A 56,858-nucleotide genomic window follows, 5' to 3' on the forward strand; every position below is an offset into this window, starting at 1 on the left:
CCGGGCGCTGGTGCAAGAACGAAGCACCGGGCGTGCCCCCACCCCAACCCTCCCCCGGAGGGGGAGGGAGTCACGACAGCGTGTAGCCCAGCACCGTCCCGGCGAACAGCGTGAACCCGAACCAGTGGTTCACCCGGAACGCCCTGAAGCACCCCTCGCGCGAGCGGTCGCGGATCAGCGTGTAGTGCCACGCCGCCTGCGCGAGTGCCGCGGCGGCCGTCAGCGCTATCCACGGCGCCGGGATGCGCCCGGCCATCACCACGCCCCAGACCGCGATCGCGGCCACGTAGCAGGCCATCACCACCGCCACGTCCGCGCGCCCCAGCGTGATCGCCGAGGTCTTGATGCCGATGCGCAGGTCATCGTCGCGGTCGACCATCGCGTACTCGGTGTCGTAGGCCAGCACCCAGAACAGGTTGCCGAGCAGCAGCACCCACGCCAGCAGCGGCACGTGCGCCTGCACCGCCGCGAACGCCATCGGGATGCCGAAGCTGAAGGCGATGCCCAGCACCGCCTGCGGCATGGCCACGTAGCGCTTCGCATACGGGTAGATCACCGAGATCGCCAGCGCCGCGAACGACCACGCGATCGCGGTGGCATTGGTCGTCAGCACCAGCGCGAACGCCAGCAGCGCCAGCACGGCGCCCAGCACCAGCGCCTCGCGCACCGAGACGGCACCGGTCGTCACGGGCCGCTGCGCCGTGCGCTTGACGTGCTTGTCGAACTCCCGGTCCGCCACGTCGTTGACGCAGCAGCCGGCGCTGCGCATCAGGATCGTGCCGAGCGTGAACACCGCGATCAGGTGCCAGCCCGGGAAGCCGCCCGCCGCGATCCACAGCGCGTACAGCGAGGGCCACAGCAGCAGCAGCCAGCCCGCCGGCCGGTTCCAGCGGATCAGGTCGAGGTACAGCGAAAGCTTGCCCGGTCCCATCACGACGTGCCGAGGCCCAGGCGGCGCAGGTCGAGGCGGCCGTCGCGCATCGGCGGACACCAGAAGTAGGAGCCGTTCACCGGCTTCGAGATCCCGAACAGCGCATCGAGGATGCCGTCCTCGTAGCCCGCCATGCGGCGCATCTGCGCCTCGAAGGCGTAGAAGGACTTGCCGAAGGCCACGAACATGAGGCCGGCCTGCATGTCGGCCATCCAGGGCATGGAGCGGCGCAGCACGAAGGCCTCGGGATCGAAGCTCTCCTGCGCCGTGCGCTTGACGTGCGCCGACTCGGGCGCGTCGTCCAGTTCCTCGTTGTCGGAGAGGCGCCGGCCGATGATGTGGTCGCGCGCCTGGTCCTCCACCGCCTCGAAGGCGTCGATGTCGTGGACCCACTGCTGCACGGCGACGTAGCTGGCGCCGTCCAGCCCCTCGCCGAGCCCGTGGGCGAAAGCCGCCTCTTCGGCCGCCTCGCCTTCCGGGTTCTCGGTGCCGTCCTCGAAACCCGTGAGGTCCTTGCCGTGGCTGTCGTTCCAGGCATGGCGGAAGGCATCGACGACGTGGCGCGGCGCGAAGGCCGGCGCCAGGGCCTTCTGCACCTTGCGCGTGACGTGCAGCAGGTCGCCGAGGTCCGAGCCGCGCAGCCACGCCCACAGCGTGCCCGGCGTGGAGGGCACCTTCACGCCATGCGCGGACAGGTCGGGGAATTCATGCAGGCCCGGGATCTCGGCGCCCAGGGCCTGCACCAGCGAAGGCCCGAGGCCCAGCACGACGTCGCTGCCGTCGACGAGCGGCGTCACGCGCGTGAGCGCCTCCTTGATCGCCGCCGCATCGACCTCGCGGCCGGTGAGCTGGAACCACAGGTAGCGCGCCACGGGAGGCGGCGCATCGAGGATGCCGGGCTGGTAGAGGCAGGCGGGCGTGGTTGGTGTTTCTCTCATGGATTCAGGACAGGCGTTTGACGCCCGGAAGTTCGCAGGCATAGATCGCATTGCGCAGCGCGGCGATCGCCTCGTAGCGCGTGAAGCTGCGGCGCCACGCCAGCACCACGCGCCGGCTCGGCGGGTCGCCGTCGAAGGGGATGTACTTGACGAAGGCCTGGTCCTCGCTGCGCCGCTTGGGCCGCGACGAGAAGGCCTCCTTGGGCACCGACAGGCGCGGCACCAATGTCACGCCCATGCCCGCGGCCACCATGTGCTTGATCGTCTCCAGCGAGGAGCCCTCGAAGCTCTTGCGGATGCCCTCGGCGTCGCTGGAAAAGCGCGCGAACTCGGGGCAGACCTCCAGCACGTGGTCGCGAAAGCAGTGGCCGGTGCCGAGCAGCAGCATCGTCTCCTGCTTCAGCTCCTCCGCCTTCACCGTCTTGTGCACGGAAAGCGGATGGTTGCTGGGCACCGCGGCGAGGAAGGGCTCGTCGTACAGCGGCGCGATGGCCAGCCCGGTGTCGGGGAAGGGTTCGGCCATGATCGCGCAGTCGATCTCGCCCGTGCGCAGCATCTCCAGCAGCCGCACGGTGAAGTTCTCCTGCAGCATCAGCGGCATCTGCGGCGTGCGCGCGATCGCCTGCCGCACCAGGTCGGGCAGCAGGTAGGGGCCGATCGTGTAGATCACGCCCAGTCGCAGCGGGCCCGCGAGCGGGTCCTTGCCGCGCTTGGCGATCTCCTTGATCGCGGCGGCCTGCTCCAGCACGCTCTGCGCCTGGCGCACGATCTCCTCGCCCAGCGGCGTGACGGCGACCTCGTTGGCGCTGCGCTCGAACAGCTTCACCTCGAGTTCGTCCTCCAGCTTCTTGATGGCGACGGACAGCGTGGGCTGCGAAACGAAGCAGGCTTCGGCCGCGCGGCCGAAATGCTTTTCGCGCGCGACGGCGACGATGTATTTGAACTCGGTGAGCGTCATTGTTCTGGTGCGTTCAGCCCGGCCCAGCCGCAAGCTATCGCCTTCCCTCAGGCCTTCAGGTATTCCGATTTTCCACCCAACCAGCGGCTCACGTGCCGGGCTGCGAGTTCGGGGTGACGGTCGAGCATGCGCGGCGCCACCGCGCGCGCCCATTCCAGCAGGTCCGTGTCGAAGGCCAGGTCGGCGAAACGCAGCAGCGGCGCGCCGGACTGGCGCGCGCCCAGGAACTCGCCGGGGCCGCGGATCTCGAGGTCGCGGCGGGCGATCTCGAAGCCGTCGCTGGTTTCGGCCATGGCCTTCAGGCGCGAGCGCGCGGTGTCGCCGAGGCGTCCGTTCTCGCCGGTCGAATACAAAAGGATGCATGCCGAGGCCGCCGCGCCGCGGCCCACGCGTCCGCGCAGCTGGTGCAGCTGCGACAGGCCGAAGCGCTCGGCGTGCTCGATCACCATCAGCGAGGCGTTGGGCACGTCGACGCCGACCTCGATCACCGTGGTCGAGACCAGCACGCCCATCTGGCCGCCGGTGAAGAGCGACATCACCGCCTTCTTCTCCGGCATGGGCATGCGCGAGTGCAGCAGGCCGACCAGCACGCCTGGCAGCGCTTCGCTCAGTTGCTGGTGGGTCGCCGTGGCGTTGGTGAGGTCCAGGGTCTCGCTTTCCTCGATCAGCGGGCAGACCCAGTACACCTGCCGGCCCTGCGCCACCTGCGCGCGGATGCGCTCGACGATCTCCTCGCGGCGGCTGTCGGCGATCAGCTTGGTGACGACCGGCGTGCGGCCCGGCGGCAGTTCGTCGATGGTGGAGACATCCAGGTCCGCGTAGTAGCTCATGGCGAGGGTGCGGGGGATGGGGGTGGCGGACATCATCAGCAGATGCGGCTCCTCGCCCGGAGCTTCGTCTTTCCCGCGCAGGCGGGAATCCATCTTCCCCCGCAGCGCCAGCCGCTGCTCGACCCCGAACCGGTGCTGTTCATCGATGATCGCCAGCGCCAGCGCCTTGAACTGCACCTGCTCCTGGATCACCGCATGCGTGCCGACCACCAGCGCCGCCTCGCCGCTCGCGATCAGCTCCAGCATCTCGGTGCGCTCCTTCTTCCGCTGGCTGCCCGTGAGCCAGGCCACGCGCAGGCCCAGCGGCAGCAGCAGCGGCTCCAGCCAGCCGATCAACTTGCGGAAGTGCTGTTCCGCCAGGATCTCGGTCGGCGCCATGAGGGCGCATTGCCAGCCGGCGTCGATGGCGATCGCCGCGGCCAGCGCGGCCACCACGGTCTTGCCCGAACCCACGTCGCCCTGCAGCAGGCGGTGCATGGGACGGTCGCGGTCCAGGCCCTGCGCGATCTCCTCGCAGACGCGGCGCTGCGCGTGCGTCAGCTGGAAGGGCAGTGCCGCGAGCAGTTGTTCATGCAGGCCGCCCGGCCTGGCGCGCAGCGCGGGCGCGCGCAGGCGGTCGTGCTCGCGCCGGCTGTGCACCTGCGACAGCTGCTGCGCGAGCAGTTCCTCCGCCTTCAGCCGCTGCCAGGCGGGATGGCTGCGGTCTTCCAGGGTGGCGAGCGACACTTCGGGGGTGGGGTGGTGCAGGAACTGCAGCGCCTGCTTCAGCGTCCATTCGCGCGCCCGGCCCGGCGCGGGCGGCGCATCGGGCGGGATGGTCTCGGAGAGGTCCGCGCGCTCCAGTCCGCTGGCCACCGCCTTGCGCAGATAGGGCTGCGGCAGGCTGGCGACCGTGGAGTACACCGGCGTCAACGCCTCCGGCAAGGCACCGCCCGCCTGCTTCCAGGCCGGATGCACCATCTGCCATCCGAGGAAGCCGCCCTTGATCTCGCCGCGGATGCGCAGCCGCGCGCCGACGGCGAGCGACTTCTGCTGCGAGGGATAGAAGGTGAAGAAGCGCAGCACGCAGGTGTCGGTGCCGTCGTCCACCTTCACCACCAGCTGGCGGCGCGGGCGGTATTGCACCTGGCAGTCCGTCACCGTCGCCTCGAACTGGATCGTGTCGCCCTCGCGCGCATCGCGCAGCCTGGAGATGCGCGTCTCGTCCTCGTAACGCAGGGGGATGTGCAGCGCCAGGTCGATGTCGCGCGCCAGGCCCAGCTTGATCAGGGCTTTCTGCGGTTCCGACAGCGCCTTGGTATCCGGCATGGGACAATTCTGCCCTGCTCTTCCCACCAACCTTGGAACGGGTCCGTCCGGCCCTCAAGCGCATGCGCCACTTCACCCTGGGCGATTTCGATTTCGCCCTGCCCGACGAACTGATCGCCCAGCACCCCGCCGCCGAACGCAGCGGCTCGCGCCTGCTGGATGGCACCGGCCCCACGCCCGTGGACCGCGTCTTCCGCGACCTGCCCGGCCTTCTCCGTGAAGGCGACCTCCTGGTCTTCAACGACACCCAGGTCGTGAAGGCGCGCCTGTTCGGCGAGAAGCCCACCGGCGGCAAGCTGGAACTGCTGGTCGAACGCGTGCTGGGCGAACGCGAAGTCGTCGCCCACATGAAGGTGAGCAAGAAGCCGCCGCCCGGAACCGAATTGCGCATGGACGGCGGCTTCACCGCCACCCTGCTCGGTCGCTGGCCGCAGGACGACGGCCCCCTCTTCCGCTTCGCCTTCAGCGACGATCCCTACCGCCTGATGGAGCAGCATGGCCACGTCCCGCTGCCGCCCTACATCACGCACGCCGACAGCGAGGAAGACGCCCGCCGCTACCAGACGGTGTTCGCGAAGAACCCCGGCGCCGTCGCCGCGCCCACCGCCGCCCTGCACTTCGACGAGGCGGTGCTGGCGGCCCTGGACGCGCGCGGCGTGCAGCGCGCCAGCGTCACGCTGCATGTGGGCGCCGGCACCTTCCAGCCGGTCAAGACCGAGGACATCGCCCAGCACCGGATGCACAGCGAGTGGTACGAAGTGCCGCAGGCGACGCAGCAGGCGATCGCGCAACTGCGCGCGCGCGGCGGCCGGCTGGTGGCCGTGGGTACGACCACGGTCCGCACGCTGGAGTCCTGGGCCCGGTCCGGCCAGGCGAGCGGGGACACCGACATCTTCATCACTCCCGGTTTCGCCTTTCGCGAAGTCGACCTGCTGCTCACCAACTTCCACCTGCCCAAGTCCACGCTGCTGATGCTGGTGAGCGCCTTCGCCGGCTACGAGCACGCCATGGACCTCTATCGCCACGCGGTGGAAAGCCGCTACCGCTTCTTCAGTTACGGCGACGCGATGCTGCTCGCGCGCACCTGAACACCCCACGATGCTGAAGTTCGAACTCCTGAAAACCGAGGGCCTCGCCCGCCGCGGCACCCTCACCCTCAACCACGGCGTCGTGCAGACGCCGGTCTTCATGCCCGTGGGCACCTACGGCACCGTCAAGGGCGTCATGCCGCGGTCGCTGGAGGAGATGGGCGCGCAGATCATCCTGGGCAACACCTTCCACCTGTGGATGCGCCCGGGGCTGGACGTGCTGCAGCAGTTCGGCGGCCTGCATGCCTTCGAGCAGTGGGACAAGCCGATCCTCACCGACTCCGGCGGCTTCCAAGTCTGGAGCCTGGGGGAGATGCGCAAGATCAGCGAGCAGGGGGTGAAGTTCGCCTCGCCGGTCAACGGCGACAAGCTGTTCCTCACGCCCGAGATCTCGATGCAGATCCAGACCACGCTGAACTCCGACATCGTGATGCAGTTCGACGAGTGCACGCCCTACGACACGCAGGGCCACATCACGACGGAAGCGGAGGCGCGCTTCTCCATGGAACTGTCGCGCCGCTGGGCGCTGCGCTGCAAGGACGAATTCGCGCGGCTGGAGAACCCGAATGCGCTGTTCGGCATCGTGCAGGGCGGCATGTACGAGCACCTGCGCGAGGAATCGCTCGCGGCGCTGGTCGACATGGACTTCCCCGGCTACGCGGTCGGCGGCGTGAGCGTCGGCGAGCCCAAGGAGGACATGCTGCGCATCATGGCGCACACGCCGCATCGCCTGCCCGCCCACAAGCCGCGCTACCTGATGGGCGTGGGCACGCCGGAGGACCTGGTCGAAGGCGTGGCGCAGGGCGTGGACATGTTCGACTGCGTGATGCCCACGCGCAACGCGCGCAACGGCCACCTGTTCACGCGCTTCGGCGACCTGAAGATCCGCAACGCCAAGCACCGCAGCGATGCGCGTCCGCTGGACGAGACCTGCACCTGCTACACGTGCCGCGGCTACACGCGCGCCGACGGAACGGTGAGCGGCGGCTTCTCGCGCGCCTACCTGCACCACCTGGATCGCTGCGGCGAGATGCTGGGGCCGATGCTGGCCACCATCCACAACCTGCACTTCTACCTGAACCTGATGCGGGAGATCCGCGAGGCGCTCGATACGAACACCTTCGCGGCTTACGCGCTGGCGTTCCGGCGGGATCGGCAGCGCGGGGTGTGAAGGAAGTTTCGTAGGCTGGCGGTGACGCGCGGAGCGCGGCAACCCCAGCGCTGCCGCGCCGAATCGCTGGGGTTGCGCTTCGCTCCACCGCCAGCCTACGGGCCGCCGACCTGCGCGGGCGCGCTTCCCGATCGGGGCCGGCGCTCAAAGCCCCAGCGCCAGTTGCGCGGCCTCGGACATCCGCGATCGGTCCCACGGCGGGTCGAACACGAGGTCCACCTTCACCTCGCCCACCTCGGCCAGCGCCAGCACCTTGTCGGCCACTTCCTCGGCCAGCAGCTCGCCCATTCCGCAGGCCGGCGCGGTGAGCGTCATGTCGATCTCCACGCGGGTGCGGCCGTCCTCCTGCGGGGCGAGTTCGCAGCGATAGACCAGTCCCAGCTCCACGATGTCCACCGGGATCTCCGGGTCGTAGCAGCTGGCCAGCGTGCGCCAGATGCGCTGTTCCAGGTCCGCATCGCCGTCGTCCTCCTCGGGCGCAGCCACCGGCACCGGCTTGCCGATCGCGTCGGCGTCGCTGCCCTTCAGGCGCACGAGCTGGCCTTCGACCAGCAGCGTGAAGTTGGAGCCGAGCGCCTGCGTCACCTGCCCCAGCATCCCGGGCTCCAGCTCCAGCGGCGTGCCGTCCGGAACGCGTCCCACGGTGACGGCGCGGCGCACGATCACCTGTTCCCGGCGCGGCCTCATGCGCCGGCCTCCGGCTGCCCCGCACCCACCGGCTCCTGCAAGGCGTGCATCAGCGCGTGCCAACCGAGCAGCGCGCACTTGATGCGCGACGGGTACTGGCGCACGCCGGCGAGGCTGGCCAGCTTGCCCAGCGTGACTTCTTCCGGTTCCGCCTGGCCCGTGAGCACGGCGCGGAAGTGCTGTTGCAGCGCCCGCGCGGCCTCCACCTGCGCGCCGAGCAGCGCCTGCGTCATCATCGAGGTCGAGGCGATGCAGATGGCGCAGCCCTGGCCGGTGAAGCCGATGGCGTCCACGCGCCCGTCGGCCAGGCGCAACTGCAAGCGCACCTCGTCGCCGCATTGCGGATTGCGCCCTTGCGCTTCGTGCGTGGGCGCGGCGATGGCGCCGAAGTGGCGCGGCGCGCGCTTGTGTTCCAGCACCAGGTCCTGGTACAGGTCGTCGGTGACGAAGCTCATTGGATAACCTCCCCCAGGATCCGTCCGCCGCGCGGACTCCTCCTCCCCCCTCCGCAAGCGGAGGGGGCGAGCGCCTTCGGGCGGCCGGGCGGCGCTCATCGCAGCACCTGAAGCGCATTCGCCACGGCGTCGGCCAGGCGCTCGACCTCGTCGTGGGTGTTGTAGATCGCGAAGGAGGCCCGCGTGGTCGGCCCGACGCCCAGGCAGGCCAGCAGCGGTTGCGCGCAGTGATGGCCGGTGCGCACGGCAATCCCGCGCGCGTCCAGCAGCGTGCCCAGGTCGTGCGGATGCACGTCGGCGGCGACGAAGGAAACGATGGCCGATGCGCTGGCGTGCCTGGCCAGCACGGTGACGCCCGGCAGCGTGGACAGGCGCTGCACGGCATGCGCGCGCAAGGCCCGCACATGCGCGTCGATGGCATCACGTCCGGTCACGTCGATGAAGTCGGCCGCTGCCGCGAGGCCCACCGCGCCCGCGACATTCGGCGTGCCGCCCTCCAGCCGCGCGGGCAGCGCGGCCAGGCTCGCTTCGCTCTCGCTGACCCACTCCACCATGTCGCCGCCGAAGCGCAGGGGGGCCAGCCGTTCCAGCGCGGCTCGCCGCCCGGCGAGCACACCGATGCCCATGGGCCCGTACATCTTGTGGCCGGAAAAGGCCATGAAGTCGCAATCCAGTTGCGACAGCTGCGGCACTTCGTGCCCCACGGCCTGCGCGGCATCCAGCACCGTGAAGGCCCCGGCCTCGGCGGCGAGCGCCAGCAGGGCCTCGTAGGGGGGCCGCTCGCCCGTCGCGTTCGCGCAGGCGGTGACCGCGAAGACACGGGTGCGCGGGCCCAGCAGCCGCGCCAGGTCGTCGGCGTGCAGGCGGCCTTCGACGTCGGGGCGCAGCACCAGCAGGCGCGCGCCGCTGCGGCGCGCGGCCACCTGCCAGGGCACCAGGTTGGCGTGGTGTTCCAGCGCCGTCGTGATGATCTCGTCCCCCGGGCGCAGCACGGGCGGCGCGAAGCCCGCATCCGACAGCCCGTGAGCGACGAGATTGAGCGACTCGGTGGTGCCCGAGGTGAAGACCAGTTCGTGCTGCGCACCCGCGCCGACGAAGCGCTTGAGCGTCGTGTGCGCGTCCTCGAACGCCTGCGTCGCGCGCTCGCTGAGCGTGTGCACGCCGCGATGGATGTTGGCGCGATGGCGGCGCTCGAAGGCTTCCATCGCCTCGCGCACGGCCACCGGCATGTGCGTGGTGGCCGCGTTGTCCAGGTAGGCCAGGGGCGCGTCGTGCACGCGCTGCGCCAGTCCGTCGAAACCGCCAGCGAGCGTATGGGGCGAAAGCAGCTTACCCATGGGCGGGCTCCGTGCCGGCGGATCCGAACTGGCGCGCGAGGGCGGCAGCCAGCGCATCTTCCAGGCGCAACGCCGGCGGCAATGCGGCCTCGTCGATGGCCCGGGCGAGCACCGCGCGCGCCAGGCCGGCCACGATCAGCGAGCGGGCCTGCGCCTCGTCCAGCCCGCGCTGGCGCGCGTGGAACAGCGCTTCCTCGGGCAAGGCACCCCAGGTGGCGCCGTGGGCGGCCTGCACCTGGTCGTGGTGGATCTCCAGGTGCGGGCGCAGCACGATGCGCGGATGTCCCGCGACGGGAATGCCGGCCAGGCGCTGGCGCACGTCGGCGTCGTCGCAGCCGGGGGCGATGCGCGTGTGCGCGCTGGCGACCATCTGTGCCCTGGCGCCGGGCAGCGCGATCATCTCGACGCCGCTGCGCGTGCGCGGTGCGGCGTGGCGCGCCAGCACCTGCTGCTCCAGCGCGCCCGTCGCCCCGAGCAACACGCCGGCGACCTGCACCACCGCATCTTCACCCTGCAGCTCGAACACGTTGCGCTGCAGGTGGTAGGCCGCGGTGCCGGCCAGCAGGCACTGCGCATAGACGGCGGCGCGCTCCAGGCGCGCGTGCACGTGGTGGGCCAGGCGATCGCCCGCGGCGGGGCTCACGCTACGCAGGTGCTGCAGGTGCGCGCCCTCCTCCAGGACCACATGCACCTGCAGGTTCTGGACGCCCGACACGCCCGGGCCGCCCTCGTGCGTCTCGAGCAGTACGCAGCGCGCCCCGGCTTCCAGTTCCAGCAGCAGCAGCGGGGCTTCGACGGCCCCGTGCCCGCGGTGCGCCAGGTGCAGGAAGGTCGGCGCCGCGCCCGGGCCGGCCGCACCCACCCGCACCCGCAGCGCATGGCGCAGCAACGCGCGATGAGCCCAGGCGAACGGGGCGGCGTCATCCTCCCCGGGCAGCGGCAGCCCCGACAGCAGCCTGGCACGCTGCGCGGCATGGACCATGTCGAACCAGCGCAGTTCGGCGTTGCCCACAGGCACGCCCGGTATGTCGCGCAAGGACCAGCCGCAATCCGGCGGCCCGTCGTCGATGCTGGCTTCCTCGCCCAGCCAGGCCGCCGCAGGCGGCGGCGGCAGGTGCCGGAACAGTTCCGCCTTGCGCGGGATCCAGCCGTGCGCCGCAAGCTGCGCGCGGGCGGCCGGGCGGGGGTCGAGGGCCATGTCCATGCTCAGGCCTCGAGCGCCTGGCGCGCCGGCGCGTAGCCGGTGCGCGCGATGTCCTGCACCAGCTCGAGCCCGCCGCTTTGCGCGATGCGGCCGGCATCCAGCCGCAGCACCGCGTCCGGCGCCAGCGATTCGATCAGCTGCTGGTAGTGCGAGACGACCAGGAAGCCGGTGCCCTGCGCGCGCAGCGCGGCAACCAGTTCCACCGTGGCCCGCACGCCATCGACGTCCATGCCGGAGTCGATCTCGTCCAGGATCGCGATGCGGGGCCGCAGCATGGCCAGTTGCAGCAGCTCGTTGCGCTTGCGCTCGCCGCCCGAGAAGCCCTCGTTCACCGGCCGGTTCAGCATCGCTTCGGGCAGGCCCAGCCGGCGGGCGGCGGCGCGCGCTTCGCCGAGGAAGTCGAAGGCGTCCAGTGGCGCCTCGCCGCGGGCCTGCCGTACCGCGTTGACGGCGGTGCGCACGAACAGGTTGTTCTTCACGCCGGGGATGTCGGGCGGCGCCTGGAAGGACAGGAACAGGCCGGCGCGGGCGCGCGCTTCCACGCTCATCGCCAGCAGGTCCTCGTCGCCCAGGCTGGCCTGCCCGCGGGTCACCTCGTAGCGCGGGTGACCGGCCAGGGCCAGGCCGAGGGTGCTCTTGCCGCTGCCGTTGGCGCCCATGAGGACGACGACGGCCCCGGCATTCACCTGCAGCGAAACGGACTGCAGCACGGTGCGGCCGGCGACGGCGACGCGCAGGTCCTGCACCTGCAGCACGGGGGGATGGGAGTGCATCTCTTCTCTCTGGTTCATGGGGGCTTCAGCCGACGGCGCCTTCCAGCGACACGGCCAGCAGCGAGCGCGCCTCGAGCGCGAACTCCATCGGCAGCTCCGCCAGCACCGACTGGCAGAAGCCGCCGACGATCAGCGCCGTGGCCTCCTGGGCATCGAGGCCGCGCTGGCGGGCATAGAACAGGCGTTCCTCGGAAATGCGGGTGGTGGTCGCCTCGTGTTCCACCTGCGCGTCGGCGCGCGCGGCCTCCACGTAGGGAAAGGTGTGGGCGCCGCAATCGCCGCCGATCAGCAGCGAGTCGCACTGCGTGTGGTTGCGCGCGCCTTGCGCGGTGGGCGCGACGCGCACCAGCCCACGGTAGCTGTTGTGCGCATGGCCGGCGCTGATGCCCTTGGCCACGATGCGGCTCGTGGTGTTGCGGCCGATGTGGATCATCTTGGTGCCCGTGTCGGCCTGCTGGAAATGGTTGGACACGGCCACCGAATGGAACTCGCCGCTGGAGTCGTCGCCGCGCAGCACCACGCTCGGGTATTTCCAGGTGATCGCCGAGCCGGTCTCGATCTGCGTCCAGGCGATGCGCGATCGGCGTCCCGCGCACAGACCGCGCTTGGTGACGAAGTTGTAGATCCCGCCGCGGCCGTGCTCGTCGCCGGGATACCAGTTCTGCACCGTGGAGTACTTGATGCGCGCGTCGTCGTGCGCGACGAGTTCCACCACCGCCGCGTGCAGCTGGTTCTCGTCGCGCTGCGGCGCGGTGCAGCCTTCCAGGTAGCTCACCTCGCTGCCGGCCTCGGCGATGATCAGCGTGCGCTCGAACTGGCCGGTGTTGCGCGCATTGATGCGGAAGTACGAGGACAGCTCCATCGGGCAGCGCACGCCGGCGGGCACGTAGACGAAGGAGCCGTCGGAGAACACGGCGGAATTCAGCGCGGCGTAGAAGTTGTCGCCGGGGGGCACGACCGAACCGAGGTAGCGTTCGATCAGCTCCGGGTGGTGCTCCACGGCGTGCGAGAAGGAGCAGAAGATCACGCCGACCTGCGCCAACTGCTCGCGGAAGGTGGTGCCGACCGACACGCTGTCGAACACCGCGTCCACCGCCACGCCAGCCAGGCGGGCGCGTTCGTGCAGCGGCACGTTGAGCTTCTCGTAGGTTTCCAGCAGCTTGGGATCGACGTCGGCCAGGCTCCTGGGCCCGTCCTTCATCGACTTCGGCGCGGAGTAGTAGCAGAGGGCCTGGAAATCGGGCGGCTGCATGCGCAGCTGCGCCCAGTCCGGGGGGCTCATGGACAGCCAGCGCTCGAAGGCGGCCAGCCGCCAGCGCAGGAGGAACTCGGGCTCGCGCTTGCGCCGCGAGATCTCCCGCACGGTTCCCTCGTCCAGCCCGGGCGGCAGCGCGTCGGACTCGATCTCGGTGACGAAGCCGTGGCGGTAGGGTTGCTGCAAGGCGCGTGCGAGCGGCGCTTCGGCGGCGATGTCAGGCATGGAGGGCCGTTTCGCGCAGCGCGGCCGGCTGCCGCAGCGGCAGTTCGTCGAACAGGCGCACCAGCGCGCGGCGGTTCGGGAGCACCACCGAGCGGCCGTCGATGCGCAGCAGGCCGCGGCGCTGCAGGTCCGCGAACGTGCGGCTCACGGTTTCCAGCTTCACCCCGAGGTAGCTGCCGATCTCGCGCCGCGTCATGCGCAGGTGGAACTCGGTGGCCGAATAGCCGCGCGCATGCAGCCGGTGCGACAGGTTCAGGAGGAAGGAGGCCAGCCGCTGCTCCGCGCTCATGCAGGACAGCAGCACCGCGAGCTTCTGCTTGCGCACCAGTTCGCGCGCCAGCAGGCGCGGCAGCGCCGCGTACAGCTCGCGCGTCTCCTCGCGCGGCGGGCCGCCGTGGGCGAGCACGATCACTTCCGAGTCCTCCAGGGCGACGGCGCTGCTGGCATGCCGATCCTCCGCGAGGCCGTCGAGCCCGAGCAGTTCGCCCGAGAGCTGGAAGCCCGTGACCTGCTCGCCCGCGTCCGGCGTGGCGACGACCGCCTTGAAGGTGCCGCTGCGCACGCCGTAAAGGCTGCGGCAGGCGTCGCCCTCGCGGAACAGGGTTTCGCCGCGCTGCAGGCGGCGGCGCGGCGCCGGCACCGGGCCGATCGCGGTGCCGATGCTGGCGAGCGTGCAAGGCAGGCAGGGATCGTCGGCGCGATAGGCAGGGCAGCGCGCAATGGGTGAGCGGCCCAGGGGCAGGGCGGCGACGTTCATCGTGCGGCGTCCGCCAGGACCGCTTCGGACTCCCGCTCCAGCACGATCACCTCGGGGTCGTCGGCATGCTCCAGCAGCAGGCGCCTCACGCGGTCCTGCCAGCCGGCGCGGAAGGCCTCCTGCTCCTCGGGCGAGGCGAGCCCGCGCAGGCACAGGGGCATCAGCTGCATCACGCGCGGATCGCCCGCCACCGGCATCAGGTCGGCCGACACGCCCACGCTCGCGCCGGTATCCAGCCGCGTGAAGCGCAGCTGCGTGCCGATGGGCGCGTCATAGGCGAGCAGGCCCTGGCGCGCGAAGCGTCCGCCGATGCCGTGGAAGCCGCTCTCGCCGGCCGCTCCGGTGAGGAAGCCGGCGACCCCGCCGATCACGCCGGTCACGCCCTCGGCTGCGGGCTCGCGCAGTTCCACGCGCAACTCGCCACGCCGCGGCAGCGTGTCGGGGTACAGCGCGCGCAGAGCGGCGCGGGTCATGAGGAAGGCGCTCGCCACCGTGGGGCACGAGTGGCCGGCGAACTGCACCGCATCGGCGTAGCAGTATTCCAGCAGGCCGCCGCGCACGGCGCCCAGGAATTCCGCCAGCGGGTCCTGCACCCGGATCGTGGGCGCTTCGTCGAAGAAGGAGGGGAAGGAGGCGAAGGCGTCGGTGGGCATGGCGGATGGTGCGGCGCAGGGGCTCGCATAAGATGACTATTTAATGAATGTATTGTAGGCACTCGCGGCAGCGGGAGGTGCAGTGACCCTTCCGCCAGCACCGTTGTTCCCCGCGGCCCCGCACGGAAATGTCCGTCGCCTGAAGATTCTTTCTTCATGAATCTTATAATCACGCCTCTTCGACAAGACGACGCGACATGCCCACCCCCGACCTCTGCACCGAGGAAGAAGTGACCCGCCTGGTCCACGGCTTCTATGCGCGCATCCGGCAGGACCCCCTGCTCGGCCCCATCTTCGACACGCACATCCGCCAATGGGACCCGCACCTGGCCACCATGGTGGACTTCTGGTCGGGGGCGCTGCGCGGCACCGCACGCTTCCGCGGCGCGCCGATGCCCAAGCACGCCGCCCTGCCCGGCCTGCGTGCGGACCTGTTCCACCACTGGCTGGCGCTGTTCCGGCAGACCACGGCCACCCTGGGCAACGAGCCCATGGCCGAACGCGCCAACGAACTGGCGCTGCGCGTCGCCGAAAGCCTCTGGTACGGCTACCAGGCCGCCCGCTCGGCCGACGCGCGGGAAGGGGTCGCGTGATGGACAGCGCAGTCCTCAGTCTGCTGGCGGCGTTCCTGCTTTCGCTACTGGGCCTGTTCGCCTTCATCTGGTCGCTGCGCCAGGGCCTGCTGGTGGAGAACCCGGCCGCGGCCTCGGTGATCTTCGCGCGCGGCGAGGTGGGCCGGGTCGACGACCCGGCCCTGCCCGCCGCCGACCAGAAGTCGCTGCAGGCTGCCGCCGCCCATGCGCCGGCGCCGGATGCCGATGCCGCCGACCTGCGCGCACGCGTGCTGGCCGACCGCTCCAGCGCCTTTCCGGTCTTCATGTTCGTGGCCTTCGCCTGCTTCTGGCTGCTGCTCGGATCGGTGGCCGGCCTGACCTCGTCGATCAAGCTGCACGCGCCGGACTGGCTGGTGCAGCAGGGCTGGCTCACCTTCGGCCGCATCCGCACCGTGCACCTGACGGCGGTGCTCTATGGCTGGATCACCAACGCGGCGCTCGGCCTGATCCTGTGGCTGCTGCCGCGGCTGCTGCGCACCGAACTGCGCGGCGCCGTCTGGACGCTGCTCGGTGGCGCGCTGATCAACACCGGCATCGCCGCCGGCATCGGCGCCATCGCCATGGGCTGGAGCGACGGCATGGAGTACCTGGAGATCCCGTGGCAGATCGGCCTGTTCCTGGTCGCCGGCCTGGCGATGATCATCCTGCCGGTGCTCACCACGCTGGTGAACCGGCGCACCGAGCACCTGTACGTGAGCGTCTGGTACCTGGTGGCGGGCCTGCTGTGGGTGACGCTGCTGTTCATCGTCGCCAAGCTGCCGGGCGTGCACACCGGCGTGCAGCAGGCCACCACCAACTGGTGGTACGGCCACAACGTGCTTGGCCTTTGGTTCACGCCGGTCAGCGTGGGCGCGATCTACTACTTCCTGCCGAAGATCATTGGCCGGCCGGTGCGCTCGTACAACCTGTCGCTGCTGGGGTTCTGGACGCTCGCCTTCTTCTACGGGCAGGTGGGCGGGCATCACCTGATCGGCGGCCCGGTGCCGGGCTGGCTGGTCACGCTGTCGATCGTGCAGAGCCTGATGATGGTGATCCCGGTGATCGCCTTCACGATCAACATGGCCGGCACGCTGCAGGGCCGCATGCACCTGGCGCGCTGGTCGCCCACGCTGCGCTTCATGATGTTCGGCGGCCTGGTGTACCTGGCGTCTTCGCTGCAGGGCTCGATGGAGGCGCTGCGCAGCGTCAACGCCGTCACGCACTTCACCCACTACACCGTGGGCCACGCGCACCTGGGTGCCTACGGCTTCGTCAGCATGGTGCTGTTCGGTGCCATCTACTTCATGCTGCCACGGGTGCTGAACTGGGAGTGGCCCTATCCGCGCCTGATCACGCTGCACTTCTGGCTGGCCGCCGTGGGCATCACGATCTACTTCGTGGCGCTCACCATCGGCGGCTGGCTGCAGGGCCTCGCGATGCTCGACCCGGCCCGCGCCTTCATGGAGTCGGTGACGCTCACGCGGCCCTACCTGCAGTGGCGCTCGGTCGGCGGCGCGCTGATGCTGGCGAGCCACCTCGTGTTCGTCGGCCACTTCCTCGCCATGGCCCTGCGCTTCGGGCCGATGCGCGCCGGCGCCGCCCTGTTCGGGGCCGCGCGCCACGACGACCTGGAACCCGCGTATGGAAAATGAAACCAAGCTGGCCGCCGGCGCGATGGTCGCGCTCGGCGTGGCCACCGCCGCCCTCGTGGTGCTGCCCTACCTGCAGGTGAGCGACGTCCCCGCGCCGGCGAAGCTGCAACCCTATACCGCCTCGCAGCTGCGCGGGCGCGAGGTGTACGTGGCCAACGGCTGCGTCTACTGCCACAGCCAGCAGCCGCGCGATCGCGGGCTCGGACCCGACGCGCAGCGCGGCTGGGGCCGCGCCTCGGTGCCGGGCGACTACGTGTACGACAAGCCGCACCTGCTGGGAAGCATGCGCACCGGGCCGGACCTGTTCAACATCGGCGCGCGCCAACCGAGCAAGGACTGGAACCTGGGCCACCTGTACCAGCCGCGCGCGTACGTGAAGGAATCGATCATGCCTTCGTACCCCTTCCTGTTCACGGTGAAGGACGCAGGCGAGGCCCAACGCGAAGGCGAGCAGCCGCTCCAGCTGCCGTCGGGGTTCGGGCCTGCCGAAGGCCAGGTCGTCGTGCCCACGCCGCAGGCCCTCGATCTCGTGAAGTACCTGCAGACGCTGGACCACACCTATCCGGTGCTGCCCGCGCCGCCCCAACCCTGATCCCGCGAACGGACACGCCATGCCGACCCCCGCCCCCGCGCCCACGCCCGCGCAGCTGCGCGAGACCGCCGATCCCACCGAGCGCAGCCAGCCGATCCCGCTGGTGGTCGCCGGCATCACCCTCGCGATGGTGCTGGCGGGCGCCGGCTACATCCTGTTCTCCGAGCCCTTCGGCATGCCGGGCCTCGGCGACCGCCGCACGCTCGCCGACCTGCGGCCCGCGGCCGGCGCGGCCGGCGCGATCGACGGCAAGCAGCTGTTCGCCGCCAACTGCGTCGCCTGCCACCAGGCGGCCGGCACCGGCGTGCCCGGCGTGTTCCCGCCGCTGGACGGCTCCGAGTGGGTGCAGGGCGAGCCGCGCGTGCTGGCCAACATCCTGCTGCACGGCATCGAGGGCGAGCTCACGGTGAAGGGCACTGCGTACAAGGGCAGCATGCCCTCGTTCGCGCGCCTGGGCGACGCGGAGCTGGCCGCGGTGGCGAGCTACGTGCGAGCCAGCTGGGGCAACCACGCGGCGGCCCTGCCGGCCGAACTCTTCGCCACCGAACGCAAGCAGAATCCACGCAGCAAGCCATTCAACGGCGGCGCCGAGCTCGCGGCGCTGCCGGCCCGATCGCCCTGAACCCGAGGACCTGCAATGCGGCTCGCGCGCATGACCGATTACGCCATCCGGCTGCTGATGTACGTGGCGCAGCGGCCCGAGCGCCTGTGCACCATCGCGGAGGTGGCGGCCGCCTACGACATCTCGCAGACCCACCTGATGAAGATCACCCACCAGCTCGCGCTGGGCGGCTGGCTGGACACCACGCGCGGCAAGGGCGGCGGCATCCGGCTGGCGAAGTCGCCGGCCGAGATCCGGCTGGGTGACGTGGAGCGCACGATGGAACCCGACTTCTTCATCGTGGAGTGCTTCTCCAGCGGCCACAGCTGCATGCTGCATGGCAGCTGCGACCTGACCGGCGTCATGGACGGCGCGCTGCGCAACTTCATGGCCCACCTGGACGCGTACACGCTCGCCGACGTGCTGCCGAAGGACAAGGGCCCGGCACGCGCGACGCCGCTGCGCTTCCACGGCCGCAACAAGATCCTTGCCCGCTGATGGTCCGCACGTTCGTGCTCTGTGCCGCGCTGCTGTGGGCCGCCTGGGCCGGCGCCACGCGCCTGACGCACGGCTTCCAGGCGTGGACGGAGGAAGGCGCGCGGCGCATCGAGGTGGCCCGGGCGCCGGTGCCGGCTCCGGGCGTCGCGGTGCAGGGCCCTGGCGTAGGCGCGCGTGACTTGCGCGGGCTCCTGGCCAACGGCCGCGACGTGAGCATCGTGGAGTTCGTCTACACGCATTGCGAGACGCTGTGCCTGGCGGGCGGCACCGTGTTCCAGCAGATGCAGGCGACGCTGCAGGCCGCCGCCAAACCGGCGCACGTGCAGCTCGTCTCGATCAGTTTCGATCCGGCACGCGACGACCGGGCGCGGCTGGCCACCTACGCGAAGAGCATGGGCGCCGATCCCCGCTGGTGGCACTTCGTGCGCGTGCCCACGCCCGCCGCGACGCAGACGCTGCTCGATGCCTTCCGCGTCGTCGTGGTGCCGGACGGGCGCGGCGACTTCCAGCACAACGCCGCGCTGCTGGTGGTGGACCGCCAAGGCCGGCTGCTGCGCATCTTCGATTTCGCCGAGCAGCAGCTCGCGCTGGACTACGCCGTGCACCTGGCCGAGGGAGGCGCGCCGTGAAGCGGCTGCCCGCGACCGCGGCGGCGCTCGCCGGCCTCGCCGTGCTGGCCCTGCCGCCCGTGCGCCGGCTGCTGGAATCCAGCATGAGCCTGCACATGCTGGTGCAGTTCCCGCTCGTGGTCGCGGCCGGCTACTTCCTGGCGCGCGCGCTGCCCACGGCCTGGCGCCGGCACGTCGATGGATGGAACGCGCATGGCATCGCGGGCCTGCTCGCCTGCGCGCTCACGCTGATGGTGCTGATGATCCCGCGCCTGCTCGATCTCGTGCTCGTCGACGCGCGCGCCGAGGCGGCGAAATGGCTGGCCCTGCTCGCCTGCGGCGCGGCGCTGCAGCTGTCGTGGCGGCGCGCCGGCCTGCTGGTGCAGGCCTTCTTCCTGGGCAACCTGCTGCCGATGATGGCAGCCGCCGGCCAGCTGTACCAGGATGCGCCCCTGCGACTGTGCAATGCCTACCTGCTGGACGACCAGGTGCGGCTCGGGCAGGGGCTGGTCATCCTCTCCGTGCTGGGGGCGATCGGCGCCATCGCGGTGGGACTGCGGCGCGCCAAGCTGTGGCCGGCGCGCGCATCGGCGTGATCGGGGTGGGGTAGGCTGGCGGTGACGCGCGAATGCGCCGGAACCCCAGCGCTTCGCGCATCGCTGGGGTTCGCGCTGACGCGGCTCACCACCAGCCTACCCCCCGTGGCGCCCTTACGCTGTCAGCAGCTGCGCCACCCGCTGCTGCAGCAGCGCCGGCCGCACCTGCGCCGCCGGCAGCGGCGCGCCCACGTTCAGCCCCACGCGGTTGAAGATGCCGCGGCGGAACGGCCGCACCATCGCGTTGCCCTGCTCGATGCGGCTGAAGAAGGAACCCCACAGGTTCGTCAGCGCCATCGGGATCACCGGCGGCTGCACGCCATCGGCCTGCGCGCGCTCCAGCACCTTCATGATCCCGCCCTTGAACGGCTGCAGCGTGCCGTCGCGCGTGATCCCGCCCTCGGGAAAGATCGCCAGCAGGTCGCCCTCGCGCAGCACCTGCGCGGCGCGCTCGAAGGCCGCTTCGTAGACCGCGGGGTCGTCCTTCTGCGGCGCGATCGGGATCGCCTTGGACAGGCGGAACAGCCAGCCCAGCACGGGGAAGCGGAAGATGCGGTGGTCCATCACGAAGTAGATCGGCCGCGGGCTCGCCGCCATCAGCAGCACGGCGTCGACGAAGCTCACGTGGTTGCAGGCGAGCACCGCGGGACCGCTGACGGGGATCTGCTCGTCGCCGCGCACGCGGAAGCGGTAGACGATGTGCGTGGCGATCCAGGCGACGAAGCGCAGCAGGTACTCCGGCACCAGCAGGAAGATGTAGCCGGCCACCAGCGCGTTGGCGACGCCCACCAGCAGGAAGATCTGCGGAATGGTGGCCCCCGCCTTCAGCAGCGCGCCGGCGATCACCGAGCTGCCGATCATGAACAGCGCATTGAGGATGTTGTTCGCCGCGATGATGCGCGCGCGGTGCGTGGGCTGCGCGCGCAGCTGGATCAGCGCGTACATCGGCACCGAGTAGAGGCCGGCGAACAGCGAGAGCAGCGCCAGGTCCGCCATCACGCGCCAGTGCGCCGCGATGCCGACGAACTGGCCCAGCGTGAGATTGCCTGCCGGCGGCAGCCCCCGCGAGGCGAAGTACAGGTCCACCGCGAACACCGTCATGCCGATGGCGCCCACGGGCACGAGGCCGATCTCCACGTGCCGGCGCGACAGCATCTCGCACATCAGCGAACCGGCGCCGATGCCGATGGAGAACACCACCAGCAGCAGCGAGGCGACCTGCGCGTTGCCGTGCAGCACCTCCTTGGCGAAGGAGGGGAACTGGCTGAGGAACACGGCGCCGAAGAACCACATCCAGCTGATCCCGAGGAGAGAGCGGAAGACGACGACGTTGCCGTGCGCCAGCTTCAGGTTGCGCCAGGTCTCGCTGAAGGGATTCCAGTTGATGCGCAGCTCGGGCGCGCTGGCCGGCGAGGCGGGGATCGCGTGGGCGACCAGGCGACCGATCACCGCCAGGGCGACGCAGGAGAAGCCGACGGCCTGCGGGCCGATGGCAGGAATGTCGACCACGAGGCCGCCCGCGACCTGCCCGAGCAGGATCGCGACGAAGGTGCCCATCTCCACCATGCCGTTGCCGCCCGTGAGCTCGCGCTCGTCCAGGTGTTGCGGCAGGTAGGCGAACTTGACCGGCCCGAACAGGGTGGAGTGCAGGCCCATGAGGAAGGTGCACGCCAGCAGCACCACGACGTTGGCGGTGAAGAAGCCCCAGGTGGCCAGCAGCATGATGCCGATCTCCAGCCACTTGACGAACAGGATCAGGCTGCGCTTGTCGCACTTGTCCGCCAGCTGCCCGCTGGTGGCGGAGAACAGCAGGTAGGGCAGGATGAACAGCGCGCCGATCACCAGGCCCGCCATCGCGGGCGGCATCCACGCCACCTGCAGCTGGTAGGTCACCATCACGGTGAAGGCGAACTTGAACAGGTTGTCGTTGGCGGCGCCGGCGAACTGCGTCCAGAAGAAGGGCGCGAAGCGGCGCTGGCGCAGCAGCGCGAACTGGTTGGGATGGGGGGCGGCGCCGGCGGCGGGCACGGGCGCTTGCGCGGTGGCGGTGTTCATGCGACGGTCCTCCTCACGCGCGGACGGTGGCCACGCTGCTCGCCGGATTCTGCCCGCGGCGCAGGGCCGCGATCGCGGAAAGCAGCGGCCATGCGGCGAAAGCGGCGACCAGGTGCTTGAGCGTGTGTCCGGAGAGCAACTGTCCGCTGGCTTCGAAGACCGCGTGGTCGCCCACCTCCAGCAGCTTGGCGATGACGTAGATGGCCAGCACCGCAACCCAGCGCACGTGCAGCGCGCCGGTGCGCGGCGCGCGCAGGCCGAAGACGACGAACAGCAGCAGGCCGCCGCCCTGCAGCAGCGCCCAGGGCAGCACGTTGCCGGTCACCAGGCAGACCATGATCGCGAGGGGCGCTGCCACGAGTACGGCCAGCGCCAGCATCCGCCCCGCGCGGTCGCTGACCTGGGTGGCGGCCAGCAGGCCGAGCGCTCCCGCGAACGCGAGGCTCATGCCGGCGCGGTCGATGGCCAGGCCGGCGTCCTGCGGCTGCAGGTGGTACCAGGCGGAACACACGGTGGTGAGCACGAGGCCGCCGAAGAACAGCGCCGCGCAGCCCCGCTGCACCGGCGCCATCGCGAGGCCCGCGTCGCCGCGCAGCAGCCGCAGCCCGGCGATGCCCGCGAGCGCGAAGGGCAGGTTCGACAGCACGTCCAGCGCGTGCGGCACGCCCCACAGGCTGCGCTGGTCGGCGAAGGCGTGGTAGTGCGCCGGCTGGGCGACGTGCGGTCCGAAGAGCGCGGCGAGCAGCAGCGCGGCGCCAAGCGCCAGCAGCAGGGACTCCCGGGGGGTGGGGGTGCGCATCGTTTCTCCTTGGGGTGGCGAGGCCCGCAGTGTTCGCCGCCCGCGGCCGCAAGGGTGCCGGATTCCGGCTACATTGTCGATTCCCTGCCCTTGCGGTATCGCCAGGCAATACTTCCATGAGCACCACCGCCGATCTCGTCCTCGCCCTGAAGAAGGAACTGAAGGCCGCGCAGATGACCTATGCGGAACTGGCCAGGGGCCTGGGCATGGCCGAATCGAGCGTCAAGCGCATGCTCGCCAAGGGCGACATGGCGCTGTCGCGCATCGACGCGATCTGCCGGGTGCTCAAGCTCGATTTCGCCGAGCTCGCGCGGCGCGTGGCCGATGCGCAGCCGCTGGTGAGCGAACTCACCCAGGAGCAGGAGCGCGCCGTGGTGGCGGACAAGAAGCTGCTGCTGTGCGCGATCTGCGTGCTGAGCCAGTGGACGCTGGAGCAGGTCACGACCGAGTACCGCCTGAGCGAAGCGGAGTGCACGAAGTACTTCGTGGCGCTGGACCGCATCGGCATCATCGAGCTGCGGCCGTTGAACCGCTATCGCCTGAAGCTGGCGAAGACCTTCCGCTGGCGCCCGCACGGGCCGGTGATGCACTACTTCCGCGACCACGCGGTGCTGGATTACTTCAACGGCGGCTTCGACGGCCCGGCGGAAGGCCTGCTGCTGGTGCACGGCGCCGTGAGCCGCGCCATCGCGCCCTCCTTCATGGACCGCCTGCAGCGCGTGGCGCAGGACTTCGCGCAGCAGCACCAGGCCGACCAGAAACTGCCGGCGAAGGAGCGCGAAGGCTACACGCTGGTGCTGGCGATGCGCAGCTGGGAGTTCGCGGCGTTCACGCAGTTGCGGCGGCGCTGAGGGTCTTGAAAACCGAAAGGCAGGACGCAGAGGGCGCAAAGGGTACGCAGAGGACGCAAAGAATTCAAAGGAATTTCCTTCGATGGATGTCCTTTTGCGTCCTCTGCGTACCCTTCGCGTCCTCTGCGTCCGGCTGTCCGCCTTTTCGTGAGCCTCAACGGAAGACCGTCAGCACCCCCGTATACCCGTACAGGTTCTTCCGCCCGATCTCGCCGCCGGCGAAGAAGCCTACCAGCGGCACATCGCCCAGCGCGCGCCGCACGACCTGCATTTCCGCGCTCGGGCCGCCGAAATGCGGGCCGCCGCGGCCGGCGCAGCTGACGTAGATGGCGCCGGCGATGGTGCTGGTCTCGGGGCTGGGCGGCGCGATCGGGTCCGCCGCCATCAGCGCGCTCGCGGCCGCCAGGGGCAGCTCCTCCGGCTCCAGCTCCTCGCGGACCTCGGCGCAGATGCGCACCAGGTCGGCCCGCGCCGCCTCGACGTCGCGGCGGCAGAAGGCCAGGCGCATGCCCTCGTCCACCTTGTCGGCAACGGCCACGCCGCGCCGGCGCGGATCCAGGCCGATGATGTGCCGCACCACGACGTCGGTGCCGAAGTGGCCCGTGCGGCTCACGACGTCCTCGGTGGCCTGCGTCAGGCCGACCAGGGTGGTGCGCAGGGCCGCCATCGCGGCCTGCGGCTGCTCCAGCGAGATGCGCAGGTCGTCCAGCAGCACGTCAAGGGCCGGCTCACCATCGAGTTCGGTCACCAGGTTGCCGTCGGCGCCGGTGATGCTGCGCGCCGGCGAGACCGGCTGGCAGCCCTGCGTGATGCGCGAGACCAGTTGCACGTCGTCGGTGAAGGCCACGCCGGACAAGCCGCCGCTGAACACGCCGCCGGCCTTGCCCTGCCCGCTCAGGTTGCCGTTGCCGCCGATGGCGAACTGCACCACGTCGCCGCGGCTGGAGGCCAGCCCGCCGAACAGGTAGCCCGTGGCCGTGCGGTCGGCCATCTCCGCGATCAGTTCCGCGACGTCGGGCGTGGCGGCATCGGCATGGACCAGGGCCGTGTGGGCCCGGAACGTCCCGGGCAGGGGCGCGACGCCGGAGAAGACGCGGTACTGGTGGGAGGGCACGGCGCACAGCATCACCGCCATGGCGGGCTCGTCGAAGTACTCCACGTTCGAGGAGGCGATGCCCACGCCCACGGTGCCGGCCCAGTCGGTCACTTCCGGCAGTTCGGCGCCGAGGTGGTCGAGGATGTCCTGCGCCGAGGACGCATAGTGGTCCGTCACGTACAGCAGGCCCAGCGTGGGCGAGGGCGCGTAGCCGTGGAGCGTCATCTGCGCGCGCAACTGCGCCAGCACCAGGCCGGCCGCCATCCGCCACTGCGGGTGCGTGGCATGGCCGAAGGGAAAGAGCTGCATGGCGGCTCCTAGGCGGCGGACTTGTCAGGCGCCTTGTCGGCCGCCTTCTTCGCGCGCGTCTTGCGTGCCGCGCCCTTGCGTGCGGTGGACTTCTTGGCCGCGGTGCGGGTGGAGGCAGGCGCCTTGACCGCGGCCTTCGCCATGCCGGCGGCCGCCTTGGCCGCGCCGCCGGCCATGTTGCGCGCGGTGTCGGAGGCGGTCTTCTGCGCCGCGTCCTTCATCGCGTTGGCGGCGATCTGCTGGAACTGGTGCGTGAGCGCGCCCCACCACTGCAGCGGGTCGATCGGCGCCCCGCCGCCGGCAGGCTTGGCGGCCTCGCCCGGCTCGCCCTTCTCGAGGTTCTCTTCCTCGTCCGCCTTCCTGCCGGCCGGCTTCCGGCGCGCAACGCCGGCCACGGCGTCGGCCGCCCCCGTGACGGCGCTGGCGGCGGCTTCGGCCGCTTCGCCCATCCGGCGGGCGCCGCTGGCCATGGTCTCGGTGGTCTTGAGCTTGAGCGAGTTGGCCAGTTCGCCCATGCTGAAGTTCATGCCTTCCAGTGTGGCGAGGGTCATCTTCTGCACTTCCAGCGCCTGGATGGTGGCGGACAGCGCCCTGCCGTTCTGCTCGAGCCAGAACTGCACCGCCTTGAGTTCGGCGATGCGCTTTTCCAGTTCCTCGACGTTGAGCGTCGGGGCCACCCAGTTGGACAGGTGGGGCATCTGCGGAATGCTCTGCGAAGCGCCCTTCGCCAGGTTCTGCAGGAAGTCGAAACCGGGGACGAGTTTCGCAAAACCGAAGTTGCCGTTGTCGCTCATCGCGCGCTCCCCTGGTGGGCAGTTGTCGTGCTGACAGCTTACCCGAAGGCGGCCCTACTGGCGCGACTCGCGCGGGGCTGCCGCCTGCACCGGCACGCTCAGTCGCAGCGTGCTGACCTTGCCCTTCGCGTCGCGAAAGCGCAGGGTGAACGGGATCTGCGTGCCGGCCTTGAACGGGGCCTGCAGGTCCATCAGCATGAAGTGGTAGCCACCGGGCCCGAGCTGCAGGGGCTTGCCCGGGGCCAGGGGCAGGTCGGCAGCGGCGCGCATCTTCATGATGTCGCCTTCCATCTTCATCTGGTGGATCTCGACGATGCCCGCGGCCGGCGACTCGCCCCCGAGCAGCGTGAGCGGCTCGCGCGCCGTGATCGTCATGTAGGCGCCGCTGGACTGCTGGCCGGCCACGATGGGCCGCGCCCAGGCGCCCTGCACCGTGGCGGGGGCATCGGCCGCCTGCGCGGACAGCACCGTGCCAGCGAGCACGAGGGATGCGAGAAAGGTCCTCATCACGTGTCCTTCAGCGGAATTTCGGCGGCCGGCGCTCGCGCAGCGAGGCGATGCCTTCCTGCACGTCGGGCCCGGCGAAGCCCATGAACTCCAGCGCCAGGGAGGTGTCGAAGGCTGGCCCCGCCTGGCGCAGCCAGTTGTTCAGGGAATACTTGGTCCAGCGGATCGCCGTCTGGCTGCCCTGCGCGAGCCGGTCGGCGATCTCGTAGGCCCTGGGCAGCAGCTGGTCGCCATCCACCGCCAGCGAGACGAGGCCGATGCGCTCGGCCTCCTCGCCGCTGACCGGTTCGCACAGCAGGAGGTAGTACTTGGCCTTGGCCAGCCCGCACAGCAGCGGCCACACGATCGCAGCGTGGTCGCCCGCGGCGACGCCCAGGCGCGTGTGGCCGTCGACGATCTTCGCGTCGCGCGCCGCCACCGAGATGTCGGCCAGCAGGCCCGCCACCAGCCCGGCGCCCACGGCCGGCCCGTGCATCGCGCTCACGATGGGCTTGTCGCAATTGACGACGGCGTAGACCAGGTCGCGCGCTTCCTTCCACACCCGGGCGCGGATGTCGAAGTCGCTGGCCATGTCCTGCACCAGCGCCAGGTCGCCGCCGCCGGAAAAGCCCAGGCCTTCGCCGCGCAGCACGGCGACGCGCACCGTGTCGTCAGCGCTCACGTCGCGCCAGATCTCGGCCAGCTCGCGGTGACCGGCATGGCCGGCCGTCGGCAGCTTGCCGTTGGCCGCCTTCATCTGGATGTCGAGCACGGAGTCGTCCGGGCCGCGGCGCGCGATGCGCAGGGTTTCGTAGCGGGCGTAGTCCATGGGGGCGAGCTTAGTCCAGGCCGCGCCAGCGTGCCCGGGACCTCGGCCTTGGCCCCCCGGATGGGCTGCCGGCGCACGCGGCCGATGCGACTGTCGGTGCGCTCCTACGCGGGCCGATGGTCCGGACATCTCGCCGCACCGCAGCAGCTTCTGCTACGGTTCGGTCGCATGACGCTTGTGGAGATCCTCTATCCCTCCTGCGCCCTGTTCCTGGATTTCGACGGAACCATGGTGGACATCGCGCCGCAGCCGAGCGCCGTGCACGTGCCGCAGCCGCTGATCACCGTGCTGCGGGACCTCCATGGGTACCTGCAGGGCGCCATCGCGGTGATCTCCGGTCGCCCGATCGAACAGATCGACAGCTTCCTGCAGCCGCTGCAGCTGCCGGTCGCCGGCGTGCACGGGGCGGAACGCCGCGGCACGGACGGCCAGGTGCACCTGCTGCACACGCAGCCGCTGGACCACGTGGAGGAAGCCGCCTGCCTGCTGGCGGCCCAGAACCCGGGCCTGCTGGTGGAGAACAAGCGCGGCTCGCTCGCGCTGCACTACCGGCAGCGGCCCGACCTGGAGGAGCTGTGCGTGCGCGCCATGCAGCAGGCGGTGGAGGAATCCCCCGGCATCGCCCTGCTGCGCGGCAAGATGGTCGTGGAGGCCAAGCCCGGCGGCGCCAGCAAGGGCCGCGCGATCCTGGACTTCCTCGAGGAGCCGCCCTTCGCCGGGCGCATGCCGGTGTTCATCGGCGACGACGTCACCGACGAAGTCGGCTTCTCCGCCGTGCAGGATCGCGGCGGCCTGGGCATCAAGGTCGGCGAGGGTGCCACCTGCGCCTGGCGCCGCGTGTCCGACCCGCAGGCCCTGCGGCAAGAAATGGAGGCGGCCATCGCCGCCCGCTTCATGAGAACGACATGAACAAGACCACGCATCCCAACTCGCTCTCGGTGGGCATGATCGGCAACTGCGCGTACAGCGCGCTGGTCGACCGCGAGGCGCGCATCATGTGGTGCTGCCTGCCCCGCTTCGACGGCGACCCGGTCTTCAACGCCCTGCTGGACCCGAGCGAGAACGGCGCGCTGTGGCAGTTCGAGCTGGAGGGCTTCGAGCGCAGCGAGCAGGAGTACGAGCCGAACACGGCCGTCCTGCGCACCCGCCTGTACGACAACCGCGGCCAGGGCATCGAGGTCGTCGACTTCGCGCCGCGCTTCTGGAGCCGCGGCCGCATGTTCCGGCCGATGACGCTGGTGCGGCGGGTGAAGGTGCTGCAGGGCTCGCCCAGGATGCGCGTGCTGCTGCGCCCGCGCTTCGAGTGGGGGCGCGACCAGCCGCAGGTCACGCAGGGCAGCACGCACATCCGCTACGTCGGCCCGGGGCAGACGCTGCGCGTGAACACGGATGCGCCCATCTCGTACATCCTGGCCGAGACCTTCTTCGTGGTCGACCGGCCGATGAACTTCGTCATGGGCCCGGACGAGACGCTCACCAGCGGCATCGAGGACACCGCGCGCCTGTTCGAGCAGGAGACGGTGGCCTACTGGAAGCAGTGGGCGCGCGCGCTGGCGCTGCCGCTGGAGTGGCAGGACGCAGTGATCCGCGCGGCCATCACGCTCAAGCTCTCGCTGTACGAGGACACCGGCGCCATCGTGGCGGCCATGACCACGTCCATCCCCGAGGCCCCCAACAGCGGCCGCAACTGGGACTACCGCTACTGCTGGTTGCGCGACGCCTTCTTCGTCGTGCGCGCGCTCAACTCCATCTCCGAAGTGGCGACGATGGAGGAATACCTGCGCTGGCTGATGAACATCGTGATCCGCTCCGGCGGCGGGCACATCCAGCCGCTGTACGGCATCGGCCAGGAGGAGCGGCTGCCCGAGATGATCCTGGAGCACCTGCCCGGCTACCGCGGCATGGGGCCGGTGCGCGTGGGCAACCAGGCGCAGGAGCACTTCCAGCACGATGTGTACGGCAACATCATCCTGGGCGCGGCGCAGGCCTTCCACGACCACCGGCTGATGCGGCGCGCCAGCCGCGCCGAGTTCGTGCACCTGGAGGCGGTGGGCGAGCAGGCCTTCAAGGTCTACGACTCGCCCGACGCCGGCATGTGGGAGCTGCGCACGCGCGCGCGCATCCACACCTCCTCGGCGCTCATGAGCTGGGCCGCCTGCGACCGGCTGGCCAAGGTGGCGCTGGCGCTGGGGCTGCCCGAGCGCATCCGCTACTGGCGCGAGCGCGCCGACACGATCCGCAACCGCATCCTCAAGGAGTCCTGGAGCGAGGAGCGCCAGGCCTTCGCCGAGAGCTTCGGCGGCCGCGACCTCGACGCCAGCGCGCTGCTGATGGCGGAAGTGAACATGATCGACCCGAACGACGCGCGCTTCGTGGCCACCGTCGACGCACTCGAGAAGTCGCTGTGCGACGGCCCGTACATGCGCCGCTACGAGGCCGCCGACGACTTCGGCAAGCCCGAGACCGCGTTCAACATCTGCACCTTCTGGCGCATCGACGCGCTGGCGCGCATCGGGCGCAAGGCGCAGGCGCGCGAGATTTTCGAGGTGATGCTCAAGAGCCGCAACCACCTGGGCCTGCTGTCCGAGGACACGCATCCGATCACCGGCGAGATGTGGGGCAACTTCCCGCAGACCTACTCGATGGTCGGCACGATCAACGCCGCGGTGCGCCTGTCGGCGCCGTGGGACACGGTGATCTAGGAGCCCGATGAGCCGCCTCGTCGTCGTCTCCAACCGCATCGCGGACCCGCGCAAGACCGCCGCGGGCGGGCTCGCCGTGGCGCTGGCGGAGGTGTTGAACAACGCCGGCGGCCTGTGGTTCGGCTGGAGCGGCAAGGTGATCGACGACGCGGAGGACGACGACGTCGTGTTCCAGCGCGCCGGACCGGTGACGCTGGCGATGGTCGACCTCTCGCAGGCCGACCACGACGCCTTCTATCTCGGCTACTCCAACGGCGTGCTGTGGCCGGTGTTCCACTACCGGCTGGACCTGGCGGACTTCGACGCCGGCTACATCAGCGGCTACCGGCGCGTGAACCAGCTGTTCGCGCGCAAGCTGCTGCCGCTGCTCAAGCCCGACGACGTGATCTGGGTGCACGACTACCACCTGATCCCGCTGGCGGCGGAACTGCGCGCGCTCGGCTGCAAGCAGCGCATCGGCTTCTTCCTGCACATCCCGCTGCCGCCGCCGCTGATGCTGGCGGCGATCCCGGGGCACGACTGGCTGATCCGCGCCCTGTTCGCCTACGACCTGGTCGGCTTCCAGAGCAAGGCCGACCTGGACCACTTCGCGGGCTACGTGGAAAGCGAGGCGCACGCGCAGCCGGTGGACGACGGCCGCTGGCGCGCCTTCGGCCGCACGGTGCAGGCCGGCGCCTTCCCGATCGGCATCGACGTGCAGGAGTTCACCGAGCTGGCCCATGCGCCGGAGGCGGTGGAACTGTACGAGCGCATGCGCCTGGAGTACTCGCGGCGCAAGCTGCTGGTGGGCGTGGACCGGCTCGATTATTCGAAGGGCCTGCCGCAACGCATGCGGGCCTTCCGCGAGTTCCTCACCAAGAACCCGGACCTGCGCTCCAGCGCCACGCTGATCCAGATCGCGTCGCCCAGCCGCGAGAACGTCAGCGCGTACACCGAGATCCTGCACGAGCTGGAGTCGCTGTGCGGCTCCATCAACGGCAACTTCGGCGAACTGGACTGGATGCCGGTGCGCTACATCCACCGCACGGTGGCGCGTGCGCGCCTGCCGGGCCTGTATCGCGCCAGCCGGGTGGCGCTGGTCACGCCCTTGCGCGACGGCATGAACCTCGTCGCCAAGGAGTTCCTGGCGGCGCAGAACGTCGACGATCCCGGCGTGCTGGTGCTCTCGCGCTTCGCCGGCGCGGCGGAGCAGTTGCGCGAGGCGCTGCTGGTGAATCCCTACGACACCGAAGGCACGGCCGCGGCCATCCTGCTGGCGCTGCAGATGCCGGTGGAGGAGCGGCGCGCGCGGCACGAGGCGCTGATGCAGACGATCCGCCGCTACGACGTGCACTGGTGGTGCGACAGCTTCCTGGCGGCGCTGGAGCGCACGCAGTCGGAGGAGAAGGGGACGTCGTGGTTGCGGTTGTGAGGGTCCCGCGCGCGGTCCCGTAGGCTGGTGGTGAGCCTTGCGAACCCCAGCGATGCGCGAAGCGCTGGGGTTTCGCTGCGCTCCACCACCAGCCTACGAATCGCAGGTTCACGCGTTCAGAAAACGGTGGCCAGCAGGCCGGCGATTCCCAACGCCAGCGCCGCGATCGCATCCCCCGCGATCAAGCCCCCGCCGAACAGCGACGTCCCGCTCATATCCTCCGGCAGCTCGCGGTCCTTCGGCGCGCGCAGCTCGATCAGGCTCGCCGCTACGCCGCCGGCACCGAGCCACAGCGACGTCGGCAGGTTCACGAAGCCCCCGAACGACAGCGCGTACGGCGACGGCAGCACGATCGCATCGAGCACGAAGTGCCTGGGCTTCAGCCACTTGCGCAGCACCTCGATCGCCAGGCCGATCGCGATGCCGACGACGATCGCGGTGCGCTGGTATGGCTTGTCGTCGGTGAGGCTGCGCAGCACGCCGACGAACTTGTAGGTCATCGCGGAGCTCCACTCCGCGGGCTGCTGGCCCGCCTTCATCACCGTCTGGTCCTGCATCAGCACCGGGTACGCCGCCATGAACAGGCGCGCGAACACCACGGCCAGCACCGCGCCGACGAGGATGCCCAGCACCTGGTAGCGGAACTGCAGCGTGCGCGGCGTTCCCAGGCGCCAGCCGGTGGAGCGGTCCTGCTGCATGTCGCAGGCGACGCTGGTGGAGACGAGCAGGATCGCCCCGGCCATCAGCCCCACGCCGGGATCGGCCAGCCCCAGCAGCGCCATCAGCACCACCGAGACGACGAAGGCCGAGGAGATCGGATTGGAGTCGCTCACGCCGACCGAGATGCCGTTGACCAGCGCGAACAGGAACACCAGCGCGATGCCCAGCGCCAGGAAGAACAGCGGCTGGTGCAGCAGCCAGTGGCCCGTCGCCAGCGTCGCCGCGGCCCAGGCGATCACCCAGGCCCAGAGGCGGCCGCGGTGCACCTTGCGCCACTCCTCGTCGTCCTCCGGCGCGCCGCCGGCGCGCGCGTTCCGGAAGGCGCGCCGGAAGATCAGCGCCAGGTCGACGATCGCGGCGCCGAGGATGGTGCCGAGCGCGATCAGGAAGGTGATCTTGCGGAAGGGGTCGCCGGGCTGCAACCAGCCGATCGACACGAAGAAGGGCTGCAGCATCCAGCTGATCACGCCGCCGATCACGGCCGGCACGCCGATGCGCGCGCCCACCACCATGCCGGCGCCGAAGGTGGAGGCGGAGAACTCGATCGCGCCCAGGACCGCCAGCTTGCTGCCGGCCAGGCCCGCCACGAGCCCCGCGATGCCGCCGCTGGCGAGTTGCTTGACGGAGTGGCGCAGCAGGCGCGTGTCGGTCAACGCCCGCAGGATGTTCGCGACGGCCAGGCCGGACGGAAAGGCGAGCCGCAAGCGGTCGACCAGCACCGGCGTGTACAGCATGCCGACCCCGACGCCGAACATGCCGATGCAGACGAAGAACGCGACCAGCTGCCAGGCCGGCGGCTGCGGCAGCCCCATCCACACCATCGCCTGCACCAGCACCGCCATGCCGCTCATGCTGGCGACCGAAGCGGCGGCGGTCTGGATGTAGTTGGCGCCATGCTTGCCGTCGGCGCCGTAGCCGGCGGTGACGGCGGAGCCGAGCAGGCCGGCGAGGACCTGGCCGCCGACGAAGAAGCCCAGCGAGAAGTTCATGTACGCCGCCGTCACGCCGGCAAGCGGGCCCAGCACCAGCATGCCGACGGCGGCCAGCAGGACGTGGTAGCGCCAGCTGCCCTGCGCGGGGAGCCAGGACCAGCGGGGGGCGACTTTAGAATCGATAGGAGTCACTAGTGGATGGATATGCCGGCTCTGGTTGCGCACTCTAAGTCGCCAAAGAGCCCGCCACATCTTTATAAGTCATTGTTTTTGTTGACTTTTTATCGAGCTAAAAGAGTGGCTTTACGATCCTAAGGACTTGGAAACTAGGCGTGTCCCGTTGGGGTGACTCTCCACCGAGCCCACCTGCGTTGCCCCTCCAGAATCACACGGCCTTCGGATCGGAGCTCACCGAGCAACGTCTGAACCGTGCTTTCTGGAAGCATTGGCAACACTTGGCGCAGTTCACCCAAGGCTGCGCCTCGCACGCCTTGCTTCGACAGGTGCCTCAGCAAGAGCGCCTTGTTCGTCTCATGATCAAGTCCCTTCTTGCGCGTGTGGGTGCCTCTTGAACCAAGCGCCGCGTAAAGGGCTTCGGACAGGATATATCTGGCGCTCTTGCCTCGGCCAAGGACTTCGACCGCACCCATGGTGGCAAGCCGTGGCAGCCTCTCTCGCAAAGGAGCGGGAAGGTCCTGTTCGTGCTGCAAGCGTTCCAAAGCCAAATAGTCAGCAGTCGAAAGGGACGCCTGCACTTCAGGTCCCAGCCGCTCCATGAATCGAACGAATGCCGGATTCCTGACACCGCCCTCCAATGTAAGGTGAACCTGATGGGCGTCCGTGCCCGCGAAGTCCGGCAAAGGCTTGCCCTGCCGAATGGCGCTCTCGACCATCAGATTCATGCCTTGTCCGGAGCGCTCGATAAGACCGCACTTGGCCAAAGCCTCCGCCAATCGCCTGTTTCTGGGATTCTGCTGCTCCAGAATGTTCTGCGGTGTGATGCCTGCGGGCAGGCCGCCGGGGCTGACCACCTCCAGTTTCTTCGTGTACTGTCGAACGAAGATCGAGCCACCGAGACGATAGTCTCGGTGCGCGACCGCGTTCAAGACGGCTTCCCGGACAGGTACTTCGTCGAATGTGGGAAGGTCCATTCGGAAGAAGTCGTCTTGGTAGCTTTGTCGATCATTTCTCAGATTGATCTTCGCCCAGAGCGTGTCCTGCCACAGCATGAATCCTTCCCTGAACTCCTCGCGGTCGGCAGCAGGTCCGGACGCTTCCGACGACCTGTATTCGAAAACGAGCTCTGCTTGCGCCAGGTGACGCCCAAGCGCTGTGTGTGAACCGAGCAAGATGAGCGCTGCATAAGTGACTCGCCCCTCACCGATCAGTTCAGCGTTCGCGAGAGTTTCAGCGTCCCCCCACGCCGCAATCCTTGAATCACGGCGCTTCTGGGCCCAGCGGTCACGGAACACCTTGATGGCTTGGGGCGAGAGGTCGGCTATACCAGCACCCGGACACATCTGCGCCGAGAAATCGGGGCCTGTCTCTTCGAACATGGCTCTCAGCTCCGCGTCCCCGAGAGGAGCCACATCATCGCCCGCTCGCTTGAGATAGCGGCCCTGGTATTGCCAAGCCGTACCGGGGAGCCGCCCTGGGACATGGACGATCAAAACCCGGCCTTCTGGAAGCCGGAGTTCTTCAATGGGAATTCTGTGGGACAAGCGGTTGTGCAGCCCTGCCTCGGTGCGCCCCGGTTCTTCGAACGCCTTGGTGCCTACGATGCGACGAGGTCGCTGGTCCGTAACACCGAGAATGATCTTCCCGCCGCCCTCATTGGCGACGGCCACACAGTAGTTCACCAGCTTGTCGAAGTCGAACCTTTGATTCGCCTCCTTGAACTCAAGCCGAACTCCTTCAGGCTCGCTGAGCCACTGCGACAGCTGCTGGGACGAGGTCTGCATCCGGAAGATTGTCAGCGCGCTTGCGTTGTCAGCAATCAGCAGGCCGGACCCACCACCTTCTGCTCGATCACCCCGAACACGCTCTGCCCGTCCTTGCCCTTCATCTCGATGCGGATCGTGTCGCCGAAGCGCATGAACTCGGTGGTGGGCTTGCCATCCTGGATGGTCTCGATCGCGCGCTTCTCGGCGATGCAGCTGTAGCCCTTGGGCCACTCCATCTTGCCGCCGGCGCCCTCGACGCCGCGGTTGCTCACCGTGCCCGAGCCCACGATGGAGCCGGCGCGCACGTTGCGCGTCTTGCAGATGTGCGCGATCAGCTGGCCGAAGTGGAAGGTCATGTCGGGGCCGGCCTCGCACATGCCCACCTTGCGGCCGTTCCAGGCGCTTTGCAGGACGAGGTTCACGCGCCCGCCCTCCCAGGCGTCGCCCAGTTCGTCGGGGGTGACCGCCACCGGGCCGAAGGCGGTGGCCGGCTTGCTCTGGAAGAAGCCGAAGCCCTTGGCCAGTTCGGCCGGGATCAGGTTGCGCAGGCTCCAGTCGTTGGCGATCATCAGCAGGCGCACGCCGTCGAGCGCCTCGTCCGGCGATGCGCCCATGGGCACGTCGCCCGTGACGACCGCCACCTCGGCCTCGAAGTCGATGCCCCAGTCCTCGCTGGCGAACTTCGCGTCCTCGCACGGCCCCAGGAAATCGTCGCTGCCGCCCTGGTACATCAGCGGGTCCTCGTAGTAGGTCTTCGGCACCTCCGCGTTGCGCGCGGCCCGCACCAGCTCGACGTGGTTGATGTACGCCGAGCCGTCGGCCCACTGGTAGGCGCGCGGCAGCGGCGCCATGCACTGCCGCGGATCGAAGGGGAAGGCATGGCGCGCCTTGCCGCCGTTGACCGTCTCGTAGAGGTCCTGCAATTGGGGGGCGAGGAAGTTCCAGTCGTCCAGCACCTGCTGCAGGCGGCTCGCGATCCCGGTCGCATAATGGGCCGACTGCAGGTCGCGCGAGACCACCACCAGTTGCCCGTCGCGCGAGCCATCCCTGTACGTCGCCAGCTTCATCGGTTTTGTCCTTGGTGTGCGCATGCGCCAGAATTCCCGGCCGCCGTTACGCATCGCGAAATGAATTCTCCTGATCGTAATTCAGGCCACGACGCGGGCCGGCGGGGATGAAGCCCGCGGGCACCGCACCGTGGCGGCGGCTCGTGCCGCTGGCGGTGCTCGTGCTTGCCGTGCACGTCGTCTTGCTGCAGGGCGTGCCGCGCAAGGTCGAGCCCGCGCGCACGTCCCCGGTGCAGTTCGCCACGCGCAGCGTGACACCGGCGCCGCCGGCCATCGCTCCGGCTCCGGCTCCGGCTCCGGCTCCGGCTCCGGCTCCGACACCGACACCGACACCGACACCGACACCCGCGCCTGCGCCTGCGCCGGCAACGCAGGTGGCGCCAGGCCCCCCTCCGCCTGCACCGAAGGCCGCGCGCGAGCCCGCGCCCCCACCGCCCGAACCCGCTGCCGCCGCCCCGGCCGCACCGCCCGCGCCTGCCGCCGCCCCCGCCTCCGCGACCGCGCGGGCGCCTCAAGCTGTCAAACCCGCACCCCCCGCGGAGGCGACGCCGCCCGCCCCAGTCGCGATGCCGCCACCCATGCGCCTGCACTACGACGTTGCCGTGCGCAAGGGCCTGTTCTCCCTCTCCGGCAGCGCCCTGCTCGACTGGCGCCACGACGGCCGGCAGTACGAGGCGCGGCTGGAGGCGAGCGGCCTCGTCGGCTCGCGCGCGCAGCGCAGCACGGGGCGGATCACGCCCGAGGGCCTCGCCCCGGCCTACTTCTCGGACAAGTCCCGCAGCGAGCAGGCCACCCACTTCGATCGCGCCAACGGCCGCCTCGTGTTCAGCAACAACCGGCCCGACGCGCCGATCGAGACCGGCATGCAGGACCGCCTGAGCGTGCTGCTGCAGCTCTCCGCGCTGGTGGCCGGGCAGCCGGCGAAGTACCCGCCCGGCACCCAGCTGGCCCTGCCGACCGCGGGCACGCGCGAGGCCGACACCTGGGTCTTCGCGGTCGAAGGCGAGGAAGACCTGGCCCTGCCGGGGGGGAATGTCCGCGCGCTCAAGCTCCAGCGCCTGCCGCGGCGCGATTACGACCAGAAAGTGGAGGTCTGGCTCGCGCCCCGCATGGATTACCTCCCCGTGCGCCTGCGTCTGACAAACCCCAACGGTGACACAGTGGACAACCGGTGGTCCTCAACCGACAAGGGCTGAAGCGCGGGGTACCTAAATTGGAGTCATGGCCAATCCGGCCGGTGCCTGCGGCACTTCCAGATGAGTGACACACTTGAATCGAAGTCTCCCGCAGCCAGCTAAGGCAAAAGGAACACATCATGCAAATGCTTTACGACTCCGATTCTTTCGTGGTGGTGCACCTGCAGGCGAACGAGCCGGCCGAGGGAGAGGCGCACCCGCCGATGGTGCGCCACGGTTTCGAGATCGTCGACAAGCGGTCCAACAAGGAGGTGTACCTCGACGGGACCTGGGCCGACGCCTTCCAGCGCCAGATCAACGCCTGGCAGCTGAACACGCCCACCCAGGAAGAAGTCGAAGCCACGCTGGACGGGTACGCCGAGCTGGCCCAGAACCCGCTGGTCATCCACTGACGCCATTCCTGGCCCGGGCGGACAAACCCGGGCCCAGCGGAGCCTCGGTCGGAGGAGGCTCCCCACCCGCCGGGCCGCCTCAGCGCGGCCCGACCCATCTGTAGAGCGGCTCGACCAGCACCAGCACTGCCACCAGCCGGCAGACCTGGAACGCGGTCACCACCGGCACCCCCAGCTGCAGCACCTTGGCCGTGATGGCCATCTCGGCGATGCCGCCCGGCGACGTTCCGAGCACCAGCGTCGCCACGTGCAGCTTCGTGCCCCAGGCCAGCAGCCAGGCGAACCCTGCGCACAGCAGGATCATCCCCAGCGTTCCGAGCGCGACGTCCAGCAGCCAGCGCGGCGCCGAGCGCAAGAATTCCCGCCGGAACCGCACCCCCAGGCTGACGCCGATCACCAGCTGGGCGACATTGGTCGCGCCGTTCGGCAGCGCCGACAGCTCGACGCCCGCCATCGTGATGCCCATGCTCACCAGCAGCGCGCCCATGAACCACGGGTTGGCGCGGCCGGTCCGCGCCATCAGCCAGGCGCCGGCGGCCGTGGCCGCGGAGAGCGCCAGCAGACCGGGCAGGCGCAGCTCGCGGGCGCCGGGCAGCGACGCGTCCAGGCCGTGCAGGCCGCTGTAGAGGACCGCCGGCGGGATCAGCAGCGTCACGATGATCAGGCGCACGGTGTGCGCCGCGGCGACCAGGTCGCTGCGGCCGTGCTCCCGCTCGGCCAGGAGGGTCATCTCCGAGGCGCCGCCGATAGAGCCCGCGAAGTAGGTGGTGGCCCAGCGGGTGCGCGCATCACCGCCGATGCGTTCGGCATGGCGCGCGTGCAGCCAGCGGCCGAACGCCCAGCCCAGCCCCAGCGCCCAGGCGACCGCCAGCACGATCGCCCACCACAGGCCCGCCACCAGCGCGGTCACCTGTGGCGTGAAGTACAGGCCCAGCGCGGCGGCGATCACCCACTGCCCCGCGTTGCGCAGCGGCGGCCAGCTGTGCGTGGGCGCGCCGAGGATGGAGGCGATGGAGGTGGCCAGCAGCGGCCCGATCATCCAGGGCAGCGGGGTGCGCAACCAGACGCAAAGAAGCGCGGCCGCCAGGGCCAGCAGCAGCGTGCCGGCGGTGCGCAGGAAAAAAGGCAGGGACATCGGAACTGTCGGCGGGGGCGACAAACGGCAGCCCGCCGGGCCGGTAGTATGGGGCCATGCGCCTGACCTTCCTTGCCGCCGCCCTCCTGCTCGCCGGTTGCGCGGCGCTCGCCCCCGTGCCCGAGACGGCCGGGATCGACGCGGTCCTGATCGGGGAGCAGCACGACGCCGAGGCGCACGCCGGCATCCAGCAGCGCTGGGTCAGCACGCTCGCTCAGCGCGGAAGCCTCGGTGCGGTGGCGCTCGAGATGGCCGAGAGCGGGACCAGCACCGCCGGCCTGCCGCCGACCGCGACGGATGAACAGGTGCGCGAAGCGCTCAAGTGGAACAAGGGCACCGGCTGGCCCTGGGAACGTTACGGGCCGGCCATCATGGCTGCCGTGCGCGCCGGCGTGCCCGTGGTGGGCGGCAACCTCTCGCGCGAGAAGATGCGCGAGGCCATGAAGGACGAGACGCTGGACGTGCTGCTGCCGGGCCCGGCCCTGAAGGCGCAGCAGCAGGCGATCCGCCGCGGCCACTGCGACATGCTGCCGGAAACGCAGGTGCAGCCGATGACGCGCGTGCAGATCGCGCGCGACATCTCCATGGCCCGCACGATCTCGTCGTCGGCAGCGCCGGGCAAGACGGTCGTGCTGCTGGCGGGATCGGGCCACGTGCTGCCGGACGTCGGCGTGCCGCAGCATCTGCCCGCCAAGTTCGTCGCGCGCTCGGTGCTGCTGCCTTCGCAGGACACGGGCAAGGACTACTGCGCGGAGTTCAAGCGCCAGCAGGAGCGGCACCGGCCGCGGCCGCAGGCGGCGAGCTAGGCGCGCACGCGAATTCCTAGGCTGGTGGTGGAGCGCGCCAGCGAAACCGTAGGCTGGTGGTGGAGCGCCAGCGAAACCGTAGGCTGGTGGTGGAGCGCCAGCGAAACCGTAGGCTGGTGGTGGAGCGCCAGCGAAACCCCAGCGATCGGCGCGCCAGCGCTGGGGTTCGCGCGCTTCGCGGCTCACCGCCAGCCCACCTGGCGCCGCGCTGCCGTTACGCGTGCGCCTTCACCGAATCCGCCAGCGTGTTCACCAGCTGGTCGATGTGCTGCTTCTCCACGATGTACGGCGGCGCGATCACCAGGATGTCGCCGGCCGGCCGCACCAGCGCGCCCTTCTTGAAGCAGTCGATGTAGATGTCGAAGGCGCGCTTGCCCGGCGTACCCGCGATCGGCGCCAGCTCCACCGCCGCCGCCAGCCCCAGGCTGCGGATGCCGATCACGTTCGGCAGGCCTTTGAAGGTGGAGTGGAAGGCGTCGCCCAGCACCTTGCCCATCTCGCCGGCGCGCTGGAACAGGTTCTCCTTCTTGTAGAGATCCAGCGTCGCGACCGCGGCCGCCGCGGCGACGGGGTGGCCCGAGTAGGTGTAGCCGTGGAAGAACTCGATCACGTGCTCCGCCGCGTCGGTCTTCATCATCTGGTCGTAGATCTTGTCGCGGCAGATCACCCCGCCCATGGGGATCACGCCGTTGGTGACGCACTTGGCGAAGTTCAGCATGTCCGGCACCACGCCGTAGTAGTCGGCGCCGAAGTTGGTGCCCATGCGGCCGAAACCGGTGATCACCTCGTCGAAGATCAGCAGGATGCCGTGCTTGTCGCAGATCTCGCGCAGGCGCTTGAGGTAGCCCTTGGGCGGGATGTACCAGCCCGCCGAGCCCGCCACCGGCTCCACGATGACCGCGGCGACGTTGCTCGGGTCGTGCAGCGGCAGGATGCGCTGCTCCAGTTCCGCCAGGAAGTCTTCCTGCGACTCCGGCTCCTTGTTGTGGATGTACGCGTTGGCCGGATCGTGGATGAAGCGCAGGTGGTCCACGCGCGGCAGCAGCGCCGTGCCGTACACCTTGCGGTTGGCCGGGATGCCGCCCACGCTCATGCCGCCGAAGCCCACGCCGTGGTAGCCCTTCTCGCGGCCGATGAAGACGTTGCGGTGGCCTTCGCCGCGGGCGCGGTGGTAGGCCAGCGCCACCTTCAGCGAGGTGTCGGCCGCTTCCGAGCCGGAATTGCAGAACAGCACCTTGTTCAGGTCGCCGGGGGCCATCGCCGCGATCGCCTCGGCGGCCTCGAAGGCGCGGTCGTTGCTGGCCTGGAAGGCGGTGGCGTAGTCGAGCGTGTCGAGCTGCTTCTTGATCGCCTCGTTGATCGGCTTGCGGTTGTGGCCCGCGCCCACGCACCAGAGGCTGGAGATGCCGTCGATCACCTTGCGGCCGTCGTGCGTGGTGAAGGTCATGCCGTCGGCGGCGACGAACACCCGCGGGTCCTTGCGGAACTGGCGGTTCGGCGTGAAGGGCAGCCAGTGGCTGTCCATGTTGAAGTCGTTGTAGGCCATGGGGAACTCCTGGGACGAAGCGCCATTTTGCGCCTGCCGCCGCGCAGGCCCCCGGGCAGCCCCCGGGAGACCCCGAGAACCCTGGCTTGTGGCTCGCGGAAGCCCGCGAGTTGCATGCAACCCACAGCGCTGCGCGCGCGTGCCGGCGAAAGCTTGAGCTGGCTCAAGCTTGCGGCGGGACCCTATTAACAGTTTGAAACAGACCCCCAGAGTGGGCTACGGCGGCACAAGAAGCAACAAGGGGCGCCGCGCACCGAACCTTGCGCAGGAACGCAAGGGCATTCAGTTCAACGGATGGAGGAGATATCCATGAAAAGGCTGTTCAAGGCAGTGGTCCTGGCCACGGTGGTCCTCGGTTTCACCGCGCCTGTCGTCGCCGAGGAGCGCGCGACGCTCGACGAGGCCAAGGCGATGGTGAAGAAGGCCCGCGCGTACATCCGCGAGGTCGGCCCCGACAAGGCCTTCGCGGAAATCAGCAACCCGAAGGGGCGCTTCGTCGATCGCGAGCTGTACGTGTTCGTCAACGACAAGACCGGCGTGAACATGGCCCACGGCGCCAACGCCAAGCTGATCGGCAAGAACCTGATGGAGCTGCGCGACACGGACGGCGTGTACATGACCAAGCAGTTCTTCGGGGTCGCCAGCAAGGGGGGCGGGACGGTGGACTACCGCTTCCTCAATCCCGTGACGAAGACGATCGAGCCCAAGACCGCCTACGTCGAAATGGAAGGCGACTACCTCGTCGGCTCCGGCATCTTCCGGGCCGCGAAGTAATCCGGCGACCTAGCGGCGTCCAGCCGATCGGAGACCAAGACATGACTCTGCGCAACCTGCGCATCGGCACGCGCCTGGCCATCGCCTTCGGGCTGGTGCTGCTGCTGCTCGCCTCGGCGGTCGTCGCCGGCAACCTGGCCCGGGAGAGGGGCATGCGGCAACTGACCGAAGGAATGCACGGCGTGACCGCCAAGGCGGACCTGGCGGAGAACATGAAGACCGCGTTGCTGGAGGGCGCCCTGGCCACCCGCAGCATCGGCCTGCAGGCCGACGTGGCGGCCACGCAGGGCGAGGAGGCCAAGGTCAAGGCGCAGCGCCAGCGCTATGCGCAGGCGCGCGACCAGCTCGCCGCGCTCGGGCTGACCGAAGCCGAGAAGGAGATCCTCGCCGCCATCGCCCGGCTCGACCGGCAGACGGAGCAGCCGCTGCTGGAAGCCGTCGGCCACTCGCTGCTGTTCGACACCGAGGAGGCCGCCAAGGTCATCACGAACCGCATCGACCCCATCCAGCAGAAGATGATCGGCGAGATCAACCGGCTGGTGGACCTGCAGCAGGCTGCGTTGCGCGCGCTGATGGAGCGCACCACGGAATCGGCGCACCGGGTGGACACGATGCTCTACGGGCTGGGTGCGCTGGCACTGGCGATCGGCGTGCTCTGCTCCGTCGCCATCACGCGCAGCATCGTGCAGCCCCTGGGCGGCGCCGTCGCCCTGGCGAGGCGGGTCGCCGACGGAGATCTCTCGGCCGACATCGCCGCGACCGGCAGCGACGAGACCGGGCAGTTGCTTGACGCCCTGCGCGACATGGCGGACAACCTGCGCACCCTGGTCGGCGAGCTCGCCGCCGGTGCGCACACGGTGGCGGACACGAGCGCGCAGATCGCGCAGGGCAACCTGGACCTGTCGCAGCGCACCGAGGAACAGGCCACCACGCTGGAGGAGACGGCCAGCTCGATGGAGGAGCTCACGTCCACCGTGAACCAGAACGCCGGGAACGCGCGCCAGGCCAGCCAGCTGGCCGCCGACGCGAGCGAGGTCGCGCGCAGGGGCGGCCAGGCCGTCGGCGAGGTGGTGAGCACCATGACGGGCATCTCCGATTCCTCGCGCCGCATCTCCGAGATCATCGGCGTGATCGACGGCATCGCCTTCCAGACCAACATCCTCGCGCTCAATGCGGCGGTCGAGGCCGCGCGGGCGGGCGACCAGGGGCGCGGCTTCGCGGTGGTGGCGGCGGAAGTGCGCAACCTCGCGCAGCGCAGCGCCGGTGCGGCCCGCGAGATCAAGGCCCTGATCGTCGAATCGGTCGGCAAGGTGGAGGCGGGCACGCGGCTCGTGGACGCGGCGGGCCGGACCATGCAGGAGGTGGTGGAGTCCGCGAAGAAGGTGAGCGACCTCGTCGCCGAGATCGCGGCGGCCAGCCAGGAGCAGAGCGCCGGCATCGCGCAGGTCAACACCGCCATCACGCAGATGGACCAGGTGGTGCAGCAGAACGCGGCGCTGGTGGAGGAGGCCACCGCGTCGACCGAGGCCATGAAGGAACACGCCGCGGAGTTGCGCCACAAGGTGGCGCGCTTCCGGCTCGAGGCGGGCCAGGCGGTGCCGTACCAGCCCGCGCTGCCTCAGCGCAGCGCGCCGAACACCCTCTGCAGCAGCGCGCTGCCCGAGCCCACGGGGTCGCGCCGGATCTTCTTTTCCTCTTCGCCGATCATGAAGAAGAGGCCGTCGAGCGACTTGCGCGTGACGTAGTGGTCCACCGTGGGGTCCTGCGGCCGGTACAGGCCCAGGCCCTGCGCCTTCTTCGAGACCCGCTCGTATTTCTCCACCACGCCGACCCTGGCGGTCGCCTGGTGCACCACGGGCAGGAAGGTGCCGGTGAGCGGCAGCCGCGTCTTCTCGGCGAAGAATTCGGTGACGGAGGTCTCGCCGCCGGTGAGGACGCGCTTGGCGTCCGACACCGACATGTTGCGCACCGCGCTCACCAGCAGGTTCTTCGCCATCGGCACGGCGGCCTCGGCGGCGCGGTTCATCGAGACTTCGAGTTCCTCCAGCTGGCGGCCGAAGCCGATCGCGGACAGGATGCCGGCGAACTGCTGGAGCGCCTCGGGCAGGGGGATGCGGACCTGCGGGTTGGCCAGGAAGCCGTCGGGCCGCCCGAGCAGTTGCACCGCGGCCAAGGCCCCCTTCTCCAGCGCGCCGCGCACGCCCTTGCCCGCATCGAGCTCGGACAGGCCGGCGAGGCCCTGGGCATGGCCGGCGAAGGGGAGGACGAACAGGGGAAGCGCGGAGAGGATCTGGCGGCGGTGCATGGAACGGGCGGAAGCCACGGATGAGCCATCATGCCGGAGCCGCCGCGGGCCGGTCAATTGCGGCCCTGCGACAATTGCAAGCTTATGTCCGACGCCTACATCCTCACCCTGTCCTGCCCGGACCGTCCCGGCATCGTCCACGCCGTTTCCGGCTTCCTGCTCGATCGCGGGGGCAACATCGAGGAGGCGGCGCAGTACAACGACCACGACACCGGCCTGTTCTTCATGCGCGTGCGCTTCGCCTGCGGGCAGCTCACCCAGGACGACCTGCGCACGCAGCTCAAGCTGTTCGCCGAGGGCTTCCAGATGCAGTGGAAGCTGCACGCTTGCGCGCAGCCGATGAAGACGGTGATCTTCGTGAGCAAGGAAGGCCACTGCCTGAACGACCTGCTGTTCCGGTGGAAGAGCGGCCTGCTGCCGCTGGACATCCGTGCGATCGTCTCCAACCACCGCGACTTCTACCAGCTCGCGGCCAGCTACAACGTGCCCTTCCACCACATCCCGATCACGGCGGCAACCAAGGCGCAGGCCGAGGCGCGCCAGTACGAGGTGATCGAGAGCGAGGGCGCGGACCTGGTGGTGCTGGCGCGCTACATGCAGATCCTGTCGGACGACCTGTGCCGCAAGCTGTCGGGCCGGGCGATCAACATCCACCACAGCTTCCTCCCCAGCTTCAAGGGTGCCAAGCCCTACTACCAGGCGCACGACCGCGGCGTGAAGCTGATCGGCGCGACCGCGCACTACGTGACGGCGGACCTCGACGAAGGCCCGATCATCGAGCAGGACGTGGCGCGCGTGGACCACAGCTACACCGTCGAGGACCTGACCGCCACCGGCCGCGACACCGAGGCGATGGTGCTGGCGCGCGCCGTGAAGTGGCACAGCGAGCACCGCGTGCTGCTCGATGGGCACAAGACGGTGATCTTCCGTTAACGTCATTCCCGCGCAGGCGGGAACCCAGGAGTTGCGATGAACGCCCCCGAATCCGTCGGAGTCCTGCAACGCGGCGAGTTGCAAGCCCAGGTCGTGGCCGCCCTGCAGAAGGTGCTGCCGCAAGGCGCGCTGCTGTGGCAGGCCGAGGAAACCACGCCGTACGAATGCGACGGCCTCACGGCCTACCGCCAGCGGCCGCTGGTGGTGGCGCTGCCCGAGAGCGAGCAGCAGGTGCAGGCGGTGCTGCAGGCCTGCCACGCGCTGAACGTGCCGGTGGTGGCGCGCGGCGCGGGCACGGGCCTGTCGGGCGGCGCGATGCCGCATGCGCTGGGCGTGACGCTGTCGCTCGCGAAGTTCAACGCGATCCTGAAGATCGATCCCGTGGCGCGCACGGCCGTCGTGCAGTGCGGCGTGCGCAACCTCGCGATCAGCGAAGCCGCGGCGAGCTACGGCCTCTACTACGCGCCCGATCCCTCCAGCCAGATCGCCTGCACCATCGGCGGCAACGTCGCCGAGAACTCGGGCGGCGTGCACTGCCTGAAGTACGGCCTCACCGTGCACAACGTGCTGAAGGTGCGCGGCTTCACCGCCGCCGGCGAGCCGGTGGAATTCGGCAGCGATGCGCTCGACGCGCCCGGCTACGACCTGCTGGCCGTGATGATCGGCAGCGAAGGCATGCTGGCCGTCGTCACCGAGGTCACGGTCAAGCTGATCCCCAAGCCGCTGCTGGCGCGCTGCATCATGGCCAGCTTCGACGACGTGCGCAAGGCGGGCGATGCGGTCGCCGCGGTGATCGCCGCCGGCATCATCCCGGCCGGCCTGGAGATGATGGACAAGCCGATGACGGCGGCCGTCGAGGACTTCGTGCACGCCGGCTACGACCTCACCGCCGAGGCCATCCTGCTGTGCGAGAGCGACGGCACGCCCGAGGAGGTGGAGGAGGAGATCGGCCGCATGACCCAGGTGCTGCGCGACGCCGGCGCCACCGCCATCGCGGTGAGCCGCGACGAATCCGAGCGCCTGCGCTTCTGGAGCGGCCGCAAGAACGCCTTCCCCGCCTCGGGCCGCATCAGCCCGGACTACATGTGCATGGACTCCACGATCCCGCGCAAGCGCCTGGCGGACATCCTGCTGGCGATCCAGGACATGGAGAAGAAGTACCGGCTGCGCTGCGCCAACGTGTTCCATGCCGGCGACGGCAACCTGCATCCGCTGATCCTGTTCGATGCCAACGACGCCGACCAGCTGCATCGCTGCGAGAAATTCGGCGCCGAGATCCTGGAGACCAGCGTCGCCATGGGCGGCACCGTGACCGGCGAGCACGGCGTGGGCATCGAGAAGCTCAACTCGATGTGCGTGCAGTTCAGCCCGGAGGAACTCGAGCAGATGCGCGGCCTCAAGCGCGCCTTCGATGCGCGCGAGCTGCTCAATCCCGGCAAGGTGATCCCGACGCTGAACCGCTGCGCCGAGTACGGCAAGATGCTGGTGCGCGGCGGCCGGATCGTGCGCCCCGACCTGCCGCGCTTCTAGGACGCCGCGCCGCCGCTAGCGCTTGCAGGCGCTGTCGGTCACCACGATGTCGTCCTTCTTCTCCTCCTTCTTGCGCTTGTCGTCGGACGGGGTGATCGAGGGCTGCGTCTTCGCTTCGGTGTCGAACTGCGAGGCGAAACTCACGACCTGGTTGTTCACCTGCACGGTGGCCGGCGCGAGCGTAGTCCGCGCCACGCTCAGCGTGCCGTCGACATACGCGATGCGGTAGTTGCCGGCGACGAAGCCGTTCGTGCCGGTGCCGCCGCTGGCCGTGATCGCATAAGTGCCGCCGGTGGCAGCGGCCGGCGCGCCCGGGCTGGCCAGCGTGACCGCGGCGATGCGCTCCGTGCCCACCAGGCCCTGTGCGGTGAATTCCGTGCCGGCGAAGGCGAGCGCCACGCCTTCGTCCTTGGCCAGGTCGTTCGCCGTGATGGTCAGCGGCGCCGGCGTGATCGCCGCGACCAGCGACGGCGGCGGCGCGAGGCGGTAGTTGCCGGCCTCCGGCCCCGAGAGCGAGAAACCGCTGACCGCCACCGGCTTGCCCGTGCCGGCGTTGGGATCGCCGAAGCGCGCGGCGCCGGCAACCAGGCTCACGCCGTCGCCGCCCAGCACGCCCTGCAACGCGCCGCTGCCGGTCAGCGTGGCGGCGGTGCTGCCGTCGTAGACCTTGTCGGCCGCCGCGAGTCCGGCCACGGACAGGGTGGCGGGCGTGATGCTGGCGGCGAGCAACGGCAGCGACAGCGCGTAATTGCCGGCGTCCGCCCCCGAGAGGTCGACGCGCAGCAGCGAGACCGGCTTGCCCGCGCCCGCGTTCCTGTCGCCGAAAGCGGCGGCGACCGAGGCGACGGCGACCGCATCGCCCGCCACGGTACCGAGCAATGACGGGGCGCCGGACAAGGTGGCCGCCGTGGTGCCGTCGTACACCTTGTCGTCGGCGGTGACGCCCGCCAGCACCAGCGGCGCCGGCGTGATCGTCGCCGTGCCGGGCGTGAAGCGGCCCAGCGCGTAGCCCGCAGGCGCCAGCAGCGTGCCCTGCGTGATCGCATAGGTGCCCACGTTCTTCGTCGCGGCGGGAACGGCCAGCGCGCCCGTGAACGTGTCCTGCAGGAAGACGTTGCCGAAGTCCGCGGCGTTCACCAGGCCCGTTGCGACGAAGGTGAGCGGGCCGAAGGCGCTGCTGCCGTCGTACACCTTGCCGCGGCCCTCGGCGGCGACGTCAACCACCGGCGTGGCGGCGAACAGGTAGCGGTTGCCGCCGTCCGCGATCGAGTCCGGAGGATTCGAGGCGGGGCCGCGCCCCCACAGGGCGAGGTTGCCGGAGACCGGCCCGGTCGCCAGGTTGGCCGACGGACCCGGCAGGTACACCAGCCAGCGGCCGTCGGGGCTTGCCAGCGCGCCCGCGCCGTCGCGCAGCAGGTCCGCCGCCGCGAGGCCGATCGCGTTGCCGGCCGCATCCGAGTGCACCGCCTGCGACAGCCGCAGGAGGCCCGGGGTGGTGACGGCCACCGGCCCGACGGCGGTGATGCCGTCCATGCCGTCCACGCTGCCGATCTGCAGCGGCGCCGGCACCGCCTGCTGGTTCAGCACCACGAACGCGCCGCCGCGCGCGCGGCCGGCCAGCACGCCGCCCGTGCCGTCGCCGATCGAGACCTCGCGCAGCACGACCGAGTCGGCGTCGACCGCCAGGTTGCGCGCCGTCAGCAGCGCGCCCGCCTGCTGCGTCACGGCGCCGCCGGTGCGCAGGCTCAGCGACGCTCCGTTGGCGATCGCCGTCGGCGCCTCGACCGAGATGCCGCCCGTCAGCGCCAGGTCGCCGATCACGACGAGGCCGCCGGTCATGCGATCCAGTTCCGCCTGCGTGAAGTTCAGCGTGCCGGCTTCGTCGCTGCCGTTGATCGTGATGCGGCGCGCCAAGTCGAGCGGCCGGATCAGCGTGCGGCCCGTTGCCGAGTGCAGGGTGCCTTCGAGCGCGATGCGGTCGGCCGTGACCACGATGTCGCCGCTGCTCGTCACGCTCGAATCGGCCGACACCGAGACGAAGGAGTTCGGCCCTTCGGAGCGCATGACGATGGCGCCCGGCCCGCTGTTGCTGACCGTGCTGCCGCCCTGGATCTGCAGGCTGCCGCCCAGCGCGGTGAGCTGCATGGAGTTGGTGGAGGTGACGGTCTCGGCATCGATCAGGAGCGCCGGGCCATCGAGCACCGTGCTGCCGACGATGACCACGTCGCGGCCGCTGACCGTCAGCCCGCCGAAGCTGCTTTCCAGCAGGAAGCCGGGGCCGCTGGCGCTCGCGCCGCGGATGTCCACGTCGCCGCCCTGCGCATGCAGGCTGCTGCCGTCGACCACCGCCACGCCGACGTCCTGGTGCACGAGGCTGCCGCCGGCGAGCGTGAGGTTGCCGCCCGCGGTCTCGACGACCGACGCCTCGAAGGACACCGTCTGGGGCGACAGCGCGGTGAAATCCCCGCCGCCGGTGGCGATGTGCGACTGGTGCACGCCGACACCGGTGTTGCCGGCGCTGGTGCCGGTGAGCGTGAGCGCGCCGCCGCGGCGGAGGGTGGCGCCATCCAGCAGGACACCGGGGCCGAAGCCGGCGGACATGCCGGCAAGCGTCAACGCGCCGGTTCCGTCCAGGCAGCGCACGCAATCGGTGCCGGTGACCAGCACGCCGCCGCCGAAGCCGCCGCCGGCGGTCTGCTCGCCGAGCACCTGGGTGCCGCTGCCGGCCGCCAGCCGCACGTCGTCGCGCAGCACCACGCCGAAGCTGTTCGCATCGGCGCTGCGGCCGGCGACGAGGATGGCGCCGCCGGCCTGCAGGCGCGACGCCGTGATGTCCACGGCTTCACCGTTCGTGCTGCCCGTGCCCTGCCCGGCCAGCACGCGCACGTCGCCGCTGGAGGCGACGATGCTCGAGTCCGTCATGCGCACGTGCGCGGCGTCGGTGATGGACACCGAGGCGCCGGAGAGATCCGCTTCGCCCAATGCGGTCTGGCCCTGACCCGCGCGAACCAGCGTGATCGCGCCGGCGCCGGCATCGACGGCGCCCGAAACCTCCAGCACCGATTCCGCACCGTACGCCGTGTGGCGCCCGGCCCGCAGCGCGATGTCTCCGCCCTGGGTGGCGATGCCGCCGGAGACTTGCAGCGTGCCGTTGCCGAAACCGTGGAAGCCGAACACCGGGGCCGGCGCGATGCTGTCGTCGCCGGCCTGCAGCAGCACCGCGCCGCCGGTGGTGTGGATCGCCGCCTGCACCTGCAGGTCGCCCAGCGCGCGCACGTTCACGCCGGAGGTGGCCGTGATGCCCGTGGCCGCCGCGAACGGCGTAGCGACACTGCCTACCGTGAAGCTGTCGAGCCCGCTCGCGTATTCGAACGTGGACCCGACGCCGGCCGCCACGCCCGCGACCACGAAGGCCGCATTCGATTGCGTCAGGCGCACGCTGCCGGCGTCGGCCCGCGCGACCAGCGCGTTGGTCGCGATGCCGCCGGCGGCCTGCGTGATGTCGCCGCGCGCCGCGTGCAGGCTCACGCCCGCGCCGTCGAGGCCGAAGGCCTGGATCTGCCCGGCGAGCGTGATGCCGTCGCTGGCGTCGAGCGCCAAACCGTTGCCGGCCACCGCGGACTGCACGGAGCCGGCACGCGTGCTCAACGCGCCCGCGGTCGCGAACACCTGCGCATTGCCATCGAGCACCACGCTGTCGAGGGTGGTGCTTGCGGCCGTGATCACGATGGAGCCCGCCGCACCCGAAGCGGAGGCCGTGTCGCCGTCGAAGCCGCCGAAGCCGCCCTGCGCCGCCAGCACCGGGGCCACCTCGCCGCCGACGCGCAGCGCCTGGTCGCCGCGGATCGTGATCGTGCCGCCGGTGCCGCCTGCACCCGCCCCCGGGGTCGTGCCGGACGAGCCGCCGGAGCCGCCCGTCACGTCGATGAAGGAGACCGCATCCAGCACGCCCTGAGCACCGGTGAAGTGGATGTCGACCGTCCCGCCCGCACCACCGCTGCCCGCCGCTGTGGTCTCGCCTGCGGGCGCGCCCTCGCCGCCGCGCGCATGCAGCGCTGCCGCACTGAACGTGCCGCCCGTGCGCACCGCGATCGTGCCGCCCGCGCCTGCGGTGGCGCCGCCGCCGCCATTCGCCTGCGCCGCGCCACCCGGGCCGGCGAACAGGATGTCGCCGGCCTCGGAAGCCAGCGTGATCGTTCCGCCGCCGCCGCCGTTGGCCAGCGGGCCGTCGGCAAAGCTCGCGCTGCCGCCGGAGGCATCGAGGAAGCCGTCGCCGAATTCGGTGTCGCCGCTTCCCAGCATGATGTCGTGCCGGGCATGCAGCGCGATCGTGCCGCCCTGGCCACCGCTGCCCGCGCCTGAAGTGGACGACCCGGTGCCGCCCTGCGCGCCGAGGAAGAACCCGACGTGGATGTTGCCGGCCTCCGCGCCGGTGCCCAGCGCCGTCAGGGCGATGCTGCCGCCGGCGCCGCCGGGAGCCAGGAAGCCCTCGCCGCCTGTCACCTGTGCCACCCCGATGGCGACGTCTCCCTCCATGGACGTGATCGCCACGCTGCCGCCCCTGCCACCGGCCGCACCGCTGCCGCCCTGCGCGAAGATTCCAGCCGCATCCGCTTCGACGTTGCCGCCCGCCGTGAAGCTCACGCTGCCGCCGGCGCCGCCGGCGGCCGCCGCGGAATGCCCCCCGTGCGCGAACACCGGCACGGCGCCGAGCCGGATCTGCTGCCCGGCGATCACCGTCAGCGCGCCGCCGTCGCCCCCGCTCGCGTCGCTGCCCGCGGCCAGGCCCTCGCCGCCGGCCACGTCCACCGCGCCGAGGGTGACGCTGCCCTGCACGGCCTCCAGGGACACGCTGCCGCCCTGCCCGCCAGCCCCGCCGGATCCGCCGCGCGCGGTGATCTGGCTGAAGCCGTGGCCGGCGAAGATGTCGCCGACGTGGGAGGTGAGCGAGATCGTGCCGCCCGCGCCGGCGGAGCCGCCCGCCAGGGAATCGGAAAGCGAGAAGCCACCGTTGGCCTGCAGGAAGCCGCTGACCGGGGCCTCGCCGCCCGTGCCGATCCGGATGTCCCGCCCGGCGTCGAGCGTGAGGCTGCCGCCCTGCCCGGCGATCCCGGTGTCCGCGTTGCCGCCGAAGGCGGACAGGCCGAATCCCACATGGATGCCGCCCGTGCCGGCGGCGGTGGAGAGCGCCGAGAGCACGACGCTGCCACCCGCCCCGGCGTCGTCGGCGCCCGCGTTGCCGCCGTCCACCATGGCGAAACCGATGTCGATGTTGCCCGCGGCGGATGTCGCGTGGACGCTGCCGCCCAGGCCGCCCGGTGCGCCGCTGCTGGAGCCGCCCCTGGCCTGCACATTGGCCAGCGCGATATCGCCGGCGGCCGTGAAGACAGCGCTGCCGCCCGCACCCGCCGTGACGCCGCTGCCGCCGTCCACGCTGATGAACGCATCGCCGGCGTGGATCGCGCCCGCGCTCGAGGCGAAGCTGATGGTGCCGCCATGCCCGGCCGCGCCGAAGCCGCTGCCGGCTCCTTCGGCGATGGCGAACGAGCCGAGCGTGATGTCGCCGCCGGCGCTCACGCCGATGCCGCCGCCCGCGCCGCCGCCCGGCGCGAGGCCCTCGCCGCTCTCGGGGCCCCCGCTCGCGAGCAGCGCACCGACCGACACGTCCTTGGCGGCCTGCAGCAGGATCGTGCCGCCGTCGCCGCCACGCGTGCCGCCGCCGCCGTGCACGGCGATGCTGGAGCCGGCGCTCACCAGTTCGATGCCGCCTGCCAGCGAAGTGAGCGTGACCGCGCCGCCCGCGCCCCCCTCGCCCGCGCCGAGGCTGGGGGATGTGCCGAAGCCGCCCGCCGCGCGCACGAAGCCTGCACTGTCGAATTCGACCTCGTGCGAGCCGATCACGATGTCGTTGCCGGCCGTCACGCTGACGCTGCCGCCCGCGCCGCCCGCGAAGCCCCCGGTGCCGGCGAGAGACTGTGCGCTGCCGCCGTCCGCGGACAGAGAGCTGCGCACCTGCACCCGGCCCGCGCCCGCGGCCGTGGAGGGGGCCGCCAGCACGATGGCACCGCCGTTGCCGCCGGCCGCCTCGAAGCCGAAGCCGCCATCGGCGTTGATGAAACCGATGTCGATGTTGCCGGCGCTGGAGCTCACGTGCACGTCGCCGCCGCGGCCGCTGCGCAGCGCCGTCTGCGCGCTGCCGTTCGCCTGGATCGAGCCGCCCACGATGCTGCCCTTCGCCTGCAGGGTCACGTCGCCGCCGCGGCCGGCGGAGAACGAGCCGCTCGACTGGATCGAGGAGAAGCTGATCCCGCCCTCGGTGGCCGTGAGCGTCACCGTGCCGGCCGCGCTGCCGTTGGTGGAGAAGCTGGCGCTGCCTGCGATGCTGCCGCCCGCCGTGACGTCGATGGGGCCGCGGAAGGTGTTGAAGGAAGTACCCGGGCCGAACAGCGCATCGCCGCCGGCCGTCACATGCACGGCCGCGCCGGAGAACACCTGCGCGTCCTGGATGTCCACGTTGCCCGCGGCCTGCAGCGTGACGCCGCTGCCCGAGACCTGGCTGCGAACGAGCAGGTCGCCCGCCGTCGTCGTGAGCTGCACCGGGCCGTCGAGGCCGGTGCCGATGCCGGAGCAGAAGCAGTCGAACACCGGTCCGATCGTGAGCGACTGCGCGTTGCTGAAGGTGAAGCCGGTGCCGGCGCTGCCCGCGAGGGTGTTCACGCGGTTGGCGCCGGCCAGGTCCACCTTGCCGCCGGCCTGCAGCAGCACCTGGTCGACGCGCACCACGGAGCCGGGCAGCTGCACGACATCGCCGGTGAGGCTGGACAGGTGCAGGCCGCCGTTGGTGACGCCGGCGGGGCTGACCGCGGTGATGTCGCCTGCCAGGCTGATCGTGTTGCGCGCCTCCAGCGTGAGCCGGTTGCCCGAGGTCCACGAGATCGGCACACCGGGCACCACCGTGATCCGGCCGCCGATCACGTCGCTGAGCCCGACGGAGATGTGCACGTCGGAGCGTTCGAGCTGCTCGTTGAGCAAGTGCGTCAGCAGCGCGGGGAGCGCCGGACCGCACACCTCGCCGATGCAGAAGTCGTCGGGATCCAGCAGCAGCGTGCCTGCCTTTCCCTGCGGCGCGCGCAGGTCCGCGCTGCCGCCGAACGCCAGCGACCGCTTGCCCGACACCTCCGCGAACCCCCCGTTGCCGCCCTGCGGCCCGCCGCGGGCGGAGATGCGGCCCTGCATCGCCGTCGCCTCGTCGGCCCACACGATCACGCGGCCGCCGTCCCCCTGCTGCGTCGCATCGGCGCGCACCAGCGCCTGCGCATCGACTTCGGTGCGCGTCGCGTTCGGGACCTGCGCGTTGCCGCCCTGGTAGTCGCCGCCGATGCGGACCTGCCCGCCGCCCGCGGGGCCGCTCGCATCGAGCGTGGCGCCGACCTGCAGGGCCACGTGCTGCGCCAGCACGTCGATGGCGCCGCCCCTGGCGCCCGCGCGCGCCGTGACGGCGCCGGCGACCACCGCGTCGTCCGCCGCCTTCAGCACCACCTTGCCGCCCTGCACGCTGGCGGACTGCGCCTGCACGAGGCCGCTGTGCCGCAGCGTGCCGGCGAAGATGCCGACCGCATCGCCCTGCAGCGTGCCCAGGTTGACCGCTTCGCTGCCCGCCTGCACCTCCATGCGGATGCCCTCGAGCCCGCGGCCGGTGATCTCCACCTTGCGGCCCGCCAGCAGCAGCGTTGCGCCATCGCTCTGGACGAGCGCATCGGCCGCCGTGTGGACCTGCGGCGCGATCAGCACGACGTCGCCGCCCTGCGCGCGCACCACGGCGCCGCCTTCCACCTTCAACGGGGCGCCGTTGCCGCCGAAGCGCAGCAGGCCGGCGACCGCATCGGCCTCGCTCATCGCGAGCGTGGAGGCCGTGAAGCCGGCGGTGTCGACGACCGCACCGGTGCCCACGGTGATGCCTGCCGGATTGACCAGCACCAGCCGGCCGTTGGAGTGCAAGGTGCCGAAGATGGACGACGGGTTGTTCGCGACCACCCGGTTGATCGAGGTGCTGCCCGCTCCCGGCTGCACGAACTCGGTGGTGGTGCCCGCCGGCACCGAGAAGCTCTGCCAGTTCAGCGCCGAGTGGTTCGTGCCCGGGCCGTTGCGGGTCGTCACGGTGAAGCGGTTGCCGCTGGTGGCGAAGCTCGCGCTGCCGTGGATGGCGACGCCCCCGCTCGGCTGCGCGCCGGCCGGGGTGGCCTGCAGGCCGAACGCGGCGGCGAGCGCGAGGACCGCGGTCGAGGGCCGGAAGCCGGCGGCGACGGGGTCACGACGGACGCGCTGCTGCCGCGACATCCTGTCACAGGTTTCGATGATGGCCATGACGACCTCCTGCCCGGCGCCGCTCCCGCGGCGGGACACCTACAGCAAGGCCCCCTGGAGAATCATTGTCGCGACGGCGGCTGCACCCCGTCGTTGCCTTTGCTTACGCAGTGTAGCGAGCGTCGGGCGCGGCGGGGTCGTGATTGCGACGACTTGACAGCCGACTCAGGGTTTGCACGTGTTGTCGGTGAGGACGATGTCGTCGCGGCCGTGGTCGCGGTCGCGCCGCCTCGGCGGTCGGCCCTGGTCGACCAGCCGGTCGAAGTCCTGCGCGAAGTCGGTCGTGAGGTCGAACACCTCGCGCACCTCCGGGCGGTCGAGTTGGCCGCCGTCCTCGACGACGGGCGGGGGAGGCGGCGGCGGTGGCGGAGGAGGCGGCGGGGGCGGCGGCGCGACGGCGGTGAGCAGCACGCGCGGCGCGGCCGTGCTGGCAACGACGCTCCCCACTCCGGCCGGACGCGTCGTGCCCGCAGCCTCGGTCACCTGCGGCGCGCTCGCCGCCGTGAGGCTCCCAGCCTGCAGCACGGCGACGCTGCCGCCCGGCGCGAGCGTGGCGGACGGCGCATACCGGACCTTCACGAAGCTGGTGTTGTCCGCCGTGGCCGAGCCGGATACCTTGAGCTGGTCGAAGGCCGCCGCGGACTGCAGGTCCACCGCGAGCGTCGAGCCCGATTGCATCACCAGGTTGCCTTCGAGCGACAAGGTGCCGATGCTGCCGTCGCCGCCGGGGGCGATGGTGCCCTTGTTGTCGATGGTGCCGGCGCCGTCGGCGACGCGGACGGTGCCGGTGCCGGCCAGCACGCCCGCGGCGAGATTGTTGAAGGGCCCGGCCAGCGCGGCGACGCTCGCCCCGGTGATGTTGACCAGCGCGCCGTTGTTCCAGGCGGCGTCGAGCGTGAAGTCGCCTTCGACCTCGACCGACGTCCCCGTCGCGGCGAAGGAGCCGGACGCGCCCTGGCCGCCCGCGAACAGCTGCGGCGTGCGCAGCCGCACGGCGCCGGCGTTGGCCGCCAGCGTGATCGCGCCGCCGGTGCCGCGCGGCCCGGTGCTGTCCGCCTCGCCGCCGCGCGCATCGAGCCGCAGGCTGCCGTCGAGGACCAGGTCGCCCGCCGTGCGCACGAGGTTGATGCTGCCGCCGGCCCCGGCGGCGGACTGCGCCGTCCCCATGCCGCCGAACACGTCGATGAAGGGGAGGGTGAAGCCGTCGCGCGCCTGCAGGGTGACGCTGCCGCCGCTGCCCGCCTGCGCGCCTGCGCCGCCGACGGCGCGGATGCCGGAGAGGGAATCCTGGGCTTCGGGAGCGAGCCCGCCGGCGATGGCGATGGTGCCGCCCGCGCGGAGGTCGACCGTGCCGCCATTGCCCGCCTGCGTGCTGCCGTTGCCGCCGTCGGCCAGGATGCCGAACAGCGCGCCATCCGCGCTCTGTGCCGTGACCGACACGTTGCCGGCGGCCGCGATGGTGACGCTGCCGCCCGCCCCGCCCGCCTGCGCGCCCACTCCGGTAATGCCGTTCTCGGAATCGAAACCGGTCCCGCCGCTGGCGAAGACACCCGCCAGCGAGACGCTGCCGCCCTGGGACGCAACGTCCACGGCGCCGCCGGCGCCGCCGGTGCCGCCGGCGAGTTCGGGACTGCTGAAGGCCGCCAGGCCGCCGCTGACGTCGATCAGGCGCGCCGTGAGGTCGCCGCCGGCCTGCAGCGACACGCGCCCACCTGCACCGGCGATGCCTTCGCTGCCGAAATCGGAGGCCGTGCCGCCGCCGGCCAGGATGTCGCCCAGCGTGAGCAGGCCGGTGGCCTTCGCGCTCACCGTGCCGCCTGCCCCGCCGGTCAGCCCGTTGCCGCCGGCCGCAAGGAGCAGGCCGGCGGGCATGCTGAGGTCGCCGCCGGTGGCAGAGAGGGTCAAGGTCCCCGCGTTGCCGCCGCCGGCGCTGCCCAGGCTGGCAGAGCCGCCGCTGACATCGACGACGCCACTGATCCCGGTCCCCAGGCTCGTGCCGGGGACGCTGCCGCCGGTGCTGCCCAGGCTCGGGTCGGGCACGGTGCCGTTCATCGTGATGGAACGCGCCTCCACCAGGACGGAGCCTCCCTTGCCGCCCTTGGGCCCGGGCGCGGTGGACCCGCCGAACGCCTCGCCGCCGCGTGCCGACAGGAACTTGGGCAGGAAGACCTCC

At 70.7% G+C, this 56,858-nt stretch carries 46 protein-coding genes and 1 pseudogene (1 of these 47 running past the window's edge); 20 read left to right on the forward strand and 27 right to left on the reverse strand.

The window, feature by feature from the left end; translation table 11 throughout:
• Positions 1-70 precede the first annotated feature (70 nt).
• From ubiA to recG, 4 genes are read right to left on the reverse strand one after another with little or no spacing between them, the layout of a single operon-like run.
• Positions 71-931 carry a 4-hydroxybenzoate octaprenyltransferase gene (gene ubiA, locus WG923_RS20065; protein WP_340352766.1) on the reverse strand — a complete coding sequence of 287 codons (861 nt, stop codon included), beginning with the start codon at positions 929-931 and terminating at the stop codon, positions 71-73.
• Entirely contained in the window at positions 931-1,869 is a 939-nt protein-coding gene (locus WG923_RS20070) for a Dyp-type peroxidase (RefSeq protein ID WP_340352767.1), read from the reverse strand. Before WG923_RS20070 ends, ubiA begins: the two co-directional genes overlap by 1 nt.
• Positions 1,870-1,873: 4 nt before the next feature.
• Positions 1,874-2,827, reverse strand: a complete 954-nt coding sequence (locus WG923_RS20075; protein WP_340352768.1) for a LysR substrate-binding domain-containing protein — start codon at positions 2,825-2,827, stop codon at positions 1,874-1,876.
• Positions 2,828-2,874: 47 nt separating this feature from the next.
• A complete protein-coding gene (gene recG, locus WG923_RS20080) occupies positions 2,875-4,965 on the reverse strand; it encodes an ATP-dependent DNA helicase RecG (RefSeq protein ID WP_340352769.1) in 2,091 nt (696 codons plus the stop codon).
• A 62-nt stretch (positions 4,966-5,027) separates the two neighbouring features.
• Between recG and queA the strand changes: the two genes are divergently transcribed.
• Positions 5,028-6,053, forward strand: a complete 1,026-nt coding sequence (queA, locus tag WG923_RS20085) for a tRNA preQ1(34) S-adenosylmethionine ribosyltransferase-isomerase QueA (RefSeq protein WP_340352770.1) — start codon at positions 5,028-5,030, stop codon at positions 6,051-6,053.
• A gap of 10 nt (positions 6,054-6,063) precedes the next feature.
• Positions 6,064-7,224 carry a tRNA guanosine(34) transglycosylase Tgt gene (tgt, locus tag WG923_RS20090; protein ID WP_340352771.1) on the forward strand — a complete coding sequence of 387 codons (1,161 nt, stop codon included), beginning with the start codon at positions 6,064-6,066 and terminating at the stop codon, positions 7,222-7,224.
• A 144-nt stretch (positions 7,225-7,368) separates the two neighbouring features.
• Here tgt and sufT read toward each other — a convergent pair whose 3' ends face one another.
• The 8 genes from sufT to WG923_RS20130 all read right to left on the reverse strand — a co-directional run bounded on the left by sufT (position 7,369) and on the right by WG923_RS20130 (position 14,570).
• Entirely contained in the window at positions 7,369-7,911 is a 543-nt protein-coding gene (gene sufT / locus WG923_RS20095) for a putative Fe-S cluster assembly protein SufT (RefSeq protein WP_340352772.1), read from the reverse strand.
• Complete coding sequence (sufU, locus tag WG923_RS20100) at positions 7,908-8,366, reverse strand: Fe-S cluster assembly sulfur transfer protein SufU (protein WP_340352773.1); 459 nt, start codon at positions 8,364-8,366, stop codon at positions 7,908-7,910. The genes sufT and sufU overlap by 4 nt, the downstream gene beginning before the upstream one ends.
• 95 nt (positions 8,367-8,461) lie before the next feature.
• A complete protein-coding gene (locus WG923_RS20105) occupies positions 8,462-9,703 on the reverse strand; it encodes an aminotransferase class V-fold PLP-dependent enzyme (RefSeq protein ID WP_340352774.1) in 1,242 nt (413 codons plus the stop codon).
• The gene (locus WG923_RS20110) at positions 9,696-10,907 is read right to left on the reverse strand and encodes a SufD family Fe-S cluster assembly protein (RefSeq protein ID WP_445322951.1); all 1,212 of its coding nucleotides are present in this window, start codon (positions 10,905-10,907) and stop codon (positions 9,696-9,698) included. Before WG923_RS20110 ends, WG923_RS20105 begins: the two co-directional genes overlap by 8 nt.
• A 2-nt stretch (positions 10,908-10,909) precedes the next feature.
• Positions 10,910-11,680 (reverse strand): Fe-S cluster assembly ATPase SufC, encoded by a 771-nt coding sequence (sufC, locus tag WG923_RS20115; protein WP_340352875.1) that lies wholly within the window; start codon positions 11,678-11,680, stop codon positions 10,910-10,912.
• A 25-nt stretch (positions 11,681-11,705) separates the two neighbouring features.
• Complete coding sequence (gene sufB / locus WG923_RS20120; protein WP_340352776.1) at positions 11,706-13,160, reverse strand: Fe-S cluster assembly protein SufB; 1,455 nt, start codon at positions 13,158-13,160, stop codon at positions 11,706-11,708.
• Positions 13,153-13,917, reverse strand: a complete 765-nt coding sequence (locus WG923_RS20125) for a helix-turn-helix domain-containing protein (RefSeq protein WP_340352777.1) — start codon at positions 13,915-13,917, stop codon at positions 13,153-13,155. Before WG923_RS20125 ends, sufB begins: the two co-directional genes overlap by 8 nt.
• On the reverse strand, positions 13,914-14,570 hold the full coding sequence (locus WG923_RS20130; protein ID WP_340352778.1) for an FmdE family protein: 657 nt from the start codon (positions 14,568-14,570) through the stop codon (positions 13,914-13,916). The genes WG923_RS20125 and WG923_RS20130 overlap by 4 nt, the downstream gene beginning before the upstream one ends.
• 197 nt (positions 14,571-14,767) lie before the next feature.
• Between WG923_RS20130 and WG923_RS20135 the strand changes: the two genes are divergently transcribed.
• The 7 genes from WG923_RS20135 to WG923_RS20165 are packed head-to-tail and all read left to right on the forward strand — an operon-like array spanning position 14,768 to position 19,710.
• Positions 14,768-15,163, forward strand: coding sequence for a group III truncated hemoglobin (locus WG923_RS20135; protein WP_340352779.1), 396 nt, complete (start codon positions 14,768-14,770; stop codon positions 15,161-15,163).
• The gene (locus WG923_RS20140) at positions 15,163-16,815 is read left to right on the forward strand and encodes a cbb3-type cytochrome c oxidase subunit I (protein WP_340352780.1); all 1,653 of its coding nucleotides are present in this window, start codon (positions 15,163-15,165) and stop codon (positions 16,813-16,815) included. Before WG923_RS20135 ends, WG923_RS20140 begins: the two co-directional genes overlap by 1 nt.
• Positions 16,805-17,407: a cbb3-type cytochrome c oxidase subunit II gene (locus tag WG923_RS20145; protein WP_340352781.1), complete on the forward strand. Its 603-nt coding sequence runs from the start codon at positions 16,805-16,807 to the stop codon at positions 17,405-17,407. The genes WG923_RS20140 and WG923_RS20145 overlap by 11 nt, the downstream gene beginning before the upstream one ends.
• A 19-nt stretch (positions 17,408-17,426) precedes the next feature.
• A complete protein-coding gene (locus WG923_RS20150) occupies positions 17,427-18,029 on the forward strand; it encodes a c-type cytochrome (protein WP_340352782.1) in 603 nt (200 codons plus the stop codon).
• A gap of 15 nt (positions 18,030-18,044) precedes the next feature.
• A complete protein-coding gene (locus tag WG923_RS20155) occupies positions 18,045-18,506 on the forward strand; it encodes an RrF2 family transcriptional regulator (RefSeq protein WP_340352783.1) in 462 nt (153 codons plus the stop codon).
• Entirely contained in the window at positions 18,506-19,135 is a 630-nt protein-coding gene (locus WG923_RS20160; RefSeq protein ID WP_340352784.1) for an SCO family protein, read from the forward strand. The genes WG923_RS20155 and WG923_RS20160 overlap by 1 nt, the downstream gene beginning before the upstream one ends.
• On the forward strand, positions 19,132-19,710 hold the full coding sequence (locus WG923_RS20165; RefSeq protein ID WP_340352785.1) for a hypothetical protein: 579 nt from the start codon (positions 19,132-19,134) through the stop codon (positions 19,708-19,710). The genes WG923_RS20160 and WG923_RS20165 overlap by 4 nt, the downstream gene beginning before the upstream one ends.
• A gap of 114 nt (positions 19,711-19,824) precedes the next feature.
• On the opposite strand, the gene WG923_RS20170 is transcribed toward WG923_RS20165, so the two are convergent.
• Both WG923_RS20170 and WG923_RS20175 read right to left on the reverse strand, forming a co-directional pair.
• A complete protein-coding gene (locus tag WG923_RS20170) occupies positions 19,825-21,765 on the reverse strand; it encodes an MFS transporter (RefSeq protein WP_340352786.1) in 1,941 nt (646 codons plus the stop codon).
• A gap of 13 nt (positions 21,766-21,778) precedes the next feature.
• Complete coding sequence (locus tag WG923_RS20175; protein WP_340352787.1) at positions 21,779-22,564, reverse strand: hypothetical protein; 786 nt, start codon at positions 22,562-22,564, stop codon at positions 21,779-21,781.
• Between the two features lie 116 nt (positions 22,565-22,680).
• Here WG923_RS20175 and WG923_RS20180 point away from each other — a divergent pair, with 116 nt between their 5' ends.
• Positions 22,681-23,415, forward strand: a complete 735-nt coding sequence (locus tag WG923_RS20180; RefSeq protein WP_340352788.1) for a helix-turn-helix domain-containing protein — start codon at positions 22,681-22,683, stop codon at positions 23,413-23,415.
• A gap of 154 nt (positions 23,416-23,569) precedes the next feature.
• On the opposite strand, the gene WG923_RS20185 is transcribed toward WG923_RS20180, so the two are convergent.
• The 4 genes from WG923_RS20185 to WG923_RS20200 are packed head-to-tail and all read right to left on the reverse strand — an operon-like array spanning position 23,570 to position 26,929.
• Positions 23,570-24,820: an FIST signal transduction protein gene (locus WG923_RS20185; protein WP_340352789.1), complete on the reverse strand. Its 1,251-nt coding sequence runs from the start codon at positions 24,818-24,820 to the stop codon at positions 23,570-23,572.
• Positions 24,821-24,828: 8 nt separating this feature from the next.
• A complete protein-coding gene (locus WG923_RS20190) occupies positions 24,829-25,614 on the reverse strand; it encodes a PhaM family polyhydroxyalkanoate granule multifunctional regulatory protein (RefSeq protein ID WP_340352790.1) in 786 nt (261 codons plus the stop codon).
• A 54-nt stretch (positions 25,615-25,668) separates the two neighbouring features.
• Positions 25,669-26,121: a copper chaperone PCu(A)C gene (locus tag WG923_RS20195; RefSeq protein WP_340352791.1), complete on the reverse strand. Its 453-nt coding sequence runs from the start codon at positions 26,119-26,121 to the stop codon at positions 25,669-25,671.
• A gap of 10 nt (positions 26,122-26,131) precedes the next feature.
• The gene (locus WG923_RS20200; RefSeq protein ID WP_340352792.1) at positions 26,132-26,929 is read right to left on the reverse strand and encodes an enoyl-CoA hydratase/isomerase family protein; all 798 of its coding nucleotides are present in this window, start codon (positions 26,927-26,929) and stop codon (positions 26,132-26,134) included.
• A gap of 168 nt (positions 26,930-27,097) precedes the next feature.
• Between WG923_RS20200 and otsB the strand changes: the two genes are divergently transcribed.
• The 3 genes from otsB to otsA are packed head-to-tail and all read left to right on the forward strand — an operon-like array spanning position 27,098 to position 31,042.
• Positions 27,098-27,838 carry a trehalose-phosphatase gene (gene otsB / locus WG923_RS20205; protein WP_340352793.1) on the forward strand — a complete coding sequence of 247 codons (741 nt, stop codon included), beginning with the start codon at positions 27,098-27,100 and terminating at the stop codon, positions 27,836-27,838.
• The gene (locus WG923_RS20210; protein ID WP_340352794.1) at positions 27,835-29,631 is read left to right on the forward strand and encodes a glycoside hydrolase family 15 protein; all 1,797 of its coding nucleotides are present in this window, start codon (positions 27,835-27,837) and stop codon (positions 29,629-29,631) included. The genes otsB and WG923_RS20210 overlap by 4 nt, the downstream gene beginning before the upstream one ends.
• A gap of 7 nt (positions 29,632-29,638) precedes the next feature.
• Entirely contained in the window at positions 29,639-31,042 is a 1,404-nt protein-coding gene (gene otsA, locus WG923_RS20215) for an alpha,alpha-trehalose-phosphate synthase (UDP-forming) (RefSeq protein WP_340352795.1), read from the forward strand.
• A gap of 116 nt (positions 31,043-31,158) precedes the next feature.
• On the opposite strand, the gene WG923_RS20220 is transcribed toward otsA, so the two are convergent.
• The 4 genes from WG923_RS20220 to WG923_RS20235 form a co-directional block, all read right to left on the reverse strand.
• Positions 31,159-32,886: an OPT/YSL family transporter gene (locus WG923_RS20220; RefSeq protein WP_340352796.1), complete on the reverse strand. Its 1,728-nt coding sequence runs from the start codon at positions 32,884-32,886 to the stop codon at positions 31,159-31,161.
• 134 nt (positions 32,887-33,020) lie between these two features.
• Positions 33,021-34,655, reverse strand: coding sequence for an ATP-binding protein (locus WG923_RS20225; RefSeq protein WP_340352797.1), 1,635 nt, complete (start codon positions 34,653-34,655; stop codon positions 33,021-33,023).
• A gap of 35 nt (positions 34,656-34,690) precedes the next feature.
• The gene (locus WG923_RS20230) at positions 34,691-35,704 is read right to left on the reverse strand and encodes a fumarylacetoacetate hydrolase family protein (RefSeq protein ID WP_340352798.1); all 1,014 of its coding nucleotides are present in this window, start codon (positions 35,702-35,704) and stop codon (positions 34,691-34,693) included.
• Between the two features lie 46 nt (positions 35,705-35,750).
• Positions 35,751-35,978, reverse strand: a complete 228-nt coding sequence (locus WG923_RS20235) for a hypothetical protein (protein WP_340352799.1) — start codon at positions 35,976-35,978, stop codon at positions 35,751-35,753.
• A 304-nt stretch (positions 35,979-36,282) separates the two neighbouring features.
• On the opposite strand from WG923_RS20235, the gene WG923_RS20240 reads away from it, so the two are divergent.
• On the forward strand, positions 36,283-36,900 hold the full coding sequence (locus tag WG923_RS20240) for a DUF3108 domain-containing protein (protein ID WP_445322952.1): 618 nt from the start codon (positions 36,283-36,285) through the stop codon (positions 36,898-36,900).
• Between the two features lie 119 nt (positions 36,901-37,019).
• Positions 37,020-37,292, forward strand: coding sequence for a BTH_I0359 family protein (locus tag WG923_RS20245; protein ID WP_340352801.1), 273 nt, complete (start codon positions 37,020-37,022; stop codon positions 37,290-37,292).
• A 79-nt stretch (positions 37,293-37,371) separates the two neighbouring features.
• Here the strand turns inward: WG923_RS20245 and WG923_RS20250 are convergent, their stop codons facing one another.
• Positions 37,372-38,427: an AbrB family transcriptional regulator gene (locus WG923_RS20250; RefSeq protein WP_340352802.1), complete on the reverse strand. Its 1,056-nt coding sequence runs from the start codon at positions 38,425-38,427 to the stop codon at positions 37,372-37,374.
• 56 nt (positions 38,428-38,483) lie between these two features.
• Here WG923_RS20250 and WG923_RS20255 point away from each other — a divergent pair, with 56 nt between their 5' ends.
• Positions 38,484-39,233 carry a ChaN family lipoprotein gene (locus WG923_RS20255; protein ID WP_340352803.1) on the forward strand — a complete coding sequence of 250 codons (750 nt, stop codon included), beginning with the start codon at positions 38,484-38,486 and terminating at the stop codon, positions 39,231-39,233.
• A gap of 214 nt (positions 39,234-39,447) precedes the next feature.
• Here the strand turns inward: WG923_RS20255 and WG923_RS20260 are convergent, their stop codons facing one another.
• Positions 39,448-40,779, reverse strand: coding sequence for an aminotransferase class III-fold pyridoxal phosphate-dependent enzyme (locus WG923_RS20260; protein WP_340352804.1), 1,332 nt, complete (start codon positions 40,777-40,779; stop codon positions 39,448-39,450).
• A 309-nt stretch (positions 40,780-41,088) separates the two neighbouring features.
• Between WG923_RS20260 and WG923_RS20265 the strand changes: the two genes are divergently transcribed.
• Together WG923_RS20265 and WG923_RS20270 are read left to right on the forward strand one after the other, a co-directional pair.
• Positions 41,089-41,553 (forward strand): cache domain-containing protein, encoded by a 465-nt coding sequence (locus WG923_RS20265; RefSeq protein WP_340352805.1) that lies wholly within the window; start codon positions 41,089-41,091, stop codon positions 41,551-41,553.
• Between the two features lie 41 nt (positions 41,554-41,594).
• Positions 41,595-43,022 (forward strand): annotated as a pseudogene (locus tag WG923_RS20270) (methyl-accepting chemotaxis protein); the annotation flags it as partial.
• Between the two features lie 149 nt (positions 43,023-43,171).
• On the opposite strand, the gene WG923_RS20275 reads toward WG923_RS20270, so the two are convergent.
• On the reverse strand, positions 43,172-43,858 hold the full coding sequence (locus WG923_RS20275; protein WP_445322955.1) for a DUF4197 domain-containing protein: 687 nt from the start codon (positions 43,856-43,858) through the stop codon (positions 43,172-43,174).
• An 84-nt stretch (positions 43,859-43,942) separates the two neighbouring features.
• Here WG923_RS20275 and purU point away from each other — a divergent pair, with 84 nt between their 5' ends.
• Both purU and WG923_RS20285 read left to right on the forward strand, forming a co-directional pair.
• Positions 43,943-44,791: a formyltetrahydrofolate deformylase gene (purU, locus tag WG923_RS20280; protein WP_340352807.1), complete on the forward strand. Its 849-nt coding sequence runs from the start codon at positions 43,943-43,945 to the stop codon at positions 44,789-44,791.
• Positions 44,792-44,827: 36 nt separating this feature from the next.
• The gene (locus WG923_RS20285) at positions 44,828-46,321 is read left to right on the forward strand and encodes an FAD-linked oxidase C-terminal domain-containing protein (RefSeq protein WP_340352808.1); all 1,494 of its coding nucleotides are present in this window, start codon (positions 44,828-44,830) and stop codon (positions 46,319-46,321) included.
• A gap of 15 nt (positions 46,322-46,336) precedes the next feature.
• Here WG923_RS20285 and WG923_RS20290 read toward each other — a convergent pair whose 3' ends face one another.
• Positions 46,337-54,685 (reverse strand): YDG domain-containing protein, encoded by an 8,349-nt coding sequence (locus WG923_RS20290; protein WP_340352809.1) that lies wholly within the window; start codon positions 54,683-54,685, stop codon positions 46,337-46,339.
• Between the two features lie 165 nt (positions 54,686-54,850).
• Positions 54,851-56,858 carry the 3' portion of a beta strand repeat-containing protein gene (locus WG923_RS20295; protein ID WP_340352810.1) on the reverse strand. Its footprint extends 1,379 nt past the window's final position, so only the last 2,008 of its 3,387 coding nucleotides appear in the window; the start codon falls outside the window, past its right edge; it ends in the stop codon at positions 54,851-54,853.

Source organism: Ramlibacter sp. AN1133 (assembly GCF_037890035.1).
Taxonomy (GTDB): Bacteria; Pseudomonadota; Gammaproteobacteria; order Burkholderiales; family Burkholderiaceae_C; genus Ramlibacter.

Excerpts from the sequence above, each read along its gene's own strand:
- sufT (WP_340352772.1), bottom strand. The coding sequence starts at position 7,911 with ATGAGGCCGCGCCGGGAACAGGTGATCGTGCGCCGCGCCGTCACCGTG.
- WG923_RS20250 (WP_340352802.1), bottom strand. The coding sequence starts at position 38,427 with ATGTCCCTGCCTTTTTTCCTGCGCACCGCCGGCACGCTGCTGCTGGCC.
- WG923_RS20140 (WP_340352780.1), top strand. The coding sequence starts at position 15,163 with ATGGACAGCGCAGTCCTCAGTCTGCTGGCGGCGTTCCTGCTTTCGCTA.
- WG923_RS20225 (WP_340352797.1), bottom strand. The coding sequence starts at position 34,655 with ATGCAGACCTCGTCCCAGCAGCTGTCGCAGTGGCTCAGCGAGCCTGAA.
- WG923_RS20275 (WP_445322955.1), bottom strand. The coding sequence starts at position 43,858 with ATGCACCGCCGCCAGATCCTCTCCGCGCTTCCCCTGTTCGTCCTCCCC.
- WG923_RS20160 (WP_340352784.1), top strand. The coding sequence starts at position 18,506 with ATGGTCCGCACGTTCGTGCTCTGTGCCGCGCTGCTGTGGGCCGCCTGG.
- WG923_RS20285 (WP_340352808.1), top strand. The coding sequence starts at position 44,828 with ATGAACGCCCCCGAATCCGTCGGAGTCCTGCAACGCGGCGAGTTGCAA.
- WG923_RS20175 (WP_340352787.1), bottom strand. The coding sequence starts at position 22,564 with ATGCGCACCCCCACCCCCCGGGAGTCCCTGCTGCTGGCGCTTGGCGCC.
- WG923_RS20130 (WP_340352778.1), bottom strand. The coding sequence starts at position 14,570 with ATGCCCACCGACGCCTTCGCCTCCTTCCCCTCCTTCTTCGACGAAGCG.
- sufU (WP_340352773.1), bottom strand. The coding sequence starts at position 8,366 with ATGAGCTTCGTCACCGACGACCTGTACCAGGACCTGGTGCTGGAACAC.
- WG923_RS20245 (WP_340352801.1), top strand. The coding sequence starts at position 37,020 with ATGCAAATGCTTTACGACTCCGATTCTTTCGTGGTGGTGCACCTGCAG.
- WG923_RS20235 (WP_340352799.1), bottom strand. The coding sequence starts at position 35,978 with ATGGCCGGCGGCGCCGGTGTCACGCTGCGCGTGGCGAACTGCACCGGG.
- queA (WP_340352770.1), top strand. The coding sequence starts at position 5,028 with ATGCGCCACTTCACCCTGGGCGATTTCGATTTCGCCCTGCCCGACGAA.
- purU (WP_340352807.1), top strand. The coding sequence starts at position 43,943 with ATGTCCGACGCCTACATCCTCACCCTGTCCTGCCCGGACCGTCCCGGC.
- WG923_RS20180 (WP_340352788.1), top strand. The coding sequence starts at position 22,681 with ATGAGCACCACCGCCGATCTCGTCCTCGCCCTGAAGAAGGAACTGAAG.
- recG (WP_340352769.1), bottom strand. The coding sequence starts at position 4,965 with ATGCCGGATACCAAGGCGCTGTCGGAACCGCAGAAAGCCCTGATCAAG.
- sufB (WP_340352776.1), bottom strand. The coding sequence starts at position 13,160 with ATGCCTGACATCGCCGCCGAAGCGCCGCTCGCACGCGCCTTGCAGCAA.
- otsB (WP_340352793.1), top strand. The coding sequence starts at position 27,098 with ATGACGCTTGTGGAGATCCTCTATCCCTCCTGCGCCCTGTTCCTGGAT.
- WG923_RS20150 (WP_340352782.1), top strand. The coding sequence starts at position 17,427 with ATGCCGACCCCCGCCCCCGCGCCCACGCCCGCGCAGCTGCGCGAGACC.
- WG923_RS20145 (WP_340352781.1), top strand. The coding sequence starts at position 16,805 with ATGGAAAATGAAACCAAGCTGGCCGCCGGCGCGATGGTCGCGCTCGGC.
- WG923_RS20105 (WP_340352774.1), bottom strand. The coding sequence starts at position 9,703 with ATGGGTAAGCTGCTTTCGCCCCATACGCTCGCTGGCGGTTTCGACGGA.
- WG923_RS20110 (WP_445322951.1), bottom strand. The coding sequence starts at position 10,907 with ATGGACATGGCCCTCGACCCCCGCCCGGCCGCCCGCGCGCAGCTTGCG.
- sufC (WP_340352875.1), bottom strand. The coding sequence starts at position 11,680 with ATGCACTCCCATCCCCCCGTGCTGCAGGTGCAGGACCTGCGCGTCGCC.
- WG923_RS20170 (WP_340352786.1), bottom strand. The coding sequence starts at position 21,765 with ATGAACACCGCCACCGCGCAAGCGCCCGTGCCCGCCGCCGGCGCCGCC.
- WG923_RS20070 (WP_340352767.1), bottom strand. The coding sequence starts at position 1,869 with ATGAGAGAAACACCAACCACGCCCGCCTGCCTCTACCAGCCCGGCATC.
- WG923_RS20155 (WP_340352783.1), top strand. The coding sequence starts at position 18,045 with ATGCGGCTCGCGCGCATGACCGATTACGCCATCCGGCTGCTGATGTAC.
- WG923_RS20290 (WP_340352809.1), bottom strand. The coding sequence starts at position 54,685 with ATGGCCATCATCGAAACCTGTGACAGGATGTCGCGGCAGCAGCGCGTC.
- WG923_RS20200 (WP_340352792.1), bottom strand. The coding sequence starts at position 26,929 with ATGGACTACGCCCGCTACGAAACCCTGCGCATCGCGCGCCGCGGCCCG.
- WG923_RS20190 (WP_340352790.1), bottom strand. The coding sequence starts at position 25,614 with ATGAGCGACAACGGCAACTTCGGTTTTGCGAAACTCGTCCCCGGTTTC.
- ubiA (WP_340352766.1), bottom strand. The coding sequence starts at position 931 with ATGGGACCGGGCAAGCTTTCGCTGTACCTCGACCTGATCCGCTGGAAC.
- WG923_RS20210 (WP_340352794.1), top strand. The coding sequence starts at position 27,835 with ATGAACAAGACCACGCATCCCAACTCGCTCTCGGTGGGCATGATCGGC.
- WG923_RS20075 (WP_340352768.1), bottom strand. The coding sequence starts at position 2,827 with ATGACGCTCACCGAGTTCAAATACATCGTCGCCGTCGCGCGCGAAAAG.
- WG923_RS20195 (WP_340352791.1), bottom strand. The coding sequence starts at position 26,121 with ATGAGGACCTTTCTCGCATCCCTCGTGCTCGCTGGCACGGTGCTGTCC.
- WG923_RS20255 (WP_340352803.1), top strand. The coding sequence starts at position 38,484 with ATGCGCCTGACCTTCCTTGCCGCCGCCCTCCTGCTCGCCGGTTGCGCG.
- WG923_RS20230 (WP_340352798.1), bottom strand. The coding sequence starts at position 35,704 with ATGAAGCTGGCGACGTACAGGGATGGCTCGCGCGACGGGCAACTGGTG.
- WG923_RS20260 (WP_340352804.1), bottom strand. The coding sequence starts at position 40,779 with ATGGCCTACAACGACTTCAACATGGACAGCCACTGGCTGCCCTTCACG.
- WG923_RS20135 (WP_340352779.1), top strand. The coding sequence starts at position 14,768 with ATGCCCACCCCCGACCTCTGCACCGAGGAAGAAGTGACCCGCCTGGTC.
- WG923_RS20125 (WP_340352777.1), bottom strand. The coding sequence starts at position 13,917 with ATGAACGTCGCCGCCCTGCCCCTGGGCCGCTCACCCATTGCGCGCTGC.
- otsA (WP_340352795.1), top strand. The coding sequence starts at position 29,639 with ATGAGCCGCCTCGTCGTCGTCTCCAACCGCATCGCGGACCCGCGCAAG.
- WG923_RS20265 (WP_340352805.1), top strand. The coding sequence starts at position 41,089 with ATGAAAAGGCTGTTCAAGGCAGTGGTCCTGGCCACGGTGGTCCTCGGT.
- tgt (WP_340352771.1), top strand. The coding sequence starts at position 6,064 with ATGCTGAAGTTCGAACTCCTGAAAACCGAGGGCCTCGCCCGCCGCGGC.
- WG923_RS20185 (WP_340352789.1), bottom strand. The coding sequence starts at position 24,820 with ATGCAGCTCTTTCCCTTCGGCCATGCCACGCACCCGCAGTGGCGGATG.
- WG923_RS20240 (WP_445322952.1), top strand. The coding sequence starts at position 36,283 with ATGCGCCTGCACTACGACGTTGCCGTGCGCAAGGGCCTGTTCTCCCTC.